This window comes from Paludibacterium paludis, from assembly GCF_018802605.1.
Taxonomy (GTDB): domain Bacteria; phylum Pseudomonadota; class Gammaproteobacteria; order Burkholderiales; family Chromobacteriaceae; genus Paludibacterium; species Paludibacterium paludis.
Map to the genome: position 1 here is coordinate 855,514 of NZ_CP069161.1, position 56,480 is coordinate 911,993.

At 61.7% G+C, this 56,480-nt stretch carries 52 protein-coding genes (2 of these 52 only partly in view); 32 read left to right on the top strand and 20 right to left on the bottom strand.

All coding sequences use genetic code 11. The features are described 5' to 3' along the window. The 9 genes from JNO50_RS03805 to JNO50_RS03845 form a co-directional block, all read left to right on the top strand. A protein-coding gene (locus JNO50_RS03805) for a bifunctional acetate--CoA ligase family protein/GNAT family N-acetyltransferase (protein WP_189536183.1) crosses the window boundary here: on the top strand, positions 1–1,378 show its 3' portion. Its footprint begins 1,331 nt before the window's first position; only the last 1,378 of its 2,709 coding nucleotides appear in the window; its start codon lies off the left edge, out of view; its stop codon occupies positions 1,376–1,378. Positions 1,379–1,457: 79 nt separating this feature from the next. Then, entirely contained in the window at positions 1,458–1,706 is a 249-nt protein-coding gene (gene rpsP, locus JNO50_RS03810; RefSeq protein WP_189536180.1) for a 30S ribosomal protein S16, read from the top strand. Between the two features lie 36 nt (positions 1,707–1,742). Beyond that, positions 1,743–2,249, top strand: coding sequence for a ribosome maturation factor RimM (gene rimM / locus JNO50_RS03815; protein WP_189536178.1), 507 nt, complete (start codon positions 1,743–1,745; stop codon positions 2,247–2,249). Then, complete coding sequence (gene trmD / locus JNO50_RS03820; protein ID WP_189536176.1) at positions 2,249–3,019, top strand: tRNA (guanosine(37)-N1)-methyltransferase TrmD; 771 nt, start codon at positions 2,249–2,251, stop codon at positions 3,017–3,019. The genes rimM and trmD overlap by 1 nt, the downstream gene beginning before the upstream one ends. Position 3,020: 1 nt before the next feature. Continuing rightward, on the top strand, positions 3,021–3,389 hold the full coding sequence (rplS, locus tag JNO50_RS03825) for a 50S ribosomal protein L19 (protein WP_189536174.1): 369 nt from the start codon (positions 3,021–3,023) through the stop codon (positions 3,387–3,389). A gap of 75 nt (positions 3,390–3,464) precedes the next feature. After that, the gene (locus JNO50_RS03830; RefSeq protein ID WP_189536172.1) at positions 3,465–3,929 is read left to right on the top strand and encodes a methylated-DNA--[protein]-cysteine S-methyltransferase; all 465 of its coding nucleotides are present in this window, start codon (positions 3,465–3,467) and stop codon (positions 3,927–3,929) included. Continuing rightward, a complete protein-coding gene (gene xerD, locus JNO50_RS03835) occupies positions 3,919–4,809 on the top strand; it encodes a site-specific tyrosine recombinase XerD (protein WP_189536170.1) in 891 nt (296 codons plus the stop codon). The genes JNO50_RS03830 and xerD overlap by 11 nt, the downstream gene beginning before the upstream one ends. Before the next feature lie 448 nt (positions 4,810–5,257). Further along, entirely contained in the window at positions 5,258–6,574 is a 1,317-nt protein-coding gene (gene cadB / locus JNO50_RS03840; protein ID WP_189536168.1) for a cadaverine/lysine antiporter, read from the top strand. Between the two features lie 101 nt (positions 6,575–6,675). Then, positions 6,676–8,814, top strand: coding sequence for a lysine decarboxylase LdcC (locus JNO50_RS03845; RefSeq protein WP_189536166.1), 2,139 nt, complete (start codon positions 6,676–6,678; stop codon positions 8,812–8,814). 80 nt (positions 8,815–8,894) lie between these two features. On the opposite strand, the gene JNO50_RS03850 is transcribed toward JNO50_RS03845, so the two are convergent. Continuing rightward, on the bottom strand, positions 8,895–10,565 hold the full coding sequence (locus JNO50_RS03850; RefSeq protein ID WP_189536164.1) for a hypothetical protein: 1,671 nt from the start codon (positions 10,563–10,565) through the stop codon (positions 8,895–8,897). A gap of 199 nt (positions 10,566–10,764) precedes the next feature. On the opposite strand from JNO50_RS03850, the gene JNO50_RS03855 reads away from it, so the two are divergent. Further along, complete coding sequence (locus JNO50_RS03855) at positions 10,765–11,673, top strand: LysR substrate-binding domain-containing protein (protein ID WP_189536162.1); 909 nt, start codon at positions 10,765–10,767, stop codon at positions 11,671–11,673. A gap of 64 nt (positions 11,674–11,737) precedes the next feature. Here JNO50_RS03855 and clpA read toward each other — a convergent pair whose 3' ends face one another. Together clpA and clpS are read right to left on the bottom strand one after the other, a co-directional pair. Beyond that, positions 11,738–14,017: an ATP-dependent Clp protease ATP-binding subunit ClpA gene (gene clpA, locus JNO50_RS03860; protein ID WP_189536160.1), complete on the bottom strand. Its 2,280-nt coding sequence runs from the start codon at positions 14,015–14,017 to the stop codon at positions 11,738–11,740. After that, positions 14,017–14,325 (bottom strand): ATP-dependent Clp protease adapter ClpS, encoded by a 309-nt coding sequence (gene clpS / locus JNO50_RS03865; protein ID WP_189536159.1) that lies wholly within the window; start codon positions 14,323–14,325, stop codon positions 14,017–14,019. The genes clpA and clpS overlap by 1 nt, the downstream gene beginning before the upstream one ends. Before the next feature lie 229 nt (positions 14,326–14,554). On the opposite strand from clpS, the gene JNO50_RS03870 reads away from it, so the two are divergent. Beyond that, positions 14,555–14,758 (top strand): cold-shock protein, encoded by a 204-nt coding sequence (locus tag JNO50_RS03870; protein ID WP_189536157.1) that lies wholly within the window; start codon positions 14,555–14,557, stop codon positions 14,756–14,758. A gap of 226 nt (positions 14,759–14,984) precedes the next feature. On the opposite strand, the gene icd is transcribed toward JNO50_RS03870, so the two are convergent. After that, positions 14,985–16,232, bottom strand: coding sequence for an NADP-dependent isocitrate dehydrogenase (gene icd, locus JNO50_RS03875; RefSeq protein ID WP_189536156.1), 1,248 nt, complete (start codon positions 16,230–16,232; stop codon positions 14,985–14,987). A 187-nt stretch (positions 16,233–16,419) separates the two neighbouring features. Here icd and JNO50_RS03880 point away from each other — a divergent pair, with 187 nt between their 5' ends. Both JNO50_RS03880 and aceK read left to right on the top strand, forming a co-directional pair. Continuing rightward, the gene (locus JNO50_RS03880) at positions 16,420–17,052 is read left to right on the top strand and encodes a pseudouridine synthase (RefSeq protein WP_189536154.1); all 633 of its coding nucleotides are present in this window, start codon (positions 16,420–16,422) and stop codon (positions 17,050–17,052) included. 48 nt (positions 17,053–17,100) lie between these two features. After that, positions 17,101–18,858: a bifunctional isocitrate dehydrogenase kinase/phosphatase gene (aceK, locus tag JNO50_RS03885; protein ID WP_189536152.1), complete on the top strand. Its 1,758-nt coding sequence runs from the start codon at positions 17,101–17,103 to the stop codon at positions 18,856–18,858. A 54-nt stretch (positions 18,859–18,912) separates the two neighbouring features. On the opposite strand, the gene JNO50_RS03890 is transcribed toward aceK, so the two are convergent. The 4 genes from JNO50_RS03890 to JNO50_RS03905 form a co-directional block, all read right to left on the bottom strand. Then, positions 18,913–19,347, bottom strand: coding sequence for a hypothetical protein (locus JNO50_RS03890; RefSeq protein ID WP_189536150.1), 435 nt, complete (start codon positions 19,345–19,347; stop codon positions 18,913–18,915). Between the two features lie 60 nt (positions 19,348–19,407). Beyond that, positions 19,408–21,945, bottom strand: coding sequence for a DNA mismatch repair protein MutS (mutS, locus tag JNO50_RS03895; RefSeq protein ID WP_189536148.1), 2,538 nt, complete (start codon positions 21,943–21,945; stop codon positions 19,408–19,410). Positions 21,946–22,090: 145 nt separating this feature from the next. Then, positions 22,091–23,254, bottom strand: a complete 1,164-nt coding sequence (locus tag JNO50_RS03900; protein WP_189536146.1) for a Bcr/CflA family efflux MFS transporter — start codon at positions 23,252–23,254, stop codon at positions 22,091–22,093. Positions 23,255–23,274: 20 nt separating this feature from the next. Beyond that, positions 23,275–24,186: a LysR family transcriptional regulator gene (locus JNO50_RS03905; RefSeq protein WP_189536144.1), complete on the bottom strand. Its 912-nt coding sequence runs from the start codon at positions 24,184–24,186 to the stop codon at positions 23,275–23,277. Positions 24,187–24,296: 110 nt separating this feature from the next. Here JNO50_RS03905 and JNO50_RS03910 point away from each other — a divergent pair, with 110 nt between their 5' ends. Both JNO50_RS03910 and JNO50_RS03915 read left to right on the top strand, forming a co-directional pair. Then, positions 24,297–25,496 (top strand): MFS transporter, encoded by a 1,200-nt coding sequence (locus tag JNO50_RS03910; protein WP_189536142.1) that lies wholly within the window; start codon positions 24,297–24,299, stop codon positions 25,494–25,496. Between the two features lie 41 nt (positions 25,497–25,537). Then, positions 25,538–26,779 carry a phospholipase D-like domain-containing protein gene (locus JNO50_RS03915; protein ID WP_189536140.1) on the top strand — a complete coding sequence of 414 codons (1,242 nt, stop codon included), beginning with the start codon at positions 25,538–25,540 and terminating at the stop codon, positions 26,777–26,779. A gap of 31 nt (positions 26,780–26,810) precedes the next feature. On the opposite strand, the gene JNO50_RS03920 is transcribed toward JNO50_RS03915, so the two are convergent. Next, a complete protein-coding gene (locus JNO50_RS03920) occupies positions 26,811–28,883 on the bottom strand; it encodes a prolyl oligopeptidase family serine peptidase (RefSeq protein ID WP_215796485.1) in 2,073 nt (690 codons plus the stop codon). 572 nt (positions 28,884–29,455) lie between these two features. Then, positions 29,456–31,528, bottom strand: a complete 2,073-nt coding sequence (locus tag JNO50_RS03925) for a prolyl oligopeptidase family serine peptidase (protein ID WP_215796486.1) — start codon at positions 31,526–31,528, stop codon at positions 29,456–29,458. A gap of 216 nt (positions 31,529–31,744) precedes the next feature. Here JNO50_RS03925 and JNO50_RS03930 point away from each other — a divergent pair, with 216 nt between their 5' ends. Next, positions 31,745–32,188: a MarR family winged helix-turn-helix transcriptional regulator gene (locus JNO50_RS03930; protein WP_189536504.1), complete on the top strand. Its 444-nt coding sequence runs from the start codon at positions 31,745–31,747 to the stop codon at positions 32,186–32,188. Here JNO50_RS03930 and JNO50_RS03935 read toward each other — a convergent pair. Together JNO50_RS03935 and JNO50_RS03940 are read right to left on the bottom strand one after the other, a co-directional pair. Continuing rightward, on the bottom strand, positions 32,110–33,558 hold the full coding sequence (locus tag JNO50_RS03935; RefSeq protein ID WP_189536502.1) for an Nramp family divalent metal transporter: 1,449 nt from the start codon (positions 33,556–33,558) through the stop codon (positions 32,110–32,112). The two genes, JNO50_RS03930 and JNO50_RS03935, sit on opposite strands and share 79 nt — an antisense overlap. 149 nt (positions 33,559–33,707) lie before the next feature. Next, on the bottom strand, positions 33,708–34,496 hold the full coding sequence (locus JNO50_RS03940) for an inositol monophosphatase family protein (RefSeq protein ID WP_189536500.1): 789 nt from the start codon (positions 34,494–34,496) through the stop codon (positions 33,708–33,710). Positions 34,497–34,647: 151 nt separating this feature from the next. Between JNO50_RS03940 and JNO50_RS03945 the strand changes: the two genes are divergently transcribed. Further along, positions 34,648–35,418: an RNA methyltransferase gene (locus JNO50_RS03945; protein ID WP_189536498.1), complete on the top strand. Its 771-nt coding sequence runs from the start codon at positions 34,648–34,650 to the stop codon at positions 35,416–35,418. Continuing rightward, positions 35,375–36,307 carry a DUF1853 family protein gene (locus tag JNO50_RS03950; protein WP_189536496.1) on the top strand — a complete coding sequence of 311 codons (933 nt, stop codon included), beginning with the start codon at positions 35,375–35,377 and terminating at the stop codon, positions 36,305–36,307. Before JNO50_RS03945 ends, JNO50_RS03950 begins: the two co-directional genes overlap by 44 nt. 3 nt (positions 36,308–36,310) lie before the next feature. On the opposite strand, the gene fnr is transcribed toward JNO50_RS03950, so the two are convergent. Next, the gene (gene fnr / locus JNO50_RS03955) at positions 36,311–37,057 is read right to left on the bottom strand and encodes a fumarate/nitrate reduction transcriptional regulator Fnr (RefSeq protein WP_189536494.1); all 747 of its coding nucleotides are present in this window, start codon (positions 37,055–37,057) and stop codon (positions 36,311–36,313) included. A 109-nt stretch (positions 37,058–37,166) separates the two neighbouring features. On the opposite strand from fnr, the gene hemN reads away from it, so the two are divergent. Then, positions 37,167–38,573 carry an oxygen-independent coproporphyrinogen III oxidase gene (gene hemN, locus JNO50_RS03960; RefSeq protein ID WP_189536491.1) on the top strand — a complete coding sequence of 469 codons (1,407 nt, stop codon included), beginning with the start codon at positions 37,167–37,169 and terminating at the stop codon, positions 38,571–38,573. 74 nt (positions 38,574–38,647) lie between these two features. Further along, positions 38,648–38,788 (top strand): hypothetical protein, encoded by a 141-nt coding sequence (locus tag JNO50_RS03965; RefSeq protein ID WP_189536489.1) that lies wholly within the window; start codon positions 38,648–38,650, stop codon positions 38,786–38,788. 104 nt (positions 38,789–38,892) lie between these two features. Here the strand turns inward: JNO50_RS03965 and JNO50_RS03970 are convergent, their stop codons facing one another. Next, positions 38,893–39,153: a hypothetical protein gene (locus JNO50_RS03970; RefSeq protein WP_189536487.1), complete on the bottom strand. Its 261-nt coding sequence runs from the start codon at positions 39,151–39,153 to the stop codon at positions 38,893–38,895. On the opposite strand from JNO50_RS03970, the gene JNO50_RS03975 reads away from it, so the two are divergent. Beyond that, positions 39,152–39,412 carry a hypothetical protein gene (locus tag JNO50_RS03975; RefSeq protein ID WP_189536485.1) on the top strand — a complete coding sequence of 87 codons (261 nt, stop codon included), beginning with the start codon at positions 39,152–39,154 and terminating at the stop codon, positions 39,410–39,412. The two genes, JNO50_RS03970 and JNO50_RS03975, sit on opposite strands and share 2 nt — an antisense overlap. A gap of 24 nt (positions 39,413–39,436) precedes the next feature. Further along, positions 39,437–39,673 (top strand): hypothetical protein, encoded by a 237-nt coding sequence (locus tag JNO50_RS03980; RefSeq protein WP_189536483.1) that lies wholly within the window; start codon positions 39,437–39,439, stop codon positions 39,671–39,673. 57 nt (positions 39,674–39,730) lie between these two features. Here JNO50_RS03980 and udk read toward each other — a convergent pair whose 3' ends face one another. From udk to JNO50_RS03995, 3 genes are all read right to left on the bottom strand, one after another. After that, a complete protein-coding gene (gene udk, locus JNO50_RS03985) occupies positions 39,731–40,345 on the bottom strand; it encodes a uridine kinase (protein ID WP_189536482.1) in 615 nt (204 codons plus the stop codon). An 81-nt stretch (positions 40,346–40,426) separates the two neighbouring features. Beyond that, entirely contained in the window at positions 40,427–41,650 is a 1,224-nt protein-coding gene (locus tag JNO50_RS03990; protein ID WP_229804911.1) for an MFS transporter, read from the bottom strand. Positions 41,651–41,720: 70 nt separating this feature from the next. After that, complete coding sequence (locus tag JNO50_RS03995; protein ID WP_189536480.1) at positions 41,721–42,305, bottom strand: arylesterase; 585 nt, start codon at positions 42,303–42,305, stop codon at positions 41,721–41,723. Between JNO50_RS03995 and JNO50_RS04000 the strand changes: the two genes are divergently transcribed. Genes JNO50_RS04000 through JNO50_RS04010 form a run of 3 tightly spaced genes read left to right on the top strand, consistent with a single transcriptional unit; the run spans position 42,304 to position 46,082 of the window. Further along, positions 42,304–43,011, top strand: a complete 708-nt coding sequence (locus tag JNO50_RS04000) for an ABC transporter ATP-binding protein (protein ID WP_189536478.1) — start codon at positions 42,304–42,306, stop codon at positions 43,009–43,011. The two genes, JNO50_RS03995 and JNO50_RS04000, sit on opposite strands and share 2 nt — an antisense overlap. Continuing rightward, entirely contained in the window at positions 43,008–45,497 is a 2,490-nt protein-coding gene (locus tag JNO50_RS04005) for an ABC transporter permease (protein WP_189536476.1), read from the top strand. Before JNO50_RS04000 ends, JNO50_RS04005 begins: the two co-directional genes overlap by 4 nt. A 42-nt stretch (positions 45,498–45,539) precedes the next feature. Then, complete coding sequence (locus JNO50_RS04010; RefSeq protein ID WP_189536474.1) at positions 45,540–46,082, top strand: DUF2946 family protein; 543 nt, start codon at positions 45,540–45,542, stop codon at positions 46,080–46,082. Here the strand turns inward: JNO50_RS04010 and JNO50_RS04015 are convergent. Further along, entirely contained in the window at positions 46,079–47,266 is a 1,188-nt protein-coding gene (locus JNO50_RS04015) for an MFS transporter (RefSeq protein ID WP_189536473.1), read from the bottom strand. The two genes, JNO50_RS04010 and JNO50_RS04015, sit on opposite strands and share 4 nt — an antisense overlap. A 156-nt stretch (positions 47,267–47,422) precedes the next feature. On the opposite strand from JNO50_RS04015, the gene mltG reads away from it, so the two are divergent. The 6 genes from mltG to JNO50_RS04045 are packed head-to-tail and all read left to right on the top strand — an operon-like array spanning position 47,423 to position 51,962. Further along, entirely contained in the window at positions 47,423–48,412 is a 990-nt protein-coding gene (gene mltG, locus JNO50_RS04020; RefSeq protein WP_189536471.1) for an endolytic transglycosylase MltG, read from the top strand. 1 nt (position 48,413) lies between these two features. Beyond that, on the top strand, positions 48,414–49,034 hold the full coding sequence (gene tmk / locus JNO50_RS04025; protein WP_189536468.1) for a dTMP kinase: 621 nt from the start codon (positions 48,414–48,416) through the stop codon (positions 49,032–49,034). Then, positions 49,034–50,041 carry a DNA polymerase III subunit delta' gene (gene holB, locus JNO50_RS04030; protein ID WP_189536466.1) on the top strand — a complete coding sequence of 336 codons (1,008 nt, stop codon included), beginning with the start codon at positions 49,034–49,036 and terminating at the stop codon, positions 50,039–50,041. Before tmk ends, holB begins: the two co-directional genes overlap by 1 nt. A 16-nt stretch (positions 50,042–50,057) precedes the next feature. Then, positions 50,058–50,414, top strand: a complete 357-nt coding sequence (locus JNO50_RS04035; protein WP_189536464.1) for a PilZ domain-containing protein — start codon at positions 50,058–50,060, stop codon at positions 50,412–50,414. Between the two features lie 4 nt (positions 50,415–50,418). Further along, on the top strand, positions 50,419–51,189 hold the full coding sequence (locus JNO50_RS04040) for a TatD family hydrolase (RefSeq protein WP_189536462.1): 771 nt from the start codon (positions 50,419–50,421) through the stop codon (positions 51,187–51,189). 2 nt (positions 51,190–51,191) lie between these two features. Further along, complete coding sequence (locus tag JNO50_RS04045) at positions 51,192–51,962, top strand: MBL fold metallo-hydrolase (protein ID WP_189536460.1); 771 nt, start codon at positions 51,192–51,194, stop codon at positions 51,960–51,962. Positions 51,963–51,971: 9 nt separating this feature from the next. Here the strand turns inward: JNO50_RS04045 and trpS are convergent, their stop codons facing one another. Further along, the gene (trpS, locus tag JNO50_RS04050; RefSeq protein ID WP_189536458.1) at positions 51,972–52,994 is read right to left on the bottom strand and encodes a tryptophan--tRNA ligase; all 1,023 of its coding nucleotides are present in this window, start codon (positions 52,992–52,994) and stop codon (positions 51,972–51,974) included. A 224-nt stretch (positions 52,995–53,218) separates the two neighbouring features. Beyond that, entirely contained in the window at positions 53,219–54,040 is an 822-nt protein-coding gene (gene ppsR, locus JNO50_RS04055; protein ID WP_189536456.1) for a posphoenolpyruvate synthetase regulatory kinase/phosphorylase PpsR, read from the bottom strand. A gap of 307 nt (positions 54,041–54,347) precedes the next feature. Here ppsR and ppsA point away from each other — a divergent pair, with 307 nt between their 5' ends. Then, positions 54,348–56,480, top strand: the 5' portion of a protein-coding gene (ppsA, locus tag JNO50_RS04060; protein ID WP_189536455.1) for a phosphoenolpyruvate synthase. 255 nt of this gene lie beyond the right edge of the window; only the first 2,133 of its 2,388 coding nucleotides appear in the window; it begins with the start codon at positions 54,348–54,350; the stop codon falls past the right edge of the window.

The following is a 56,480-nucleotide window of genomic DNA, read 5'->3' on the forward strand; positions in this document are numbered from 1 at the left end:
CCTGGCCAATTATCACCACAACCAGCAGCTGTTGTTGCAAACGCCGGGCCCCTTGGGCGGTCGCCAGGAGCCCGCCGACGCGGAGCGGGCGCGCCGGGTCGTGAACCGGGCGCTGAAAGAAGGGCGCAACGTCCTGTCGGAGCGGGAGTCCAAGGAAGTGTTGGCGGCCTTCAAGATTCCGGTCAATCCGACCCATCTTGCCCGCAATGAAGACGAGGCGGTGCAACTGGCCCAGAAGAACGGTTACCCGGTTGTACTCAAGATCGATTCGCCCGACATCATTTATAAGTCCGATGTGGGGGGAGTGGAGCTGAACATCGCCAACGAAGCCTCGTTGCGCCAGGCGTTCGCCGATATCGTGGGGCGCGCCCGTACCCTGCGGCCGGATGCCCACATCGAAGGGGTGTCCGTTCAGCCGATGCGCAAGCGGCGCTTTGCCAGGGAGTTGATGGTCGGGGTGACGCACGATACATCGTTCGGTCCGGTGATCACTTTCGGCGCGGGCGGCATTGCCGTTGAAATCATGCAGGACCGGGCGCTCGGCTTGCCGCCGTTGAACAGCTATCTGGTCAACAGCATGATCGACAAGACGCGCATCGGGAAAATCCTCGGCGCATTCAAGAACCTTCCTCCCATCGATCGGCAGGAACTCGAGGCGGTGCTGTTGCATGTGTCGGAGATGGTGTGCGAGATGCCGGAAATCCGCGAAATGGACATCAACCCCCTGGTGGCCGACGAGCGCGGGGTGATCGCCCTGGATGCGCGGATCATCGTCGAGAAGGCCAGGCCGGATCGCCGCAATTACCGGCACATGGCCATCATGCCCTATCCGACCCGGATGGTGAAAAACGCCAAGTTGACGGACGGCACCGATGTGATCATTCGTCCTGTCCGCCCGGAAGACGCCGACATGCAGCAGCAATTCGTGCGCAATCTGTCCGAGGAGAGCCGCTACAACCGCTATATGTCGAGCATCAAGCAGCTATCCCAGACCATGCTGGTCCGGTTCACCCAGCTTGATTACGATCGCGAAATGGCGCTGGCGATGACCCGCGTCGATGAAGCGGGCAAGGAGGAGCAACTGGCCGTGGCCCGTTTCATCACCGATCCGGATAACGAGAGTTGCGAGTTCGCCCTGGAAGTGGCCGACCGCTGGCAGGGCAGGGGCATCGGTTTCATCCTGATGTCGGCGCTGTTCGATGCGGCGCGGGATCAGGGGCTGGCCGTCATGCGCGGAGAGGTTCTCGCGGGCAACAAGGGCATGCTCAAGCTCATGCACAAACTGGGCTTCAAGGTCGAGCCCCACCCTGAAGACCGGGCGCTGACGATTGTCGCCAAAGCCCTGGCCGATGAAGCGCCGCAGGCCGCGGGTAATTAAGCGCTTGCAAGATAAGGGAAAAATGCCCTAGAATCGAGGGCTTTTCTACGATACCGTTTTTATACAAGGACAATCGACAATGGTAGTGATTCGTCTGGCACGCGGCGGCTCCAAGAACCGTCCGTTCTACAATATCGTTGTGACCGACTCCCGTAGCCGTCGCGACGGTCGTTTCATCGAGCGCGTGGGCTTCTACAACCCGGTTGCCAACGAGAAGGAAGAGCGCGTCCGCGTCACCATGGACCGTCTGAACTACTGGATCGGCGTGGGTGCCCAGGTGTCCGACTCCGTCGCTCGCGTGGTCAAGGAACTGAAAGTCGCTGCCTAAGCGCCTTTTTTCATGACGTTGAAGGGTACCCCAGCAATGCGCGACGACGAACTCGTGGTTATGGGCTATGTCAGTGGCGCCTTCGGGGTTCGCGGCTGGGTGAAAGTCCATGCCGATACCGAATTCGAAGACAGTCTGTTCGACTATCCCGAATGGCTGATCGGCAAGAATGGCGTCTGGAAAACCTACCGTTTCGAAGACGGTGCGGTCCAGCCCAAGGCGCTCGTGGCCAAACTCGAAGGAGTGGCCGACCGCGACGCTGCGGACAGTCTCAAGGGATCGCAAGTCGCAATCCTGCGGGACCAGTTGCCGGAACCCGACGACGATGAGTATTACTGGGCCGATCTGATCGGTCTTGATGTGGTCAACCGGTCGGGCCAGGCGCTCGGCAAGGTGACAAAACTGTTGGGTACGGGAGCGCACGATATCCTGGTCGTTCACGATGGCAAGACGGAGAGGATGATTCCTTTCGTCGAGCAGTTCGTCGGCAAAGTGGATATCGAGGCGGGTACCATCGAGGTGGATTGGGGTCTCGATTTCTGATGCGTGTGGACGCCATCACCCTTTTCCCGGAGATGTTCGAGGCGGTGACCCGTTTCGGCATCAGTCGCCGGGCCCATGAAATGGGGCTGTGGGAGTTTGCCGCATGGAATCCGCGTGACTTTACCGAGGACAATTATCGCAGGGTGGACGATCGTCCCTTCGGCGGAGGTCCCGGAATGGTCATGCAGCCCGAGCCGCTGGAGAAAGCCGTCGATGCTGCCAGGAACGCGCAGCGGGAAGCGGGAGTCGCCCGGTCCCGGGTGGTGTATCTCTCCCCGCAGGGGCCGGCCCTGACGCATGGCAAGGCGCAAGCGCTCGCCGGCGAAGCGGGTCTCGTGCTGTTGTGCGGACGTTACGAAGGCATCGATCAGCGGCTGCTCGACCGTGTTGTCGACGAGGAAATCTCGATCGGCGACTACGTGTTGTCCGGCGGAGAGCTGCCTGCGATGGTGCTGATCGATACGATCGTGCGGCTGTTGCCGGGCGCATTGAACGATTCGCTTTCGGCGGTGGAGGACTCGTTTGTTTCGGGCCTGCTCGATTGCCCGCACTACACCCGTCCCGAAGAATACCGCGGCATGCGGGTGCCGGATGTGTTGATGTCCGGTAATCATGCCCTGATCGCCAAATGGCGACTCAAACAGTCGCTCGGAAAGACGTGGCTTAATCGCCCCGATCTTCTGAAAGACCGAACATTATCCAAACAGGAGGCAGGGCTGCTGGCAGAGTTTCAGCAGGAACATGCCCCCGCAAAAAAACAGGAGTCCTGACATGGATCTGATTCAGCAACTCGAGCAAGAAGAAATCGCTCGCCTTGGCAAAACCGTTCCTTCCTTCGCTCCCGGTGACACCGTCATCGTGCAAGTCAAGGTAAAGGAAGGTAACCGCGAACGTCTGCAGGCCTACGAAGGCGTGGTTATCGCCAAGCGCAACCGCGGTCTGAACAGCGCCTTCATCGTGCGCAAGATCTCCGCCGGTGAAGGCGTGGAACGTACCTTCCAGACCTACTCTCCGCTGGTTGCCTCGATCGAAGTGAAGCGCCGTGGTGACGTGCGTCGCGCCAAGCTGTACTACCTGCGTGGCCGCACCGGCAAGGCCGCTCGTATCAAGGAAAAGCTGCCGACCCGCAAAGAAGCGTAAGCTTCCCGGATTCCGGTATGATGAAAAGCGCAAGGCATGGCCTTGCGCTTTTTCTATTTGGGAAGGAGGCGTTGTATGCCATGGAGCGCCGTGATCGAAGCGCCGTTCGGACGCTTGGGAGTGCGTACCGACAGTGAACATGTTCGCGAGATCCGTTTTCTGGACCGCAGCGAAGCCCTGCGGGCGCCGACCTCTCCTGTGGCCGTGGAAACCGTGCGCCAGTTGGAGCAGTATTTTCTTGATGCCGATTTCCGGTTCTCCGTGCCGATAGAGTTGACAGGCACGCCGTTTCAAGTGCGTGTGTGGGAGCGCATCGCGCGGATCCCGAAGGGACAAACCATCACGTACACGACGCTGGCCGAGGATATCGGGTCCGTCGCGCGCGCGGTTGGCGGCGCCTGTGGGCGCAATCCGGTTCCTGTCATCGTTCCATGCCACCGGGTGGTGGCCGTTTCGGGGATCGGTGGTTTCAACGGAGCCGCTGACGACAGCCTTCTGAGCCTCCCCATCAAGCGCTGGTTGCTGGCCCATGAGCTCTGATGCGGCGCTGATTGAGCGTTTTCTGGAAGCGTTATGGCTGGAAGACGGTTTGTCCGACAACACGCGCGCCGCCTACCGCCGGGACTTGGCCAAACTGAGCGAACGCCTGTCGACCGACGGTGATTGCGATCTGATGCGAGCGGACCGCGCCGCCATTGAGCGGGCGCTTCTGATCCGCGCCGACACCGACAAACCGGCGACCCGTGCCAGGCTGATGAGCACAACCCGGCGTTTTTTCCGATTCCTTAATGCGGAAGGATTGCGCGAAGACGATCCGGTTGATCGTCTGAGTGCGCCGCGCACCGGTCAGCGCTTGCCAAAATCCCTGTCGGAACGGCATGTCGAGGCCTTGCTCGATGCGCCGGATGTGGCCTCGCCGTTCGGTTTGCGAGACAGGGCGATGCTCGAGTTGCTTTACGCCTGTGGTTTGCGGGTTTCCGAACTGGTCGGATTAACACTCTCCCAGCTGGATTTACAGGCCGGCGTCCTGAAGACGATGGGCAAGGGCAGCAAGGAGAGGCTGGTGCCGATGGGGGAGGTGGCCCGCGAATGGCTGGAGCGCTATCTTGTCGACGCACGCCCAGTGTTGCTGGCCGGCAAGGAAAATGATGCGGTATTCATTTCTCAGCGCAAAGGTCCGCTGACCCGGCAGATGGCCTGGTTTCTCATTGTCCGCTACGCCCGTTCCGCCGGTCTTCCTCCGGTGAGTCCTCATACGTTGCGCCACGCATTCGCGACCCATCTTGTCAATCACGGCGCCGACCTGCGCGTCGTCCAGCTGTTGCTGGGGCATGCCGATATTTCCACCACCCAGATTTATACCCATGTCGCGCGCGAGCGTTTGAAAGCGCTGCATCGCCAACACCATCCCCGAGGTTGATTCTCGTCAAAAAAATTGCATGTACTTGCCAGAAAACGATGCTATACAGTTATGGCAGTTGTGCGTTTATATATTAGTTTCATTATTAATAATGACATATTTAAAATCGCCCCGCCTGTCTCAGGAAGACGATTCTTGCTTCAATTTCTTGAGAAAAGACAATGTCGTAGACCATTGCCGTTGGCGGATTTCGACTTCTTCTCGCTCTAGCAAGTAAGAAAGCCTTAATTAGTGATTCATTATTAATGAATGTAGTAATGAACCGAATTGCACTAGAATCTGGAATGTAAGAAAAGTCTGATACTCGTGAAAAGCAGTGGTAGCAGGTTTTCAGAGCGTTTGGACACAAGGCGGAAAGATTGCCGCGTGTCGGGTTTTTCATCGGGAACAGACGGATACCATCGCCTGTTAGGGCGAGGCCAAAGTCAAAACATGAGGTACTCGAAAAATGTCTTCTACACCCAAGAAAATCGGTTTGTTAGCGTGTATCGGTGTGGTGGCCGGTAACATGATGGGTAGTGGTATCGCCCTTCTGCCGGCGAACCTTGCACACATCGGTTCCATCTCTGTTTTCAGCTGGTTTGTCAGCATGTTCGGCGCCATGTGCCTGGCGTATGTTTACGCCCGACTGGGTACGGTCAACCCGCAATCGGGTGGTCCGATCGCTTACGCCGGTGAAGTGTCCCCGGCCTTCGGTTTCCAGACCGGCGTATTGTACTACCACGCCAACTGGATCGGTAACCTGGCCATCGCCGTGACCGGTGTGGCTTATCTGTCCGCTTTCTTCCCCGCCTTGAACGATCCGTTCATCGCGACCATGGCCAGTATCGTGGTTGTCTGGATCTTTACCCTGGTCAACCTGATGGGTGGTACCTGGGTGAGCCGTCTGACCTCGTTCGGCCTGATTCTGATCCTGATCCCGGTTGTGCTGACCGCCACCGTGGGCTGGGCCTGGTTCGACTCCACGACCTATGTCGCCAACTGGAACACTTCCGGCAAAACCGCCCCGATGGCCGTTGTGACCGCCGTGATCTCGTGCCTGTGGGCCTTCGTCGGTGTTGAGTCCGCCTCCGTTTCCACCGGTCAGGTCGAAAATCCGAAGCGCAACGTTCCGCTGGCCACCATGCTGGGTACTGGCCTTGCCGGTCTGGTGTACATCTCGTCCACCCAGGTGATCGGTGGTATGTTCCCGGCCAAGGAAATGGCGGCTTCCGGTGCTCCGTTCGCTCTGGCTACCAGCCACATGTTCGGCCCCTGGACTGAAAAATTTGTTTCCGCCTTCACCGCTTTCGCCTGCTTCACCTCGCTCGGTTCGTGGATGATGCTGGTTGGCGAAGCCGGTAAGCGCGCTGCCGATGACGGCAACTTCCCGGCCATTTATGGCAAAACCGACAGCCGCGGCGTTGCCCGCTCCGGTCTGGTGCTCGCTTCGATCAAAATGACGCTGCTGCTCCTGGCCCTGAACTTCTTCGCCGGCTCTGGCAATGCCTCCGGTCTGTTCAGCCAGCTGACCTCGATCGCCGTGCTGCTGACCCTGCTGCCGTACTTCTACTCGTGCATCAACCTGATTCGCTTCGAAGGCATGACCACCAAGAGCGTCATTGCCGTGATCGCCTCGATCGTGGGTTGCGGCTTCTGCTTCGTGGCTCTGGCCGGTGCCGATGCCACCCCGCTGATGGCTACCTTCCTGGTATCGCTGACCATCCTGATGTTCTACGCGAACAAGATGGGTCGTCGCCAGGCTGCCGGTACCCACGCCGAGTAAGCGCTGTAAGCGGTATTGAACGATTTACCTGATCGCATGCGGAGCGAATTCCAGCTCCGCCGGAATCTCCGCATGCTGTTTCACCCAAGAGAGGGACTTTTATGAAGACCATTCTGATTCTTACCAGCAAAGATGTACCGCAGTTCAAGGCTGAACCTCTGCAGGAACTTCATGCAGAAATGGCCAACAACGGTTACGAGGTTATCTACCCCGACAGCCGTGAAGACCTGATCAAGCTGATCGAACAAAATCCGCGTGTGGCTTCCGTGGTGTTCGACTGGGATGATTTCGGTCTGGAACTGTGTGCCCAGATCAGCGAATTGAACGAAAAGCTTCCGCTGTTCGGCTTTGCGAATCAGAACATCGTCCTGGACGTGAACCTTGCCGACCTGCGTTTGAACCTGAGCTTCTTCGAATACCACATGGGTCAGGCCGAGGATGTTTTCGCCAAGATCCGCCAAGGTGTCGAGGCTTATGTTGACGAAATCATGCCTCCGTTCACCAAGGCTCTGTTCAAGTACGTTGACGAAAACAAGTACACCTTCTGCACCCCGGGTCACCTGGGCGGCTCCGCGTTCCTGAAGAGCCCGGTCGGCAGCATTTTCTACGACTTCTACGGTCCGAACACCTTCAAGGCCGACGTTTCCGTCTCCATGCCGGAACTGGGCTCGCTGCTTGACCACTCCGGTCCGCACAAGGAAGCCGAAGAATATATCGCCAAGGTCTTCAACGCGACCTCGAGCTACATCGTGACCAACGGTACCTCGACCGCCAACAAGATCGTCGGTATGTTCGCCGCTCCGTCCGGCAGCACCATCATGGTTGACCGTAACTGCCACAAGTCGCTCACCCATCTGATGATGATGAGCAACGTGACCCCGATCTACTTCCGTCCGTCGCGTAACGCCTACGGTATCCTCGGTGGTATCCCGAAGAGCGAGTTCACCCGCGAAGTCATCGAGCAGAAGATCGCCGCGACTCCGAACGCCAGCTGGCCGACCTATGCCGTCGTGACCAACAGTACCTACGACGGTCTGTTGTACAACACCGAGTGGATCAAGAAGACCCTCGACGTTAAGCACATGCACTTCGACAGCGCCTGGGTTCCGTACACCAACTTCCACAAGATGTACCAGGGCAAGTACGGCATGAGCGGCGCGACCGTTCCGGGCAAAGTGGTATACGAAACCCAATCGACCCACAAGCTGCTGGCCGCGTTCTCGCAAGCTTCGATGATTCACATCAAGGGCGAAGTTGATCATGAAACGTTCAACGAATCGTTCATGATGCACACCTCGACCTCGCCGCAATACGGCATCGTGGCTTCGACCGAAATCGCCGCTGCGATGATGAAGGGTAACTCCGGTCGTCGCCTGATCCAGAACTCCGTTGAACGCGCTCTGAACTTCCGTAAGGAAATCAAGAAGCTGCGCGCTGAATCGACTGGCTGGTTCTTCGATGTATGGCAGCCGGAAGGTATCGAGGAAGCCGATTGCTGGCCGCTGAAGCCGGAAGATGCATGGCACGGCTTCAAGAACCTCGACGCCGACCACATGTACCTCGATCCGATCAAGGTCACCATCCTGACCCCGGGTATGAGCAAGAACGGCACCCTGGAAGACTCCGGTATCCCGGCTTCCATCGTGTCCAAGTACCTGGACGAGAACGGTATCGTTGTTGAGAAGACCGGTCCGTACAACCTGCTGTTCCTGTTCTCGATCGGTATCGACAAGTCCAAGTCGCTCAAGCTGCTGCGTACGCTGACCGCGTTCAAGCGCGCTTACGATCAGAACATGAAGGTCAAGAACATCCTGCCGGGCCTGTACGCTGAAAACCCGTCGTTCTACGGCGAAATGCGTATCCAGGAACTGGCTCAGGGTATCCATGACCTGATGCGCAAGTTCAAGCTGCCGGACATGATGTACCACGCGTTCGAAGTGCTGCCGCAGCAGGAAATGACCCCGCATCAAGCCTTCACCAAGGTCCTGAACGACGAGACCGAAGAAGTGTATGTGGAAGAGCTGGTTGGCCGCACCAACGCCAACATGATCCTGCCGTACCCCCCGGGCGTACCGCTGGTTCTGCCGGGCGAAATGATCACCGAGGAAAGCGTTGCGGTTCTGGACTTCCTGCTCATGCTGATCGAGATCGGCAAGCACTATCCGGGCTTCGACACCGACATCCACGGTGCTTACAAGCAGGACGATGGCCGTTACAAGGTCAAAGTACTGAAGAAGTAATGTGAAACGACCGGGGGTTCCCCGGCCGGTAAGCTAAAGGAGAGGCTCAGGCCTCTCCTTTTTTTTGCATCGGAAGCGGATTAGCCGTTGGCGGGGAAACCTTCGTGCACCACAGAGTCGGTGGACGTTTCGTAGCGATTCACCAGATTGGTGCGGGCCACCGTGCCGGAGGAGGTCAACGGCTGATCCTTGCCGAGTGTCCCGGCTGATTTGATCAGGAAGTCGACCAGGGCCTGATCGCGGTTTCCCACGGGTTTTCGTGCTTCCAGCTGTAGCAGCCGGCTCAGAACCTTGCCTTTGCCGAGCGCAGGGTAGAGTGTAGCGATTTTGTTCTGGAGCGGTTCGGTGAAGCCTTGCGATTGCATTTCGCGGTCGACCCACAGAGGCAGATCATTGATCAGGGCATTGCGCAATGCGGCTTTGTGGTCATCGGAGCCCTTGAACCGGTTGAGCAGGCGCTTGCCAGCCCCGGGAAGGGAGGCATGAGTGTTCAGAACATACCGCTGAATGGCCGGTGACGCTTTGTCCAGCAGGGCCAGGCTGAGGTCGGCGTACTGGGCACTTGTGACGTTTGCGGCCTTTTCGAATGCGGCCAGCCAGTCGGGGGCTCGAGGGGACTCCGAGCGGATGAGAAGTGCCAGCACGGACTGGGTCCCCTTGACGTCAAGCTGGCCTAGCGTCCCGTTTCGCAGCAGCTGTTGGAATACCGCTTCGTTATTTTGCGTGATCGCCATGTTCAGTGATTTGGCCAAGGATGAGTCGTCCACCGGTTTCTTGCTCAAATACTCGATCCAGTGAGGGCCGTTGGGGGTGGTTGACTGGGTCAACGGCACTTCATTGCTCAGCAATTCCCCGTATTGTCGGGCTGTCAGATGGTTCATGGCGGCAAACTTGGTCAACGCGCCCAGAAGGCGGGGGTCTTGCGGTGCGACGTCATGCACGGCGGTGGCGACCTGATTCAGGAGCGGCGCGTTGTCCAGATGACGGCGCGGATCGACGCGTTTGCCCGATGCGCTGACCAGGCGGATTTTTCCGGTATTCAGCAAGGCGCCGATTGTGGTCGCGCTGGCTCTCTGCGTCTCTGAAGTGGCTTGCCGCAACGCTTCGGTATAGTCGCTGACATTCAAATGGCGCGTGAAATGCTTCATGCTCAGCAGTGCTTCAACCACTTTCGCGTTGCCTCCCGGGCGTGTCGATGCGCTGACGGCAAGGCTGAGCAACTCGCCGTAAAACTCGTTTTTCTTCGTCAGGGTCGTGTCGTTCATGCCGCTGCCCAGCCGGTTTCTTGCCTGCGAGTTTCCGATGATGTTCCGGACGAATCCTTCATCATGGGTATTGATCGCTTGCCGCAACCCGTTTTGCAGCAAGGACGTTACTTGGTCTGGCTTGCTTTTGCTCCATGTCTTGATGGTTTCGGCAGGATGATTCTTCAACTGGTTATAGTCGGCTGTGCTCAAAAGACTCTGCTGTGTCGCAGAGCGGGGCTCCGTCGGTGTTTCCTGGCGGTTCGGGATGAAAGTTTGGCGGTTTTCCGTATTGGTGGCCGTGGCGATGCCATGGCCGAGCATCATTGTCAGCAATTGCTGCGTGGGGTTTGCTTTGGCGGGTTGTGTCGGCGCAATCGGAAGGGTGCTTACCCGTTCTGCTGAGGCCGCAAGGGGGGTGGGTTGATTTTTCCGGGTACAGATCTGAGTCAAGTTCGTATGCGATACTGTATCGACGGCGTTAAAGGTTGTGAGTCCGGATGGCATGATGATGTCCCTATGGTTTGTATTTTGTACGGCATCATCCTAGGCCTATCCTGCTCGGGGAAATTTCAGATTTCGCCTGTCTTTATGTTATTAACATTTACTTGCAGGCATTAAGCGATGTTTTTGTCGTTGACTGCTATCAAAGCCATGGGTTGACGGAGGGTGTATAACGTAAGAACACCCACCTAAGAAAGCCCCGATGAATATTACGATACGCCAGCTGCGTGCGTTCCTGGCCGTGGCCCAGGAAGGCTCGATCGCCAATGCCTCCGAAAAGTTGTTTCTGACCCGTCCGGCTGTTTCCCAAACGTTGCAGGAACTGGAACGCCAGTTTGACAAAAAACTGTTCCACCGCGTCAGCAACCGTCTGATTCTCAACGCGGAAGGCAAGCGGCTGCTGCCGTATATCGATGAGCTGATCCAGCGGATCAATCAGATCGAAAATTTCTTCACGGACGACAGCGATAACTACCGCAAGCTGAAGATCGGCGCGACCAAGAGCATCGGCAATTACCTGCTGCCCAAGCTGCTGCAGCAGAACCATGCCAAGAACGGGGTGGGTTTTCCCACCGTGTTCGTCGGCTCGACGGCGGATATTTGCGCCAAGCTGCAGACCACCGAGCTTGACATGGCCCTGATCGAGTGCGCGGCCTATGACAATTTCCTCAACAAGCTTCCCTGGATTTCGGATGAGATGATCGTGATCGCACCGGTGGCCAGCCGTATCGCGATGGACGAGCCGCTGACGGTCAGTGATCTGGAACGCGAGCCCTGGGTCGTACGGGAAATGGGATCCGGCAGCCGCGAGCTTTTCGAGTCGGCCATCGGCAGTCGTCTGAAACACAAGCGGGTCGCCTTGGAAGTCAATGCCACTGAAGCGATCATCAGCGCCGTGACGCATGGCGCCGGTCTTGCTTTCGTGTCGCGCATCGCCGCCGAGGACGCGATCGCTCATGGTCTTGTGCGTCGTCTACCCATGAAAGACGAGTACTCGCGGCGCTTCTGCATCGTCACGCATTGCGAAAAGTTCATTGGACCGGATTTGCAGGCGTTGATCGATTTTCTGGTGGATTACGCCGCGGCTACCGAACTGCCGAAGACATCCTGAACCGGAACAACAAAAAAATACCCCCGCCAGAAAAGGTCGGGGGTATTTTTTTGCCCAGCAGGTATCAGACCGCGGCGGCTTCGTCCGCGATTGCCTCTTCTTCGAAGATCAGGCGCACCTTGCTGTCCTCCACCGTCACCGTGACCTCCCCGCCATCGGTGAGGCGACCGAATAGCAGTTCGTCGGCCAGCGCCTTGCGGATCGTGTCCTGAATGAGGCGAGCCATCGGCCGCGCGCCCATTTGCGGGTCGAAACCGTTCTTCGCCAGATGACGACGCAACTCGTCGGTGAAATGGATGTCCACCTTGCGCTCGGCGAGCTGCTGTTCGAGCTGCATGAGGAACTTGTCCACCACCTGCAGGATGATCGTTTCATCGAGCATCGCGAACGGAATGATCGCGTCGAGCCGATTGCGGAATTCGGGGCTGAACATCCGCTTGATATCGGCCATTTCGTCGCCGCTGGCGCGCGACGGCGTGAAGCCCAGGGTCGGTTTGGCCAGCGATTCGGCTCCCGCGTTGGTCGTCATGATGATGACCACATTGCGGAAATCCGCCTTGCGCCCATTGTTGTCCGTCAGCGTGCCGTGATCCATCACCTGCAGCAGCACGTTGAAGATGTCCGGATGCGCTTTTTCGATCTCGTCAAGCAGCAGCACGGCGTACGGGTGCTTGGTGATCGCTTCGGTCAGTTGTCCGCCCTGCTCGAAACCGACATAGCCCGGAGGCGCGCCTATCAGTCGCGATACGGCATGCCGTTCCATGTACTCGGACATGTCAAAGCGCAACAGCTCGACGCCCAGCGTGTAGGCAAGCTGTCGTGCCACCTCCGTCTTGCCAACTCCCGTGGGCCCGGAGAACAGGAAGGAACCGATCGGTTTTTGCGGATTGCCAAGACCGGAGCGGGCCATCTTGATGGCCGCGGACAGCGCCTCGATCGCCTTGTCCTGACCGAAAACCACGTTGCGCAAATCGCGGTCAAGATTCTTCAGTACATTCTTGTCATTGTTCGACACGGTCTTGGCCGGAATGCGGGCGATCTTGGCGACGATCTCCTCGATCTCCGACTTGTTGATGACTTTCTTCTGTCGCGACTTGGGCAGGATCTTCTGGGCGGCACCCGCTTCGTCGATCACATCGATGGCCTTGTCGGGCAGATGGCGGTCATTGATATAGCGTGCCGACAACTCTGCCGCGGACGCGAGCGCCCCTACCGTGTAGCGAACCCCGTGATGGGTTTCGAAGCGCGATTTGAGGCCCTTGAGAATCTCGACGGTCTGCTCAACGGTCGGTTCGGCGATGTCGATTTTCTGGAACCGGCGCGAGAGGGCGTTATCCTTCTCGAAAATCCCGCGGTACTCGTTGTAGGTGGTCGCGCCGATACAGCGCAGGCTGCCGTTGGACAGCGCCGGTTTGAGCAGGTTCGAGGCATCGAGCGTTCCCCCCGACGCCGCGCCGGCGCCGATCAGGGTATGGATTTCGTCGATGAACAGGATCGCGTGCGGGTCGTCGGTCAATTGTTTGACCACGGCCTTCAGGCGCTGCTCGAAATCGCCGCGATACTTGGTGCCGGCCAGCAGCGCGCCCATATCCAGCGCGTAGACGGTCGCACGGGCCAGCACTTCGGGCACTTCGCCGTTGACGATGCGCCGCGCGAGCCCTTCGGCGATCGCCGTTTTGCCGACCCCGGCCTCACCGACCAGCAGAGGATTGTTCTTGCGGCGCCGACACAGGATCTGCACGGTGCGCTCGAGCTCAGGGTCGCGCCCGATCAGCGGATCGATCTTGCCGTCGCGCGCCTGGGCATTGAGGTTGAGCGTATAGTTTTCCAGCGCGCCGCCCGGCCCCGGGGCATGTTCCTCGCCCTCGCCGTCCGAGCCTTCGCGGGGTTCGGAGGGCTGCTGCGGCGAACGCTGCTTGGTGATGCCGTGGGAAATGAAATTGACCACGTCAAGACGCGAGATGCCTTGCTGGTGGAGGTAATAGACGGCGTGCGAATCCTTTTCCCCGAAGATCGCCACGAGAATGTTGGCGCCGGTCACTTCCTTCTTGCCGGAGGACTGGACGTGCAGGATCGCGCGCTGGATCACCCGCTGGAACCCCAGCGTCGGCTGGGTTTCGACCTCGGTTTCTCCCGGAACGGTCGGCGTATGTTCATCGACGAAGTCGGTCAACTGCTTTTTCAGCTGGTCGATATTCGCTCCGCACGCGCGCAGCACATCCGCCGCCGAGGGGTTGTCCAGCATGGCGAGCAACAGGTGTTCGACACTGATGAATTCGTGCCGTTTGCGCCGTGCATCCATAAAAGCCATGTGCAGGCTGACTTCAAGCTCCTGGGCAATCATCAGTTTTCCTCCATCACGCACTGCAGCGGATGCTGGTGCGCTTTCGCAAAATGCAACACCTGCTCTACCTTGGTTGCAGCCACATCTTTGGTATAAACGCCACACACGCCGTGACCTTGCGTATGCACCTGAAGCATGATTTTCGTGGCTTGTTCCCGATCCTTGTGGAAGAACGTCTGCAGGATCTGTACCACGAACTCCATGGGGGTGAAATCATCGTTCAATAACAAGACTTTATACAAGGGCGGCGGGGTCGTGCGCGCCCTCGATGCCTCCTTGAGGGCATCTTCCCTGAACTGCGTAGACATGTCGGCTTTCTGCAAATTCCCGGTTTACTACAATTTTGGTTCCAGCCGGTTTTTTTTCAAGTGGTGAAAAATCTTTTCTGCGATCCCTTGACGGTAGCGCAAGGGTTGCGTAGAAATGCAGTCAGGTGCTTGGCTTAGTCGTATCGCATGGCTTTCGGAACCTTTTTCGAGCCAGCTGCATTAAGCCGGTTTGTTCGGCCTCACCCGCCTGTTTATGCAAGGATGTGAAATGGCAACTGGTATTGTCAAATGGTTCAACGATGCTAAGGGCTTCGGTTTCATCACCCCGGATGAAGGCGGTGAAGATCTGTTCGCCCACTTTTCGGCCATCAACATGCAAGGCTTCAAGTCCCTCAAGGAAGGGCAACGTGTAAGCTTTGACGTTGTGAACGGTCCGAAAGGCAAACAGGCATCCAACATCCAGACCGCTTAAGGTACTGAACACGCTGATTGTCCGACTCCGTGTCGAGCAATCCGGATGACTAGAAAACCCGCCGACAGGCGGGTTTTTTATTGCCCCGCGACCCGCCCTTGGCTGCCCACCCTACGAACCCAGTATAACACCCGGTTTTCGGCTTCGCTGGCATACCCAGATCAATTAATGTTTGGCAACAAAAAACCCGCCTTGTGGCGGGTTTCTGTTTCAAGTGCCGTAAGCGTCACATGCGCGCGATCATCGCATCGCCAAAGGCCGAGCAGCTCACTTCGTGAGCGCCGTCCATCAGGCGGGCGAAGTCGTACGTGACCTGCTTGTCGGCGATCGCAGCTTCCATCGAGCGGATCACAAGATCGGCCGCTTCCTTCCAGCCCATGTGACGCAGCATCATTTCGGCGGACAGGATCAGCGAACCCGGATTGACCTTGTCCTGACCCGCGTACTTCGGCGCGGTGCCGTGGGTGGCCTCGAACACGGCGTACTGGTCGGAGATATTGGCTCCCGGGGCGATACCGATGCCGCCGACCTGGGCTGCGAGCGCATCGGAAACATAATCGCCGTTCAGGTTCAGGGTGGCGACCACATCATACTCGGCCGGACGCAGCAGGATCTGCTGCAGGAAAGCATCGGCGATGGCGTCCTTGACGATGATCTCGCGACCGGTCTTCGGGTTGGTGAAGGAGCACCACGGACCGCCGTCGATCGGCTTGGCGCCGAATTCGGTCTGCGCGAGCGAATAGGCCCAGTCGCGGAAGCCGCCTTCGGTGAACTTCATGATGTTGCCCTTGTGGACAATGGTTACGCTCTTGCGATCATTGTCGATGGCGTAGCGGATGGCGGCGCGAACCAGACGCTCGGTGCCCTGACGGGATACCGGCTTGATGCCGATGCCGGAGGTTTCCGGGAAGCGGATTTTCTTGACACCCATTTCGTTCTGCAGGAAAGCGATCACCTTCTTGGCGCTGTCGCTTTCGGCTTGCCACTCGATACCGGCGTAAATATCTTCGGTGTTCTCGCGGAAGATGACCATGTCGGTCAGTTCCGGTTGCTTCAGGGGGCTGGGCACGCCCTTGAAGTAGCGGACCGGGCGGACACACTGGTACAGGTCGAGTTCCTGGCGCAGGGCGACGTTCAGGGAGCGGATGCCGCCGCCGACCGGCGTGGTCATCGGACCCTTGATCGATACGGAGTATTCTTTCAGGGCGGCGAACGTTTCAGCCGGCAGCCATTCGTCCGGACCATACAGGCGCGTGGATTTCTCTCCGGCGTACACTTCCATCCAGTGGATTTTTTTCTGGCCGCCATAGGCCTTCTCGACAGCGGCGTCGATGACCTTGATCATCACCGGCGTGATGTCGACGCCAATGCCATCGCCTTCGATGAACGGAATGATCGGATTGTTCGGGACAGCCTGGCCCGGGACGATTTTCTGGCCTTCAGCGGGTACCTTGATCAGGGATTTAGCGCTCATGCCTACTCCATCATGTTTGTGTTGATTAGCAGATTGGGCGTTGCAACGCCGGCCCAGAGCCAAATGAGTCTCGTTGCAGTGCCGAGGCGGGAGAAGCCGGGGCTTGGCCGCGTGCGCGCTCCTGTTGTTGTGCCGCTTCTTCCCATCCTTGCTATTATCCTGTAATTCACCCCTTCTCGCTAGACCGATGCCCGATCTGATTCTCCTGAACAAACCTTACGGGGTAATTTGCCAGTTTTCCGAACACGAAACCCACCCGACCCTGAAGACCTGTGTCGATGTGCCGGGGGTCTATCCCGCCGGGCGTCTCGACACGGACAGCGAGGGTCTCGTGCTGCTGACCCCGGATGGCGCCGTGCAGCACGGTATTAGCGATCCGCGCTGGAAATTGCCGAAAACCTACTGGGTCCAGGTGGAGGGGATTCCCGACGACAGCCAGCTTGACGCTTTGCGCCATGGCGTGGATCTGGGGGATTTCGTCACCCGCGAGGCGCGGGTGGAACGCCTCGCGCCTCCGGATCTGTGGCCGCGTCATCCGCCGGTGCGCTTTCGCAAAAGCGTGCCGGACAGCTGGCTTGCGTTGACCATTCACGAAGGCAAGAACCGCCAGGTGCGGCGAATGACCGCCAGGGTCGGCTTGCCGACCTTGCGTCTTGTGCGTGTGGCGATCGGCCCCTGGCGGCTGGATGGCCTGGAACCCGGTCAATGGCGCCGCGTCGAGGTCGGTCTTGAAGAATTGCCGGCGCTCAAGCATGCTAATGGCAAACCCGGGGGCCGGGTTCACCGGGGGGCGGCCAGAACGCGCGGGCGGGGCCGTTAGCGCGAAATGCACGCCGGGCACCGGTGCCCATGAACACGAGGCGAGGCGATGCAGATACCCGAATACTACAATCCGGTGGCCAGGGATATCGCCCTGGCGCTGATCGGCGGTTTCGACAAGCACTACCGGCTGTTTCGCGAGTGCAACCGCCAGGCCAAACGGATGTTCGAGGAGGGAAACTGGCAAGGGGTGCAGCAGGCGATCCGGGACCGCATCCAGTTCTACGACAATCGCGTGGCGGAGACGGTGGCCCGCCTGCACGAGGAATTTCACGCCGAATTGCTCGACGATGAAATCTGGCAGCAGGCCAAGCTGTACTATATCGGCCTGCTGACCAACCACAAGCAGCCGGAGCTTGCCGAAACCTTCTTCAATTCGGTCTTCACCCGCATTCTGCATCGCGACTATTTCAACAACGACTTCATCTTTTTGCGACCGGCGATTTCCACAGATTACATCGAGTCATCGCCGCCTTCCTACCAGAGTTATTATCCGGCCTCCCAGGGTGTCCGGCATGTGATGCGGCAGATCATCGCCCAGTTCGGCTGGCGTCGTCCTTTTACCCGCCTGTCCCGGGATCTGGGAATGGTGCTGCGCATGATCGGCGAGCATCTGGGGGGGAACTGGCCGAAACCCGAAGCCAATTTCCAGATCCAGGTGCTCTCCTCGGCGTTCTACCGCAACAAAACCGCCTATATCCTCGGCAAGATCATCAACGGGCACGCCATCTATCCGTTCGCCGTGCCGGTGCTGCACGACGAATCGGGGGGATTGTTTCTGGACACCATACTGCTCGAGCCCTGGCGTATCGGTGTATTGTTCTCATTCAGCCGGGCTTATTTTCTGGTGGACATGGAAGTGCCGTCAGGTTACGTGCAGTTTCTGCGCTCGATGCTGCCGACCAAGAGCAAGGCCGAACTCTATACCATGCTCGGGTTGCAAAAGCAGGGCAAGAACATCTTTTACCGGGATTTCATCCATCACCTGCAGCATTCCAACGACCAGTTCATCGTCGCGCCGGGTATCCGCGGCCTGGTGATGCTGGTGTTCACGCTGCCGTCGTACCCTTATGTCTTCAAGCTGATCAAGGACGTGTTCGGCGGGCCCAAGGAAATCGACCGCGCTACGGTCAAGAAAAAATACCTGCTGGTAAAACGTCATGACCGGGTCGGCCGGATGGCCGATACGCTGGAATATTCCAATGTGGCTTTCCCGGTCGACCGCTTTACGCCGGAACTGCTGGAGGAGCTGCGCCGGGAGGTGCCGTCCTCGCTGGAAGAGGATGGAGACAGGATCATCTTGCGCCATCTTTATATCGAACGGCGCATGAAACCGCTCAATCTTTATCTGCAGACCGCCAGTCCCGCCGAAAAAGAGGCCGCCGTGCTGGACTACGGTCTGGCGATCAAGGAGTTGGCCTGTGCGAATATTTTCCCGGGGGACATGCTTTTCAAGAATTTCGGGGTAACGAGATACGGTAGAGTTATCTTTTACGACTACGATGAGATCGAGTATATGACGGATTGCCATTTCCGGCGGATTCCAGAGGCGCCGAATCCGGAAATGGAGATGTCAGGGGAAGTGTGGTATCCGATCGCGCGCAATGACGTCTTCCCCGAAGAGTTCGGCGCGTTTTTGCTGGGCGACCCCGATGTTCGCCGGGTTTTTCTCGAGCATCACCGGGACTTGCTCGATGTGCCGTTCTGGCAGGCGCGCCAGGAACGCATCCGGGATGGGGTCATCGAGGATTTCTATCCTTATCCGGAGCCGTTGCGTTTCGTCAACCGCTATCCGGAGCGGTATTGACCATCGGGAGGCGGACGGCGCACCGGGAGATCCTGCCATGCGCCATCAGGCTTGTCATGCGGGGGTCTCGCACAGATGAACCGCGAAATAGGCTACCGGCCCAGCGCTCGTCACGCCGATGTGGAAGCAGATTTCGTCGGGAAGGCCGGCATCGGGCTGCTCCGCGGCGCGGATCAATTCGTACAGCACTTCCACTTCCTTGAAGCGCTTGGCCAGCTTCACGTTCCCGCTCATCCAGGCGAGGATCGTGTCGGACTGCGGATGTTCGCTTCCCAGCGCCAGTTCGCAGTTCGGGCAACTGACCAGATCGACGGCGGGGGGCAGGGCGACGCCTTGCGATTCCAGCTCGAGACGGACGTACCGATCGAATCGATCGAGCGCTTTGCCGGCGCGTTTGCGCACCCCGCTCAAGGTCAGGTTGTGATTGGCGACAGCCGGGCCGAACAACCGGACAAGGCCGCGGTCTCCGGGCTTTTCCCTGTATTGCATGATGGCTCCCTATCCATGGGTATCAGCCTTAAGTGTAGACCAATCCCCCGGAAATACTGATTATCGCAATTGCGATTTTAAATCATAAAGCATATTTAACGCTTCGCGGGGAGAAATCGTATCAGGATCAATATCCTGCAGCATTTCGATGGCCGGGTGTGGCTCCGGTTCCACAGTCATGGGCTGGCTGAACAGGTCCGGTTGCTGACGCGATGCGGCGTGGTTTTCCAGTTCCGCCAAGTGGCGTCGCGCCTCGCGTATGACGCGGCCGGGCACGCCGGCCAGCTGCGCGACGGCAAGTCCGTAGCTTTGGCTGGCGGGGCCGTCTTCCACATGGTGCAGGAACACGATCTTGTCATTGTGTTCGACCGCGGAAAGATGCACGTTGGCGACCGACGGATAGTCCGAGGACAGACGGGTCAATTCGAAATAGTGGGTGGCGAACAGGGTATAGGCGCGGTTTTTCTCGATCAGCGCCCGCGCGATGGCCCAGGCGAGCGCCAGGCCATCGAAGGTCGAGGTGCCGCGCCCGACCTCATCCATCAGCACGAGACTGTGTTCGCCGGCATTGTTGAGGATGTTCGCCGTTTCGGTCATTTCCACCATGAAGGTGGAACGTCCGCCGGCCAGGTCGTCCGACGCGCCGATCCGCGTGAAGATCCGGTCCACCGGCCCCATCACCGCGCGGCCGGCAGGCACGAAGCTGCCGACGTGCGCGAGCAGAGTGATCAGCGCGGTCTGCCGCATATAGGTCGATTTACCACCCATGTTCGGGCCGGTGATCAATAACAGTTTGCGGCTGTCGGACAGGCGGGTGTGGTTGGCGATGAAGCGGTCCACCTGGCTTTCCACCACTGGATGGCGTCCGTCGACGATATCGAGGCAAGGCGTGTCGACGAACTCGGGTTCGATATAGTTGCCGGCCGTTGCCCTGAGGGCGAAGGCCGCGAGCACATCGAGGCTTGCGACCGCTTCGGAAAGGGCTTTCAGGCGCGGGATGGCGTCGGCCAGTTCGTCCAGCAGCGCTTCGTACAGTTGCTTTTCCAGAGCGAGCGCGCGGTCCTGCGCCGACAGGGCCTTGTCTTCGAACTCCTTGAGTTCCGGAGTGATATAGCGCTCGGCGTTTTTCAGGGTCTGGCGGCGGCGGTAGTCGTCGGGCACCTTGTCCGAGTTGACGCGCGAGACCTCGATGTAGAAGCCGTGCACGCGATTGAATTCGACCTTGAGCGTGGCGATGCCGGTGCGCTCGCGTTCGCGCGCTTCGAGCTGCAGCAGGAATTCGCCGCAATGGGTCTGAATGCCGCGCAGTTCGTCCAGATCCGGGTGAAACCCGTCGTTGATCACGCCCCCATCGCGCAGGAATGTCGACGGTTCCGGCAAAATGGCCCGGGCCAGACGTTCGGCGATCGGGGCGACTTCGGGCAGCACCTGACCGATCCGGGCAAGCAGGGGACTTTCCATGCCGGCAAGCCGCGGCTGCATCGCCAGCAGCGCGGTGATGGAGTCGCGTAGCGACGACAGGTCGCGCGGCCGGGCCGAGCGCAGCGCGACACGGGCCGTGATGCGTTCGATGTCGGCCACCTCGCGCAGGTCTCCGTGGATGCCGTCGCCATTCTCCATCAATTCGCGCACGGCGAACAAACGTTCGCAGATCGCCGTGTGGCTGCGCAGCGGATGATGCAGCCAGTTGGCCAGCAGCCGGCTGCCCATGCTGGTCGCGCACTGGTCGAGCAGCGAGAACAGTGTCGGAGAGCGTTCGCCGCGGATGGTTTCGGTGATTTCCAGATTGCGGCGCGTGGCCGCATCCATGCGGATCAGGTCACGATGGTCTTCCACGCCGAGACTGGCGATATGGGTCGGGTTCACACCCTGAGTGGCCTTGACATAGCCGAGCAGCGCGCCGGCCGCGCCGATCGCCACGGTCATGCCGTCGGTGCCGAAGCCATCCAGATCCCGCGTGCCGAAATGGCGGGTCAGGGTCAGGCGAGCCGAATCGGCATCGAATTGCCAGGCGGGCAGTTTCTTTTTCGCGCCGGGCCAGTTTTCCAGAATGCCGACGGTCAGATCATCGGGCATGAGCAGCTCAGCCGGGCGCAGGCGCTCCAGTTCGGCGGGCAGATCATCGACCGGGCACTCCAGAACGCGGAAGGTTCCGCTGGCCACCGACATCCAGGCGATGCCCAGGCGGCTGCGCTGGCTGGACAGCGCGAGGATGATGTTGTCGTGCTTGTCGTCAAGCAGGGCGGCGTCGGTGACGGTGCCGGGAGTGACGACCCGCATGACCTTGCGTTCGACCGGCCCCTTGCTGGTCGCCGGGTCGCCGATCTGTTCGCAGATGGCCACCGATTCACCGAGTTTGACGAGCCTTGCCAGATACTGTTCGGCCGCATGGTAGGGTACGCCGGCCATTTTGATCGGTGTGCCCGCCGAGCTGCCGCGCGTGGTCAGCGTGATGTCCAGCAGCCGGGAGGCTTTTTCCGCATCCTCGAAAAAGAGCTCGTAAAAATCGCCCATTCGATAGAACACAAGCTTGTCGGTGTGCTCGCTTTTGAGTGCGAGGTACTGCTGCATCATCGGAGTGTGCTGGGCTGTCGTCATGGTGTTCAGGAGAAATCCGGGCTACGGTTGTGATACGGAAAAGCATGCCCCGGCCGTTGCCGTGAGCGCGAGTGAACCCGCCATTCTACCCGAGCCCGCGATGCGGGAACATCCCTGGACGACGGGAGGCGGTTCTCCCTGCCGGTCAGCCCGGCCGCCGGTTTCCGGCTCGCGTCGCGAACAGGCAGGCGAGCGCCAGAACGACGATGGCCGTCCCCAGCCGGATTTCCGCCGGGCCGGGCAGCGAGGCGAGCAGAGCGCTGAACAGCGCGGCGGAAATCATCTGCAGGCAGCCGAGCGCGGCCGCGGCCCGGCCCGCTCCCCGGCTGAACGCCGTCATCGCCAGGCCGTTGGCCGGCCCCATGGTCATGGCGAAGCCGGTGCTGACCACCGCCACCGGCAGCATGTAATGCCAGGCGCCGGACTGGTCCGAAACGGAGAGCATCAGCACGCCCCCGGCGAGCATCAGCCACAAGCCTTCGGCGAGTACGCGCCGCCGTCCGCGCGCCGGGATGCGCCGCGCCGCCACGAGGCTGGCGAGAATCAGGATCACGGCGTTGGCCGCGAAATAGAGGCTGAACGCCATCGGCGAAAGTCCGGCTCCGTCGATCATGACTTCCGGCGCCAGGGTCACATAGCTGATGATGATCATCAGCGACGCCGCGCAGCATGCGCCATAGCGCAGAAAGTCGGCGTCGCGCAGGATGGCCGCGAAGCCAGGCTGCCCGGTCTCGCTGTGTTCTGCGCGGTGCCGCGCCGTTTCGGGCATGAGGCAGGCCAGCGCCAGTCCGATCAGCGCGGCCGTCAGGGCGAGCGCGGAAAAGGTCGAAGGCCATCCCCAGACCTGCACCATGGCCGCTCCGGCCAGGGGGGCGGCCGACGGCACGATATTGAGCGCGCCATTGAGCAGGCTGTAGCGGCGCGCGGCCTCGTCACCGTCGAAGAGGTCCCGGATCGCCGAAAAGGCCGTGACCGAGGTCGCGCTGGCTCCCAGTCCCTGGATCAGTCGCAGCAGAATGATCAGCGTCAGCGAATCGGTGGAGCGGATCAGCCAGGCGGCGAGTCCGTAAAGCACGATGCCGAACAGGGCGACGGGCCGTCGTCCGATCCGGTCGGAGAGGGGCCCGAACAGCAATTGCCCCGGGCCGATACTGAGCACGAAGGCGCTGAGGGTCAACTGGATATCGGCGCCGAAGTGGCGCGCCATGTCGGGCATGGCGGGGAGATACAGATCGATGCCGAGAGGATTGAGCAGGATCAGCAGCATGGCGCTGAGCGTCGTCAGCATGGCAAGGCGTGGCGAAGGCATGAACAGATGTTTTTCGGACGTCAGGACTGCCGATTATCCGGGCTTCGCGCCGGGTTGTCATGATCCGGCGGCGCGAACAGCATGGCAAGAAACGCGTCGGCGGCCGGAGTGGGCGCCTCGGCATGAACGCAGTAGACGCGTCGCGCCGGCGCATCCTCGATGGGACGGGTAACCAGGTCGCGGATCGAGGCGGCAAGGCTCTCCGGTACCAAGCCGATGGCCAGACCCGCCCGCACGATCTGTTCGAGCAGGCTGTTGTGCGAAATTTCAAAACTGACATGGCGCGGAATGCCCTTGGCGGAGAAGGCCTGATCGGTCTGCCGCCGGGCGCCGCTGCCCGCGTAAAAATCCACCAGGGTTTGTCCGGCGATATCGGAAAGACGCAGTGTGTCCGCTCCGGCCAGCGAATGCCCCGGGGGCAGCAGGGCGACAAGATGCTCTTCCTGGACGAGGCGGTGCGGCAGCCTCGGCGCGGGTTCTTCCGGCCGGACCCCGATCAGCGCCACATCGGCGCGCCCTTCGCCGACATCGTCGACCAGCGCTTCGCTCATGCCGACATAGAGCCGGATGTTCACCTGAGGGTAGCGGGCGTGGAAGCGCGCCAGGGCGTCAACCACAGGTAATTGCCCCGGTGCGGAAATGATGCCGATGGCCAGCGTGCCGCGCACCAGCCCTCGCGACGCGTCCATTTCTTCGCGCAATCGGCGCTCGTCTGCGAGCAATTGCCGGGCGAGCGGCAGGAAGGTCTTGCCGTCGGCCGTCAGGCGCACGCGGCGCGAAGTCCGCTCGAAGAGCCGTACGCCAAGGGATTCCTCCAGCTTGGCTATCTGGTGACTTAACGCCGACTGGACGATATGGCAACGGTCGGCGGCCCGGGTGAAGTTTTCTTCTTCGGCGACGGCCACGGCGAACTGAATTTGGCGCAGGTTCATCAAATCAATCGTATAACAAGATCAATGCCATGATAACAAAGCATTGGATGGGATCGCCGGGATTGGTGATACTCGCCACCCCATCCCACTGTAATGCAAGGATCGATCCGATGACCGCCAAACCGCCGCACGCGTTGCCAAACAGCCTGGTATTCCTGATGGCCATGGCGACCGGCCTTGCCGTTGCCTGCAACTACTATGCCCAGCCCTTGTTGCACACGCTGGCCGGCGAGTTTCACCTTTCGGTGGAAGCCGCGGGGGCGCTGGTGACCGCCGCCCAACTGGGGTACGCCGCCGGGTTGCTGTTGCTGGTGCCGCTGGGTGATCTGTTTGAAAAGCGCCGACTGATCGTGACGCTTTGCCTGCTCACCGCTGCCAGTCTGGCGATGACGGCGCTTGCGCCGAATTTCGCCATCATGCTGGCCGGGACGGCGCTGACCGGTTTTTTTGCCGTATTGGCCCAGGTGCTGATTCCGATGGCGGCGACACTCGCGTCCGCCGAAGAGCGGGGCCGGGTGGTCGGCCGGGTGATGAGCGGTCTGTTGATGGGGATTTTGCTGGCCCGCACCGTGGCCGGCGCGGTGTCGTCGCTGGCGTCCTGGCGCGCGGTTTACGTGATCGCCGCGCTGTCGATGCTGCTCATGGCGCTGGCCTTGCGGCGCGCGTTGCCATGCCAGCCTCCGACCGGCAAGCTGGCCTACCCCCGTTTGATCTTCTCCGTTTTCGCCCTGCTCATCGCGGAGCCGGTGTTGCGCATGCGCGCCGTGCTCGGCGCGCTGGCCTTCGCGATTTTCAGTGTGCTGTGGACATCGATGGCTTTTCTGCTGGCCGCGGCGCCTTACCATTACAACGATGCCACGATCGGCATGTTCGGCCTGGTCGGCGCGGTGGGGGCGCTGGCCGCCGCCAAGGTCGGCCGCATGGCCGATCAGGGCCGCTCCAGCCAGTCGACCAGCCTCGGCTTCGGGCTGCTGTTGCTGTCCTGGTTGCCGCTGGCGTTCGGCGAGGTATCGCTGACTGCGCTGATCTTGGGCATCATCCTGCTGGATCTGGCCATCCAGGGCGTGCACATCAGCAATCAGAGCCAAATTTATCGCAGCCGCCCCGAAGCCCGCAGCCGTATCACCGCCGCATATATGACCAGTAATTTCATCGGCGCGGCGGCGGGGTCGCTCATGTCGGCGGCCGCCTACGGACAGATGGGCTGGCAAGGCGTGGCGCTCTCCGGCGCCGCCTTGAGCCTGGCCGGTTGTGTGTACTGGGGCTGGCAACTGCGGCAGTCATCAAAACATCATGGAGTAGTGACATAATCGGCGGATTTTGACGGGGGCGATGCCCCGGAAAGTCCCCCATGCGCCAGATGCTGCGTTCGGCCCTGTGCCTTGCCTTGTTCGGCTTGTCCCCGCTGACGGCCCGGGCCGAGTTCACCGTTCCCGGTTTCGAGCTGGTGTACACGGCGCCCGCTGGCGCCGGTCTGGAAGCGCCGGATCTGCGTTCCCCGTCGGAGGTGTGGTCAGGGATGGTCGATGCGGCGCGCTCGGATATCGCGATCGGGGCATTTTATGTGAACAGCCGATCCGGGACTGCGCTGGATCGCGTGATCGGCCGGCTCGAGGCGGCCGGTCGCCGCGGCGTGAAAATCCGTTTTCTGATGGAGGAGAAGGGGCGTTTCGCCGCCGATGAAGCCACTATCGCCCGCCTGCGCGCCATTCCCAATCTCGAATTCCGTTTCCTGGATTTCGGCAAGCTGGGCGGCGGCATTGTTCACGCCAAATACCTGATCGTGGATAAACAGGTCGCCTATGTCGGCAGCCAGAATTTCGATTGGCGCTCGCTCGAGCATATCCATGAAACCGGCCTGAAAATCACCGAGCCGTTCATCGTGTCGCGCCTGTCGGCGATTTTCGGGCTGGACTGGCAGGCCCAGGCGGCGATCGCGTCGGGTCGGACCGTGGCTCCGCTCAATACCACGGTGAAGCACGCCAACCTTTCCGGCGAGGCTTTTCTGGTGGCCAGTCCCAACGCCTTCAATCCGCCCGGAGTGGGCGACTCGGAAACCGCGCTGCCGGCATTGATCGGGCAGGCCCGCAGCGAAGTGCGGATTCAGTTGCTCGATTATGTGCCGCTCGCGTTCGGCGATGGCAAGAGGCGGGCGTACTACGCCGTGATCGACAACGCGATACGAGCGGCTCTCGCCCGTGGTGTCAAGGTGAAGCTGATGGTGTCCGACTGGAATGCGGTCAAGCCCGACATCGATTACCTGAAGAGTCTTGCGGTGTTGCCCGGCATGGAGGTGCGCATCGTGACCGTGCCCCCGGTCAGGGAAGGCTGCATTCCCTTCGCGCGCGTGATTCACTCGAAGACCATGACCATCGATGGCAAGCTCGCCTGGATCGGCACCAGCAACTGGAGCGGCGGCTACATGGACACCTCGCGCAATCTCGAGGTGGTAGTGCGCAATGCCTCGCTGGCTGGACGGGTGGCCGCCCTGCACGAGGCGGCGTGGTCGTCGTTGATGGCCCGTCCGGTCAGGGCCGGCGAGGAGTACGCGGTGCCGGACAAGGCCTGTCTGAAGACCCCGCCGGCACGGTGAAGCGGATCCTCGGCGGATCCGCCCGATACGCTCAGCGCAATGCCTTGAAGAGGAAGCTGTACTCCAAGGCGGTGCGGTAAGCCTGCTGCTCGTTGTTGGCCGCCGCGCCATGTCCTCCTTCGGTGTTCTCGAAGTAGAGCACATCGTTGCCGTTGGCCTTCATGGCCGCGTACATTTTGCGCGCATGGCCCGGATGCACCCGGTCGTCGCGCGTGGAGGTCACGAACAGGGTGCGCGGGTAGGTTCTGCCGGACTGGATATTCTGATAGGGCGAATAGCGGCGGATCGCCTCCCAGTCGGCCGGCACATCGGGGTTGCCGTATTCGTCCATCCAGCTCGCGCCGGCCAGCAGCTTGTGGAAGCGCTTCATGTCAAGCAGCGGAACCTGGCAGACCACCGCGTTGAACAGGTCGGGCCGCTGGGTGAGCATCACGCCCATCAAGAGGCCGCCGTTGCTGCCGCCCATGATGCCAAGATGGCGTGGCGCGGTGATCTTGCGGCGGATCAGGTCTTCGGCGACGGCGGCGAAGTCGTCGTAGGCTTTTTGACGGTTGTGGCGCAACGCCGCCTGGTGCCATTTCGGACCGTACTCGCCACCGCCGCGGATGTTGGCCAGCACATAGGTGCCACCTCGGGACAGCCAGCCCGCGCCGATGCCTCCTGAATAGAAAGGCGTCATCGAAACATCAAATCCGCCGTAACCGTAAAGCAGGGTGGGGTTCTTGCCATCCGTCCTGAGATTTTTTGCGCCGATGATGAAGTAAGGCACGCGGGTTCCATCTTTCGAGACAGCGAAAAATTGCTGGATCCGGAACGGCGCACTGTCGAAAAATGCCGGCAAGGTTTTAAGTGATTCACGCGTATCGCTTCCAGTTCGGGCCAAGTGCAACGATGTCGGTGTCAGAAAATCGGTGAAGGTCAGGAAGTACTCGTCGGAGTGCTCTCTGTCCACCTCGGTGATTTTCAGGGTACCGTACGTCGGCGTAGCGACCTTGCGGGATTGCCACTGCCCGTTCATCAAGGTACGTTCCTCCAATGACGCTTTGACATCGTTTGTGATGGTCAGCAGAAGACCGTCGCGTGTGCTTGTGACGTCGTCGAGCGCGGTCGACGCCGTGGGCACGAAAAGCGCGGTGAAGTTGCGTTTGCCTTGAAGGAAGTCCTCTACCGGCGCGGCGATCAGCGAGCCGCTGCTCCAGGTCTTGCCTCCCGTTGTCCAGTCCGATTTGAGCTGCAGCAGGATCCAGCTATCAAAAAAGGCGACAGTGGCATCGGCTGGCTTGCCCAGACGCACCCACTCGCTCCCTCGACGCAGCAGGGCTTCGGTGTCGGAGAACGTCACCGCGCGTTCGATCATGTCGTACCGATAGGTCTTGTGGCGGTAAACGGAAGCGTGCACGGTGACATCGGAACGCTGGCCCGCGAACAGGGTGCGAGCCGAGGCCAGCGGCGTGCCGCGTTTCCATTCCTTGACGAAGCGGGGGTAGCCGGAGTCGGTCAGGCTGTTCTGGCCGAAGTCGGTCATCACGTACAGCGTGTCGCGGTCTTTCCATTCGGCCGCTCCTTTGGCTTCTGGAAGCGAAAACCCGTTGGCCGCGAAGGTTTTTGTGGTCAGGTCGAATTCGCGGATCACCGCAGCGTCGGCGCCTCCGCGACTGAGGCTTAGCAAGCAGCGAGATCCGGATGCGCGCTCGCAGGTGGCGCCTTGCCAAACCCAGTTTTCTCTTTCGTCGCGAGCCAGGCGGTCCAGGTCGAGAACGGTTTCCCAGGCAGGGGAGGCCTTGCGGTATTCCGCCAGTGTGGTGCGGCGCCAAATGCCGCGGACGTGGTTGTTGTCGCGCCAGAAGTTGTAGTAGAAGTTCCCGACTTTCTCGATGTAAGGAATGCGGTCATTGGAGTTGAAGATTTTCTTCAGCGCGTCGCGAGTCGGAGTGAAATCCGGTAATGCTTCCAGTTCGGTGCGCGAAATGGCGTTTTGTTGGTTGACCCACGCGGTTGTTCTGGCGCTGGCCATGTCTTCCAGCCAAAGATAGGGGTCTACGCCGCTCGCGAGACTTGCGCTGACGGCTCCAGCCAGTAATAAGCCGAACATGTGTTTCTGCATCGTGTTTCCTTATCGTGCTAATGAGTTTCATTACGGTGCGACGGTTCGGCAATATGGCAGCAGTCAGTGTTATAATCCAGTTTCAACTAAATGGTTTGTATTCGTTGTTATATCTATTAAAAATATTAGGTCAGTGTGAGGATGGCTCGCCCAGGCCCCGTCTGGCCTGCATCCCTCTTTTCTTGCTGTGAATATCCTGAAGGGCCTTGGCAACCGCGGACCTAATCCACGCCCCGTGCAACTGGCCGTTTTGCCCGGGCTTTTTGTCCCCGCGCAACGTGAACGGCCATTGCGGGGATCCTGCCAAAAATGGAATGTACCAACGCTGCACCGTTAACGGTTCCGGAGGACTCTGAACGAATACGGATTCATCGGTTTCATATGCGGTCAACTGGCGGATGGGTAGCCGGCTTTGTCACGAACACAAGACAAGCCGGGTGAAGAGGCGGCGGGACGGCCCCGCGCGAGCCGGCGTGCGGCCCGTCCGGAGGAGCACGCGGTGCCGGACAAGGCCTGTCTGAAGACCCCGCCGGCACGGTGAAGCGGATCCTCGGCGGATCCGCCCGATACGCTCAGCGCAATGCCTTGAAGAGGAAGCTGTACTCCAAGGCGGTGCGGTAAGCCTGCTGCTCGTTGTTGGCCGCCGCGCCATGTCCTCCTTCGGTGTTCTCGAAGTAGAGCACATCGTTGCCGTTGGCCTTCATGGCCGCGTACATTTTGCGCGCATGGCCCGGATGCACCCGGTCGTCGCGCGTGGAGGTCACGAACAGGGTGCGCGGGTAGGTTCTGCCGGACTGGATATTCTGATAGGGCGAATAGCGGCGGATCGCCTCCCAGTCGGCCGGCACATCGGGGTTGCCGTATTCGTCCATCCAGCTCGCGCCGGCCAGCAGCTTGTGGAAGCGCTTCATGTCAAGCAGCGGAACCTGGCAGACCACCGCGTTGAACAGGTCGGGCCGCTGGGTGAGCATCACGCCCATCAAGAGGCCGCCGTTGCTGCCGCCCATGATGCCAAGATGGCGTGGCGCGGTGATCTTGCGGCGGATCAGGTCTTCGGCGACGGCGGCGAAGTCGTCGTAGGCTTTTTGACGGTTGTGGCGCAACGCCGCCTGGTGCCATTTCGGACCGTACTCGCCACCGCCGCGGATGTTGGCCAGCACATAGGTGCCACCTCGGGACAGCCAGCCCGCGCCGATGCCTCCTGAATAGAAAGGCGTCATCGAAACATCAAATCCGCCGTAACCGTAAAGCAGGGTGGGGTTCTTGCCATCCGTCCTGAGATTTTTTGCGCCGATGATGAAGTAAGGCACGCGGGTTCCATCTTTCGAGACAGCGAAAAATTGCTGGATCCGGAACGGCGCGCTGTCGAAAAATGCCGGCAGGGCCTTGAGAGGCTCGCGGATATCGCTGCCGACTCGCGCCAACTGCAGCGATGTCGGTGTCAGAAAATCGGTGAAGGTCAGGAAGTACTCGTCGGAGCGTTCATCGTCCACTGCCGTGACACTCAGGGAGCCGTAAGTCGGCGTGTCCACCTTGCGGGCGCTCCACTGCCCGTTCTTCAGGGTGCGCTCTTCCAGCCGACCCTTGACGTCGTCCATGATGGTCAGGACAAGGCTGTCGCGCGTGCTTTCGAATCCTTCCAGGGCGGTCGACGCCGTGGGCACGAAAAGCGCGGTGAAGTTGCGTTTGCCTTGAAGGAAGTCCTCTACCGGCGTGGCGATCAGCGAGCCGCTGCTCCAGGTCTTGCCTCCCGTTGTCCAGTCCGATTTGAGCTGCAGCAGGAGCCAGTCATCAAAAAAGCCGACCGAGGCATCCGCCGGTTTATCTAGGCGGACCCATTCGCCGGCGCGGCGCAACCGCGTTTCCGTGGTGAAAAACGTTACGCCGCGTTCGATCGTGTCATAACGGTAGCGCTTGTGCCGGTAAACCGCGGCGTGCACGCTGACATCGCTGCGCTGGCCTTCGAGCAGGGTGCTTGCCGAAGCCAGCGGCGTGTCGCGCTTCCATTCCTTGACGATGCGCGGGTAGCCGGAGTCGGTCAGGCTGTCTTTGCCGAAATCGGTCATCACGTACAGCGTGTCGCGGTCTTTCCATTCCACCTGGCTTTTGGCCTCCGGAAGCGCGAAGCCGCCGGCGACGAAGGTTTTTGTGGTCAGGTCGAATTCGCGGATCACCGAGGCATCGGCTCCGCCTCGGCTTAGTGTCAGCAGGCAGCGGGCGCCTGACGGCCGTTCGCAGGTGGCGCCTTTCCAGACCCAGTTTTCTTTTTCGTCGAGCGCCAGACGGTCAAGATCGAGGACGGTTTCCCAGTGGGGCGAGGCTTTGCGGTACTCGGTCAGCGAGGTGCGCCGCCAAAGACCCCGGACATGGTCTTTGTCGCGCCAGAAATTGTAATAAGCATCGCCGATTTTCTGGACGTAGGGGATGCGGGCACCGGAATTGAGGATGGTCATCAGGGTGTCGCGGGTCGTGGCGAAATCGGGCAATGCCTCCAGCTCTTTGCGTGTGGCCGCGTTCTGCTGCTCCACCCAGGCCAGTGCCTTGGGACCGGTGACTTCCTCAAGCCACAGGTGAGGATCGCTCTCGGTAGCCTGACTCGCGCTGGTCGCGCTGGCCAGAAACAGGCCGAACATCAGTTTTCTCATCGTTTTCCCTTTTGTAATGAATTGCTTTTTGGTGAAACCCTCGACAATATGCCATTGGGCAATTCTATAATCCAGTTGAAATAAAGACCTCGCGGATCAGCATCCTGTTCAAAGTGACGGGAAGATCGCAACCTCCTGGCCGGACACTTGGAGTTGCGCATGGTATAGTCGGCGACGACGGATCAACCAATAACAAAAGACACGGGATTTCTGCTTATGAGCGCACTGCCGGACCAGTTCAGTGATCTGATCATCACCTTGCCAAAGATGTGGAAAACGTTGCTGGATGAGCGCTTTAAACCGTTCAACATGTCTTCCGCGCGCTGGCAGGTTCTGTTCAAGCTCGGCCGCGCGGACGAAGCCCTGACGCAGAACGAGCTTGCCTTGCGCATCGGCATCGAACCGGCATCGCTTGTTCGTCTCATCGATGCGCTCGAAGGCGAGGGTCTTGTCGTGCGCCAGCCCGATCCGGACGACCGTCGCATCAAGCGTGTCAGACTGACGCCCGAGGCGATCGAGTTGAGCCGCGAGCTTTTTGACATCGCCGACGGTTTGCGCGCGGACATCCTGTCGTCCGTGGATCAGGGCGAACTCGAAGTGTGCCTTAACGTGCTCAAGTCGATTCGTGGCGAAGTCGAGAAACGGCTCGGATCGCGCTGACCGTTTTCATCCTGCGGCCATTTGAGCCGGACGATGGCCAGATAGGCCAGCAAAACTCCCGCCGCGATGGCCGCCGGGTAGCCGCCGAACCGGGCGGCCACGCCGGCCCATCCCGGCAGCGCCGACAATTCCCCCACCGTTTGCAGCACCAGCTTCCCGTTTAGCAGCAAGATGAACAAGGCGACCGCCCAGGCCAGCGCGCGCGCGCCGACAGGCGGGCGCAACCGGCCCATCACCGAGCGGTTTCCTGTCAGTCTCAGCAAGGGAATCACCGCGAAGCCCAATTGCAGGCTGAGAATCACCTGACTGGCGACCAGGAGGGTATCGAGGCTTCGGTCACCGGCCAGGACGATTGTCAGGAAGGCCGGGACGAGGGCGATGGCGCGTGTGACAAGGCGCCGCTGCCAGCCCTTCCAGTGCAACTTCCCATGACCTTCAAGAATGACCTGACCTGCCAGGGCGCCGGTCAGGGTGGACGACTGCCCGCACAGGATCAGCGCGACGGCGAACAGGATCTGCGCCGGATGGCCGAAACGTTCGCCGAACAGGCGGTGGGCGTCGGACAGTCCGCCTACCGCTGCGCCATCATGGTGGAACGCGGTGGCCGCGACGATGAGGATGGCCGCGTTGACGGCGAAGGCGATGCCCAGCGCGAGTCCCGTGTCCCGGGCATTGCGCTTCAGGGTAGCCCGAACCCGGGCAAGATCCGGGCTGGCGGTTGTCTTGACCAGCGCGGAATGCAGATAGAGGTTGTGGGGCATGATGGTCGCGCCCATGATGCCGATGGCCAGGTAGAGCGCGTGACCGTCGAGCGGACGGACGATCATCCCGTGAACGATGTCGGTGCCGGAAGGGGCGACGATGGCCAGTTGCGCGGCGAACGCCAAGGCGACGACGGCGATCATGGCGATGACCGCGCTTTCGAGAGTGCGCAGACCGCGCGCGCTGAGCAGCAGAAAAAGCAGGGTGTCGCAGAGTGTCAGGGCGACGCACCACGCCATGTCCAGGGCGAACAGTAAATGCAATCCGATGGCCATGCCGAGGATTTCGGCCAGATCCGTGGCGATCACGGCTATCGTTGCCAGCGCCAGCAGGATGCGGTTCAGCCGTGGGCCGTACGCCTCGCGCGACGCGGTGGCCAGATCCTGTCCGGTCACGATGCCGAGCCTCGCGCTGAGTGTCTGCAGCAGCCATGCCATCAGACTGGATGCGACCAGCACCCATAGCAGCGCATGACCTTCTTCACTGCCCGCCGCGATGGCGGTGGACCAGTTGCCGGGATCCATGTAGCCGACGCTGACGAGAAAGGCCGGGCCCAGGTAGCGCATGCCGGGAGAACGGCAGAAACGGGCGAAGGTGGCTCGTGACATGATTTTCTCCAATGAGAATTATTCTCATTATAGCCATGTTCGAGCGGTTGTCTTTTGGATTGTTTTAATCTATGCGATAGTTGTTTTTGATAGTTTGAATTTCGCTGAGGCAAAAAAACCCGCATGACGCGGGTTGGCAGGGTGTCGCCTTACTTGACGTGCGGCGCGAGCAGATGCAGCAACTGTGCCAGCACCTTGGGGTTGGCCGCCACGATATCGCCGCTGTCCAGCCAGGTCTGCTCGCCTCGCAGATCGGTGACGATGCCGCCCGCTTCTTGAACGATCAGGCTGCCGGCCGCGATGTCCCACGGTTTGAGGTTGAGTTCCCAGAATCCGTCAACGCGGCCGCAGGCCACATTGCACAGATCGAGCGACGCCGCGCCTTCGCGGCGGACGCCGGCGGTCTTGCCCAGAACATCCTTGAGCATGGCGAGGTAGGTGTCGACATACGACTGATCGCTGACCGGGAAGCCCGTGGAAATCACGCATTCGTTCATGAACGAGCGGCGCGAGACGCGGATGCGGCGATCGTTGAGGAAGGCGCCGACACCGCGCGATGCCGTGAAAAGGTCGTTGCGGCCCGGATCGTAGACGACGGCTTGCTGGATCTGGCCCTTGTGCGCCAGCGCGATCGAGATCGCGAACTGAGGATGGCCGTGAATGAAATTGGTGGTGCCGTCGATGGGGTCGATGATCCATTCGTACTCGGATTCGCCAAGCCGTTGGGCGCCGGACTCTTCTGCTAAAATGGCGTGCTTGGGGTAGGCCTCGAGGATCACGTCGAGGATCGCCGCCTCGGCGGCATGATCCACCTCGGAAACGAAGTCGTTGTGTTTCTTTTTCTCTACGCGGACAGCGTCGAGGTTGTTCGACGCGCGCAGGATGACGTTACCTGCGCGGCGAGCGGCTTTAACCGCGACATTGAGCATCGGATGCATTGACGGCCTTTACACTGGAACGAAGACAGGCGAACGCCTTTTGGCAAAGGCGGCTCATCTGTGTATAACAATCTGGGTTAAGGAACAGAAAAAACCTCGCCACAATGGCGGGTTTTTGCAATATAGACGCTATTTTAATGCGAAACAGCCAATGAATAAACCCGAAGTCCCTGATTTTTTAAAGAACATCCGTATTGTGCTGGCCAGACCCAACCATCCGGGCAATATCGGATCGGCTGCCCGCGCGATGAAAACCATGGGACTGTCCCGGCTCGTGCTGGTGGCGCCCAGGGCGTTTCCCGACCCGGAAGCCGTGACGCTCGCGTCAGGCGCGGCGGATCTGCTGGAAACGGCCCGCGTCGTGAAAACCCTTGCCGAGGCGCTCGAGGGCGTGACCGTGGCCTGCGCGCTGACCAGCCGCCGGCGCGAGTTGACAATGGAGCCGGTTACGCCGCGCGAGGCGGTGCCGGATCTCCTCGCCCGGGCCCGCACTGGGGAGGAAATCGCCATCGTGTTCGGCAACGAGACTTTCGGGCTGTCGATCGAGGAAGTCGAATGCTGTAACCGCTTGCTGACCATCGCCGGCAATCCCGACTATTTTTCGCTCAATCTGGCGATGGCTGTGCAAGTCGTGACCTATGAGCTGTTCAGCCAGGCTGGCGTCGGCGTGGAGCATCTGCGCCAGGAAGCTGAGCCGGCAACCCTCGACGAAGTCGAGGGATTCTGCGGTCACCTTGACCAGACCATGGAGCATATCGGTTACTACCGCCGCCGCAACGGCGAGCGGCTGATGCGGCGCATGCGTTCGCTGTTCCATCGCGCCGCGCTGCAGCGCGAGGAGATCGACATCCTGCGCGGTTTTCTCAAACAGGTGCAGCGTGCCCACGACGGACAGCTTCGCGACACCGATCGCGGCGAGTGAACCCGAGTGGCTGGCCGGATTGAGGCATCCGGCCGTGCGCGACCTGGCCTGTCTGCTGTTCTCCGAGCCGCCGTGGCATATGGCGGACGCCATCGATCCCGTCCGCTTGCAGGGGCCCGACGCGGTGAGCCGGCTACGAAGCCTCGACCGCGCTCCAGGCTGTCTTGAGCGCTGGTTGTCGGCCTCGCCTTCCAACCGGCTTGGTCGTTATGCCGAGCATCTTCTGGCGTTCTGGTTCGATACCTCGTCGCATTCCCGTCTTGCCGCCCGCAACGTACAGGTGCGGCGCGGTAACGGAATGACGATCGGCGAGTTCGATTTTCTGCTCTGGCTCGATGGCGAGCCATGGCATCTGGAGCTTGCCTGCAAATTCTATCTGAAGCTTGGTGAGTCACCACTGGAATGCGTCGGCGCGAGTCTTGGCGATGGCATGCAGCTCAAGACCCTGGCGATGAAGCGTCAATTGGCGTTGCCGACTCTGCCGGAGGGCGCGCGCGCCTTGCCTGACGGGTTTGCCGGATGCCGCAGCGCGGCGCGCCTGGTGGGGGGGCTGTTCGCCGGGGCCGGCGGTGGGGATCCTGAGGGAACGCTGGGCGGCTGGTGGCGGCAAGGCGCCGAGTCCTTGCCTTGCCGGGGCGCCGCGGCGCGCTGGGTGATTCTTGACCGGAGCCGCTGGCTGTCGCCCTGGCGGGGCGGGCAAGCCGCAAGTCTTGATGCGGGAGAGCTGGCCGCGCGGCTGCAGGGGGCCGATCGTGTGGCGATGGTCGCCGAAATCATGGAAGACAATGGAACGTGGAGAGAGGTCTCCAGGGGATTCGTGGTGCCGGAAGGCTGGCCGGATGCGAAACGGCTGGCCGAGCTGTACGGGCGGAGCGGACCCCGCCCGTGACGCTTACTGACCGTTGGCGTGTACGCAGCCCGAGATCAGCTCCTTGAGCTGCTCCGGCAGCACCAGCTGGATGTGCTTGTGGTCGACGGTGATCCAGCCTTGCTGCTGGAATTTCGACAGGGTGCGGCTGACCGTTTCGAGCTTGAGGCCAAGGAAGCTGCCGATTTCCTCGCGGCTCATGCGCAGCACGAAGTCGTTGGCGGCGAAGCCGCGGCTGGACAGGCGCTGGGAAAGGTTGAGCAGGAAGGCGGCCAGCCGTTCTTCCGCCTTCATGTTGCCAAGAAGCAGCATGACGTTCTGGTCGCGAACGATCTCGCGGCTCATCAACCGGAAGAAATGGTGCTGCAGGCTGGGGATGTCGCGGCCGAGACTCTCCATGCGGGAGAAGGGCAGCTCGCAGACTTCGCTGTCCTCCAGGGCGATCGCGTCGCAGCCGTGAACGCTGGAGGATATGCCGTCAAGACCCATCAGTTCGCCGGACATCAGGAAGCCGGTCACCTGTTCGCGACCATCCTGGCTCGATACACAGGTCTTGAAGAAACCGGTGCGGATGGCGTACAGGGACTTGAAGTTCTCGCCGCTGCGGAACAGGAACTCCCCGCGCTTGAGGCGGCGACTCTGGCGGATGACGGCGTCGAGCTGGGCGAGCTCTTCGCGGTTAAGTCCGACGGGCAGACACAATTCTCGCAGACTGCAGTTGGAGCAGCTTACCTTGAGAGTATGGAGCGGGATCAACGTTTGGTCGTTCATGCTGTATTTCAGCAACCTTGTAAATAAGCTTGACGCTTGTCAAAGCGGATTTTATCCGTTTTCTACAAATTTACCAGTCCACCACAGGTTTTTCCAGTTCAGGACCGCCATGACACCCACCCACCCGTTTTTTCCGGACAGCTGCGAATTCGATCGCGAGCTTATTGAGCGTCTGGATTGCTCCGGACCGCGCTACACCTCGTATCCCACGGCTGACCGCTTCACCGCCGCGTTTGGCCCCGACGATTATCTGCGCTGGTTGGGCCAGCATCAACTGGGTCAAAGCAATCGGGCAATATCATTATATGCTCATTTACCTTTTTGCAACACTGTCTGCTACTACTGCGGTTGCAACAAGATCATCACCAAAGACAAGTCAAAGGCGGATACCTACCTCGATTATCTGGAAAAAGAGGTGGATGCGGTTGTCGCCGCGCTGGGCAAACGGGAGAAAGTCATTCAGTTGCATTTCGGTGGTGGAACGCCGACGTTCCTGTCGGATGCACAACTGGAACGGTTGATGACCTTGCTCAAGACACGTTTCGAATTCCTGCCCGAAGGCGAGTATTCGATCGAAATCGATCCGCGCAAGGTCGGCCGCGATACCGTGTTCGAGCTGGCGCGTCTGGGCTTTAACCGCATGAGTGTCGGTATCCAGGACTTCGATCCGGCCGTGCAGCAGGCGGTGAACCGGGTACAGAGCGAAGCCGAAACGCTGGAAGTGATCGAGGCCGCGCGCGAAGCAGGATTCCGCTCGGTGAGCGTCGATCTGATCTATGGCCTGCCGCTGCAGACGCTCGATTCCGTGATGGCCACGCTGGACAAGGTGATCCGCATCGCGCCGGACCGCATCGCCCTGTACAACTACGCGCACTTGCCGACCGTGTTCATGCCGCAGCGCCGCATCAACGAAGCGGATCTGCCCAGCGCCGAAACCAAGCTGGACATTCTGCAGGAGTCGGTGAAGAGATTGACGGATGCCGGATATGTCTTCATCGGCATGGACCACTTCGCCAAGCCCGACGACGATCTCGCGGTCGCGCTGCGCCAGGGACGGCTGCAGCGGAATTTCCAGGGTTATTCGACGCATGCCGATTGCGACATGATCGGACTCGGGGTGTCGTCGATCGGCAAGATCGGACCCTGTTACACGCAAAACCACAAGGACATCGATGCCTATTACGCGGCGCTGGATGAAGGCCGCCTTCCCGTCATGCGGGGAATGGTGCTCGATGGCGACGATATTCTGCGGCGCTCCATCATCCAGTCGCTGATGTGCCGTTTTGCCTTGTCCGTCGAAGCCACCGAAGATGTGTTCGGCATCAATTTCGCGCACTACTTTGCCGAGGAGTTGCCGAAGATCCGCGAACTGCAGGCCATGGGGCTGCTGAGCTTCGATGGCGATTTCCTGATGGTCGAGCCCAAGGGCCGTTTCCTGATCCGCAATATTGCGATGATTTTCGACAAGCACCTGCGCGACCGCCAAAGCGGCGCCCGCTATTCGAAAGTGATCTGACGCGAAAAGGGGGGAGGGGAACCTCCCCCGTCCCCTTATTCCGTGCTACGCTTTCCGTCCTGTTTTTCTCCAGAGTGTCGTTCCGCTCCATGATGAAGTCCCTGCTCAACGGCATCCTGCTGGCGCTGGTGGCCGCCGCCTACGGCCTGTGGTTCGGCGTCCGCGTGGCCGCGTACCCGTTCAGCCTGCTTCGCCGACGGCTGGGGCGTGCCTGATACCGGATCATTCCCCCGGTTCCTCCCCGCGTTCCTCTCTCCTCGTTTGCCGGTCGCGGCGGGATGATCGATCGGCTTGCGGCGTATTGCCATCCCGATGCTCCTTAGAAGTAATGTGGCGCTTTCCTTTTTATGCAAAAAGCATGATGCACATCGGCCATGTGAAGAAGTGCTTCGCGGTAACGAAAAAGAGCCGTGAGCACGTCGCCGATCCCCGTGGACAGGGGAGGATGTTCGAGGCGGTTCGCGATGTCTTCTTTGCCTGCGGGGCGGGTGAAGTGCTGGGCCTGCTCGATCCCAACGGGCGCGGGTAAAACCACCACGTTGCGCATGTTGCCGACCGCGCTGGCGCCAACCGGCGGCATGATCGAGATCCTCGAGGGGCGCTCCCTGCTGGGTTTTCTGTCCGGCGCCACGGCGCTCTACGGCCGGCTGACGGTGCGAGAAACCATCCGTTTCTTCGGCGAGGCGCATGGCGTTGGCCGGGCACATCGCCGGCCTGGCCGTCCTGTCGCGAATCGGGGGCGGGAGTGTCGGCTGATCGGCGCGCTGGTGCTGCCGTCCAACGCCATTGTCGCGGCGGTGCGGTTGACCCTGTCGCTGTTCGCCAGGACGTACAAGTAGGCCAGCAGTTATTGCGGGCAGGTGATGTGCCTGCCTGTTGTTTCCGTCGCGATGTCGATGCTGCCGGGGATGAAGCTGGAATCATTCTGGGCCTGGATGCCGATCACCAATGTGTCCCTGGCGATACGCGAAGTACTGAAGGGCACCCTGGGTGCCGGCTCCTTGGCGGTCGTGATGCTCTCCACTTTGCTGGCCGCAGGCATGCTGATCCAGGTGTGCGTGCGCCTGTGCCGGGCGGAGAGAGTGCTGTTCCGCCGCTGAGGGCGGGGTGGGAAGCAAAACGCCGGCCCCGGGATGGCGCCGGCGTTTTGCCACGAATCAGACGATCAGGCTTTCGATGCGGGCGGTGATCATGTCCACCGCCGGGTCGTTGCAGCCGTGGGGCAGAATCACGTCGGCAAAGCGCTTGGTCGGCTCGATGAACTGGTTGTGCATCGGTCGCACCGTGGCCATGTACTGGTCGATGACGTTCTGCATCGAGCGGCCGCGCTCGGCGATGTCGCGTTGCAGGCGGCGGATGAAGCGGACATCCGAATCGGTGTCCACGAAAATCTTCAGCGACATCATGTCGCGAAGCGCCGCGTCGTACAGAGAATAGAAGCCCTCGATCAGGATGACGGGCGCCGGCACGACGGTCTGGGTGGCGTCCGACCGTGTGTGGCGGGCGAAATCGTAGATCGGCATGTCGACGGGCACCCCGTTCCTCAGATCATCGATATGCTGCATCAGGAGCGGCCAGTCGAAGGCGTGCGGGTGGTCGTAATTGGTCAAGAGCCGCTGTTCGAAGGTCAGATTGCTCTGGTCGCGGTAGTAGAAGTCCTGAATGACGACGGCGGCCTTGTCGGCGCCGATGGTCTCGACCAGTTTGCGGGTCACGGTCGTTTTGCCGCTGCCGCTGCCACCGGCGATACCGATGATGAAGGGAGTTGTCATAGAGGATCTCGGATTTTGCAAAAAACGCGACATTTTAATGACTTGTAGTGATCGGTGCCATCTGTAAAGCGGCATGCTCGTTCAGGTTTGCACCGTGCCGGAATGCCCGGCGAGGATGGCGCGCACCGGCCGGGTCTGCAGGGCGACGGCGGTCAACGTGGCGATGGCGCAGGCGCTCCACAGCACCGAGCCGCCCCAGCTGCCGTAAATGAACGTTCCCAGGGCCGGGGCATAGATGGTGCGACCCGACCAGACCGCGGTGTACAGACCCAGATAGCGTCCGCGCAGCCGGTTTTCCGAACGCATCATCACCAGTTGCGAAAACACCGGCGAGATCAGCAGCTCCCCGACCGTCACGGTGATCGCCATCAACACCGCGAACAGCGGCCCCTGGCCCGCCAGCAGCCACAGATAGCCCAGACCGTTGAAGAGCACGCCGGCCGCGGCGCCGGCGCCAAGCCCCCAGCGCATCACCCGCCGCGCGACGGGAAGCTGGAACAGCACCACCATCGCGCCATTGATCGTGAAAAGATACCCCAGCCATTGGGGCGGCAAGTGGTAGCGGTCCTTGAGGAACAGCCCCACGCTGGAATACATCTGGTCGAAAATGGCGATGGTGATCATCAGGCTTGCCATCAGCCACAGAAAAGCCGGGTCGCGCCAAGGACTGCCGGTGCCGTGTGCCGGACTATCCTGCCGGCGGCGCGGTTCGGGCAGGGCCGAGTTTCCCCGGTAGGCCAGTGCCAGCCACAGTGCGCCAAGCAGGCTTGCCGCGCCGTTGCTGGCATACACCCACTGGTAGCCGTGCGCGGCGATCAGGCCACCGGTGACGCCGCTGAGCGCGACCCCCAGGTTGGTGGCGATGCGCAGCATGCCCTGAGCGACAGGCCGGCGGGCATCGGGACAGGGCTCCAGGGCGAGCCGCTGGTTGACCGGCCGGAACGCGCCGTCGCTGAAGCCCGAGATGACCAACAAGGGAAGAAACAGCCACAAGGGCAAAGGCAGGAACATCGCCAGCATGGACAGCGCCGAGACGGCCATGAAGGCCTTGGCCAGCGCCGTGGCGGAAACGCGGTCGGACAGCGCGCCCCCCAGGTAGGCGCCGCTCAATGCGCCGACGCCGTAGGCCGAGACCAGAAAACCGATCCAGCGGTAGTCGATACCGTAGCGTTCGTGCAGATAGAGCGGAAGAAACAGTTTGGCCATGCCTCCGGCATTGTTGAGCAGGCAGGCGACCAACTGGATGTAAACAGTGCGCGGCAACGAACGGTAGGGAGCCAGAAGCCGGGCGGTGGCAGGTTTCACAAGGACTTTCGCGGTCTGATAATTGTAATATATGTCACGATAACATGAACGTTGTTGTCATCTCCCGGTATTACCGCAGCGGAAGCCGCGCCCGGACGTTGCGCATCATGCGCGGCTGGGCGGCGGCGGTTGGGTGGATTCCGTCGGACTGGAACTGGGACAGGTCGGCCGCGAAGCCTTCCACGAGCAGGGGAACCCAGGCGGTAGAGTACTGTCTGGCCAGTTGGCGATAGACATCGGTGAAACGGCGGGTATAGTCTGGGCCGTAATTGGGCGGCAGGGCCATGCCCACCAGCACGACTTTCGCGCCCGATGCCCGGCTGGCCCGGATCATCGCGGCCAGATTGGTTTTCATGTCGGTAAGCGGCAGGCCACGCAGCCCGTCGTTGCCGCCCAGTTCGAGCACCACGATATCGGGGCGGTGGGCCGACAGCGCTTCGGGCAGCCGGGCAAGACCGCCCGCCGTGGTTTCGCCGGACAGGCTGGCGTTGATCACCCGGTGCGCGGGCCCCAGTTCTTTCTGCAGCAGCGCGACCCAGCCTTCCGCCGGACGCAGCCCGTACCCGGCGGACAGGCTGTCGCCGAACACCAGTACGGTCGAGCCGTGCGCGGCAAGGCCGATCAGGGACAGCAAAAGGAAAGCGAGTTTCTTCATGACGGCATCCTCGGTGAGCGAACCGGACAAGACGATCGTGTTGGCCGCGCGCGGCCTGGCCAAGAGCATCGATTTTCACGGCGAGCACCTGACCATCCTGCGCTCAGCGGATCTGACCCTTGCCCGCGGTGAAAGCCTGGCGATCGTCGGCGCTTCCGGATCGGGAAAGTCTACTCTTTTGTCCTTGCTCGCGGGACTGGATTATCCCTCGAACGGCGAGGTGATGCTGCTGGGCCAGCCGCTTTTCGAGCTTTCCGAGGATCAGCGCGCCAGACTGCGGCGCGACAGGGTCGGTTTCGTTTTTCAGAACTTTCAGTTGCTTCCCCAGTTGTCCGCCCTGGAAAACGTCATGCTCCCTCTCGAGCTCGCGGGCCGGAAAGACGCGCGCCAGAGCGCGCTCGCGATGATGGAGCGCGTGGGGCTGTCCCACCGGCTGCGGCATTTTCCGCGCCACCTCTCCGGCGGGGAGCAGCAACGGGTGGCTCTGGCGCGGGCCTTCGTGATCGAGCCGCGCGTCCTGTTCGCCGATGAGCCGACCGGCAATCTCGATCTGGGCAGCGGCCGGCAGATCATCGATCTTCTGTTTCGTCTCAATGCCGAAGAGGGCACGTCGCTGGTGCTGGTGACCCACGACACGGAGCTTGCCGGCCGCTGCGACGCGATTTGCCGTCTCGTCGACGGACAACTGAACGGAGCGGGGCGATGACGCGCGGAGTCAATCTGCGGCTGGCGGCGCGCCTGATGCGCCGCGAACTGCGCCTGGGCGAGCTGACATTGCTGGCGCTGGCGCTGGTCATGGCCGCCACGGCGATCTGCAGCGTGGCGTTCTTTTCCGATCGCGTGCGGGCCGGGCTGAACCAGCGTGCCACCTGGCTGCTGGCCGCCGACCTGGTGGTCAACGCCGATCAGCCGACGCCTCCTGCCTGGGAGGCCGAGGCGCGCCGCCGGGGCCTGGAAACCGCGCGCTCGGTCACCTTTCCGTCGATGATCCTGGTGGGCGAGCGCACGGCGCTGACCACCTACAAGGCGGTCGGTCAGGGCTATCCGCTGCGCGGGGAAGTGACACTGGCCGACCGCGGCGGCCAGATGCGGACCGGACGTTTCAGGCCGAATCCCGGCACGGCCTTTGCCGATACCAGACTGCTTGACCGCCTGGGGGTTCGGCCCGGCGACGTGCTGACCGTGGGCGGCGCGCGGGTGACCGTGGCGGCCAGGCTGGTGTCCGAGCCGGATGGCGCGATGGATCTGTACAACTTCATCCCGCGCCTGATGCTGGCGGAGGAGGACCTGCCATCCACCGGTCTCATCCAGACAGGCAGCCGAGCGCGCTATCGCCTGATGGTCTCCGGCGACGGCGAGGCGATCGCCCGTTTCGGCGAGTGGGTCAAACCGCGCCTGCCGCGCGGCGCCCGGCTGGAGAATGTCGAGGAAGCGCGCCCGGAGGTCCGTTCCGCGATGGGGCAGGCAAGGCGGTTCCTCGGACTGACCGCGATGCTGACGGTGGCCTTGAGCGCCGCCGCCGTCGCCATGGCCGTGCGGCGCTATCTGGCGCGCCGCTGGCAGCAGATCGCCGTGCTGCGCTGCATGGGACTGACGGCGGGCGAGATCATTCTGGTGTTCCTGCTGATTTTCCTCACGGTCGCGCTGGTCTCCGGCGCGCTGGGCACGGGGATGGGCTATGCGGTGCAGGAGATCATGGCGCGGATGGTCCGGGAATGGACCGGGGATGGCCTGCCGCCGCCGGCGCCTGGCCTGGCCGGAGCGGGTATCATCGCATCCCTGGTGCTCCTGGCCGGATTCGCTCTGCCGCCGCTGTCGGCGGTGCGCCATGTTTCGCCCATGTCGGTGCTGCGCGACGAGATCCCCGCGACCCCGCCGAGCGTGCTCGCGCCGTTGCTGGCCGTGACGGCGCTGCTCGGGCTGGCCTCCTGGCTGATCGGCGAAGCCGTCCCCGCCGCATGGCTGATGGGCGGGCTGGCCGGATTCCTGGCGGCGGCGGCCGCGCTGTCCTGGGCTCTCGTGCGGCTCGCGCGGCGCCAGAGTGGCGCCTCGACCGTCGGCTGGCGCGCCGGACTCGCCAACTTGGCGCGGCGCCCCTGGTTGAGCGTGCTGCAGATGGTCTCGCTGTCCGTCTCGCTGATGGCGTTGCTGACGCTGCTTGTGGTGCGCAACGATCTGATCGGCGCCTGGCAGCGGAGTCTGCCCGCCGATGCCCCGAATACTTACGTGATCAATCTGCAGGATGGGCAGCGAGCGGCGTTCGTGTCGTTTTTCCGGGAAGAGGGGCGCCCCGCGCCGGAGATTTCGCCGGCGATCCGGGCGCGTCTGCTGGCCGTCAACGACCGGCCGGTTCGTGCCGGCGATTATGCCGACGAGCGCGCCCGGCGCCTGATCGAGCGCGAGTTCAACCTGTCGTGGCGCGATACCCTTCCTCCGGGAAACCGGGTCACGGCCGGGCGCTGGTGGGCGCCGGGCGGCCGGGAGTCGGCGTTTTCGGTGGAGGAGGGGCTGGCGGATACTCTCGGCCTGAAACTGGGCGACCGGCTGCTCTTCGACGTGACGGGCACGCCAGTGGAGGCGAGGGTGGGAAGTTTGCGCGAAGTTCCCTGGGACAGTTTCCGGGTCAATTTCTTTGTCCTGGCCAATCCGTCCCTGTTCGCCGGCCGATCGGCGAGCTACATGACGAGCTTCCGGCTCGACTCCCGCGACCAGGCCTTCGCCGGCCGTCTTCTGGCGAGGTTTCCCACCGTCACGGTGATCGATGTCGATCAGATCCTGATTCAGGTGCGCGCCATGGTCGACCGTCTGTCTCGGGCCGTCGAACTGATGTTCGGATTATCGTTGCTCGCCGGTGTGCTGGTGTTGTGGGCGGCGCTGGTGGCATTGCGAGAATCGCGCCTGACCGATGCGGGTTTGATGCGAACCCTTGGCGCTTCCCGTGGTCAGATACGTACGGTGCTGCTGTCGGAACTGTTGTGGCTGGGTGCGCTGACAGGGCTGATCGCGGCGCTGGGCGCCATGGTTCTTGGCGCGTTCTCGGCGCGGCAACTGTTCGATTTGCCGCTCTATCTTGACTGGCGGCTTGTGCCGCTGGGGGTCGCGAGCGGCATGGGCGTCGTGGCATTCGCCGGATGGCCGATCGTCCGCCGGGTGACGCGGACGCCGCCGGCGGTGGTGTTGCGGTCGTTGTGAATGGCGATCCGCGCTGGCGCGCGGAGAGCCTGAAAGGGAGAAATGGACGAAATCGTGCTCAAGGCCATGGCGAAATGGCCGAACACCCCGGCGGTGTACGGATGGTTACGGCTCGACGCGCGCGGTCAGTGGTGGATTCGCGAAGAACGGCTCGGCAATCCGGCCATGACGGATTTCTTTCACCGCAATTACGGCCGTGACAGCGCCGGACGGTTTTATGTCCAGAACGGTCCGCAGCGGGTTTACGTGTCGCTCGATGTCGCCCCGTATGTGGCCAGCCCGGGCGAATCGGGCTGGCTGACCCTGCCGTGGAGCGAGCAGGACCGGGCGCGCACCGCCTACATGACCCCTGACGGCATGCTGTTTCTCGAATTGGGGGGCGAGCTTGCCGTCGTCGACGACAGGTGCCTTGCCGGGGTGGTCGCTTCCGGACTTCCCGACTGGGACGGCGACATGCGGCATCTGCCCGCCTGGTTCATCCCCTCCGACCAGGAGGCGCGTATCCCGCTCTGTCCGGAAACCCTGCCGCGCCTGCTTTCCCAGTACGGGATCATCCGCGAGCCGAAGGCGCAAATCTCCCGTTAAGCGCCGGTCCGTACCTGGCGGTTGCGCCCGGCCAGCAGTCCGAAAGCGAGGTCGGCCAGCGACACGACGCCGATCAGGATGCCAAGGCTGTGCCAGCTTCCTGTCTGGCGGTGAAGCAGTCCCGCGGCCAGCGGGCCGGCCGCCGCCATCAGGTAGCCGATGCCCTGGGCCATGCCGGACAACCGTGCCGCCGCATGGGGAGTCGGCGAGCGCAGAACGATCAGAGAAAGGGCGAGGCCGAACGCGCCACCCTGTCCGAGCCCCAGGACAACTCCCCAGAGCCAGAGCGAACCGATATCCCCTTCCAGCACGCCCATGAATCCCGCCAGCGTCAGCAATACCATCAGCGCGATCGCCGCGCACTGATCACGACGCAAATGCGCCAGGGCCGGGGCCGCGAGCGCGGTCACCATTTGCGACATGACCGACAGGGACATGGCAAACCCGGCATCGACCGGTGCAAGTCCACGGTCGGTGAGAATCGAAGGCAGCCAGCCGAATACGATATAGGCGAGGGAGGATTGCAGGCCAAGATAGAGCGTGACCTGCCAGGCCAGCGGGTCGCGCAGCAGCGAACCGGTCGCGGTGACGGTATCGGCGGGCGGCGCGGCGCGGCGCGTGCTGGGCCACCACGCCAGTGCGGCCAGAAGCGCCGGCACGGCCCAGAACATCAGAGCGGGACGCCAGTCTCCCCCTGCGATATTGGCCAGGGGAACCGTGGCGCCGGCGGCGAGCGCCGCGCCAAGGCACAAGGCCAGGGTGTACACCCCCGTCATCAGACTGGCCCTGTTCGGGAAGGCGTGCTTGACAATGCCGGGCAGCAGCACGCCGATGACGCCGATGCTGGCGCCCGCGATCAGCGTGCCGGCGTAAAGTCCGGCGGGGCCCAATAGACTGCGCAGGACAATGCCGGCGGCCAGACTGAGCAGGGTGGCGAGAATGACGCGTTCGCCGCCGAAGCGCGCGGCGAGCCTGGGGGCGAGCGGTCCGGCCAGCCCGAGACAGAGAACCGGCAAGGTGGTCAGCAGACCCGCCGACAGACTGTCCAGACCCGTGTCGCGGCAGACGTCGGCGAGGACCGGAGCCAGGCTGGACAATGCGGGTCGCAGATTGATGCCGATGAGGATGATGCCCGCCAGCAGAACTCCCGTGGCCCGTCCCGGGTGGCGATGTGATGCGCTCATGAATGTGATGGTTTTATTTTATGTAAAGACATATTCTAGCGCAGAACCGTGACGCGAAGCCGGGTGTCGTACTGATACGACATGGGCGGTTGGTCTGTGTAATGGTATTATCCACCGCAGTGTATTTTGTCTCTCTGCTCCGGGTTGTCCCCTTCCATGAAAATGTTTGGCCGTCTGGTCCTTGCCACCGTTGTCGCCGCCTTTGCCTGGCTGGCTTTTGTCGTGCTGATGCCCGTTTCTCCGCCCGAGCCCTCCTGGGTGATCACCGTCGGTCCCAATCGCACGCTGTCGCAGGTCGCCACTTCGCTGGCTGACAAGGGGCTGGTGCGCAATCGCAACGTGATGGTGGCGCTGGCCCGTCTGGCCGGAACCGACCGCAAGCTCAAGGCTGGCATCTACCGTTTCCATGACGGCGCCTCGATGCTCGATATCCTGCGGCGCTTTGCCGAGGGCCGTCCGGACGAAGCCAGCGTGACAATGCTGGAAGGATGGAATTTCCGGCAAATCCGCGAGGCGCTGGCGCGCAATGCCGATCTGACTCATGCCACGAAAGGCTGGAGCGAGGCTCAGGTCATGACGGCTATCGGAGCCTCGAGCGCCGAAGCCGAGGGATGGCTGTTCCCCAGCACGTATTTCTTCACGCCGGGCAGTACCGATCTGGATATTTTCAAGCGGGCCTACCAGGCCATGGATGAGCGGCTGGCCGCCGTCTGGCGCGAGCGCGATCCGGGCCTGCCTTACGCTTCTCCGGTGGATCTTCTGAAAGTGGCGAGCCTGGTTGAAAAGGAGACGTCGCTGGATGCCGACCGGCCGATGGTTGCCGCCGTGTTCGTGAACCGCCTGCGCATCGGCATGCGGCTGCAGACCGATCCGTCGGTGATCTACGGCATGGGCAGCGCGTTCAATGGCAATCTCACCAAGCGAGACCTGCAGCGCGATACCCCCTACAATACCTATACCCGTAGCGGGCTGCCGCCGACCCCGATTTCCATGCCCGGCAAAGCCGCGCTGGCCGCGGCAGCGCATCCGGCCAAGAGCCGCGCGCTGTACTTTGTCGCGCGCGGGGACGGAAGCAGCTACTTCTCCGAGACCCTGGACGAGCACAATAGCGCCGTCCGCCGTTACATTTTCAAAAAAGGACAGTAATTTGCGCGCCCGTTTCCTCACCCTGGAAGGCATCGACGGTGCCGGTAAAAGCACTCACTTGTCTTTCATCGCCGACTGGCTGAAGCGGCAAGGCATCGACGCCGTGTTCACCCGGGAGCCGGGCGGCACGCCGGCGGGCGAGAAGCTGCGCCAGATGCTGCTCGACCGCGACAGTCGCCTGTCGCTGGATACCGAAACCCTGATGGTGTTCGCCAGCCGCCAGCAGTTGATCGCCGATGTCATACGCCCGGCGCTGGAGGCCGGCCGCTGGGTGGTGTCCGATCGTTTTACCGATGCGACCTTCGCGTACCAGGGCGGAGGCCGCGGCGTGCCCGAAGAGCGCATCCGCGTGCTGGAAGACTGGGTGCAGCAAGGGTTGCAGCCTGACCTGACCTTGCTCCTCGATGTTCCGCAAGCGGTCGCGGGCGAGAGGATGGCCGCCTCCCGCGAACTGGATCGCTTCGAAGTGGAGAAGTCCGATTTCCACCAGCGGGTCCGGGAAGCCTATCTTGCCCGGGCGGCGCGCTATCCGCGGTTTTGCGTGCTGGACGGCACACGCTCCATCGAACGGATCCAGGCCGATATCGCCGCCGCGCTGGACCGGCTGATCAAGGAGGATTGATGCGCTATCCCTGGCAGGTTTCCGACTGGCGCCGCATCGGCACCGAGCGCGAGCGGCTGCCCAACGCCTGGTTGCTGACAGGTCCGGCCGGGATCGGCAAGCGCGCCTTTGCCGAGTCGCTTGCCGTCTCGCTGCTGTGCGACGAGCCGGGCGAGGATTTCGTGGCGTGCGGGCGGTGCGAGTCGTGCCGCTGGTTTGCCGCCGGCAATCATCCCGATTACCGCTGCCTGACCCCGGATACCGACGAGGACGAGGCGCGCGAGGGCAAAGAAGGCAAAAGCGTGCGCAAGCTGCCGGTCATCAAGATCGAGGCGGTGCGAGAAGTGATCGAATTCGCCCATCTGACGTCCCATCGCAGCGGACGCCGGGTGATTCTGGTTGCTCCGGCCGAGTCCCTCAATCCCTCCGCGGCCAATGCCTTGCTCAAGATTCTCGAAGAACCGCCCGAAGGCGTGCTGTTTCTCCTTGTCGCGTACGCCCCCCAGCGGCTGTTGCCGACCATCCGCAGCCGTTGCCGTCCTTTCGCGCTGACCGCGCCGTCCCGCGACGAAGCGCTGGCCTGGCTTGCCGGCCAGGGCGTGGCCAATCCCGCCGCGGAACTCGCGCACCACGGCGGCGCGCCGCTGTTCGATCACGATCCCCATCTGGCGACCGTGCGCAAGGGATTTCTCGAGGCGCTCGCCAACCCGAGCATGACCAGCGTGCTGGGGCTGGCCGAGTTGGTGGAGAAAAACAAGCTGCCGCTCTCGGTGGCGCTTGAATGGCTGCAAAAGTGGCTGGTGGATCTCGCCTCGCTCTCTCTGGCCGGTTCCCTGCGCTACCACCCGGATCTCGAGGGCGTGCTCGTTCCTTTGGCGCGCCGTGCCGATACGGCCAGGCTGATGCGCTGTCAGGACGCCTTGACGGCGCTCGCGCCGTTCGGCCAGCATACCCTCAACATCCGTCTGCAGCTCGAAGCTTTGCTGATGGAGTACCTGCGGGTTTTCGCCCGGGCCAATCCGGGCTGAATCGGAGAATATCGCCATGAGCGACGCCACATACCCGACACCGGCCGTCCTGAGTCTGGCACTGCGCGACCGGGACGAGCTGTATGCCAGTTATATGCCTTTCGTGCCCAATGGCGGGCTGTTCGTGCCGACCGCGCAAACGATCGCGCTTGGCCGCGACGTACTGCTCGAGGTGACGCTGCCCGACGGGCAGGATCGGCTGGAGCTGCCCGGCACGGTCGTATGGATCACGCCCTCGGGAGCGCATAACGGCCGCGAGCCCGGTCTGGGCGTGGCGTTCCGGGATGTCGAGGCCACGCGTCTGGCCCGCCGTCATATCGAAACCCTGCTCGGCGGCGTGCTCAACTCCAGCCGTCCGACCCATACTGTGTGAAACCATGCTTGTCGATTCGCATTGCCATATCAATTTTCCCGATCTTGCCGGTCGTATGCCCGAACTGCTCGCCAACATGCGCGCCAACCGGGTGTCCCACGCGGTGGTGATCGGCGTGTCCGTGCCCGCCTGGCCCGAAGTCATCGCGCTGGCCGAGACGCACGACAATCTCTTCGCGACGGTCGGTGTTCATCCGGACAGCGAAGAGGCCGAAGAGTGGAGCGAGGACGAGCTCGTGGCGCGCGGCGCGCACCCCAAGGTGGTGGCGATCGGCGAGACCGGCCTGGATTACCACTGGTGCAAGGGGGATCTTGGCTGGCAGCACGAGCGTTTCCGTACCCATATCCGCGCCGCGCGGCGCGCGGGGCTGCCCCTGGTGGTGCACACCCGCGAGGCGGCGGAGGACACCATGAGACTCCTGCGGGAGGAAGGCGCGGGGGAAACGGGCGGCGTCATGCACTGTTTCACCGAAAGTTGGGAGATCGCGCGGCAGGCGCTCGATCTGGGCTTCTACATTTCCTTGTCGGGCATCGTGACCTTCAAAAGCGCCACGCAGGTGCAGGACGTCGCGCGCCGCGTGCCGCTTGACCGGCTTCTGGTCGAGACCGACTCGCCGTATCTGGCGCCGGTGCCGTTTCGCGGAAAGATGAACGAACCGGCCTATGTCCGGCACGTGGCCGAATGCGTGGCCACCTTGCGGCAGATCCCGCTGGCGGAGGTGGAGGACGCCACCACGGCGAATGTGTTCCGCCTGTTCGGCAAGATGGGAGGCTAGCGATGACGGGACGGTGGCGCATTCTTGGTTGCGGATCCAGCTCCGGCACGCCGGCGCTCGGCTGCGGCTGCCCGACCTGCGTGTCCTCCGATGCGCGCAACCGCCGTACCCGCTGCAGCGCCTACGTGGAAACCCCGTACGGCAACCTGCTTGTCGACACGGGACCGGATCTGCGCCAGCAGGCGTTGCGCGAAGGCATCACCCGTGTCGATGGGGTTCTCTATACCCACCCTCATGCCGATCACCTGAACGGTATCGATGATCTCAGAGCGTTCTGCTACCTGAAAAAAGGGCCGCTGACGCTGTACGGCAATGCCTTCACGCTCGACAATATCCGCAGCCGCTTCGGCTACGCGCTGCAGGCGCCGTCGGCCGTGTGGGACAAGCCGGTGCTGGTTCCCGAAGCCGTCGAGGGGCCGTTCCCGCTCGGCCGCGCGACCGTGGTGCCCGTGCCGGTGCGGCACGGCGCCTGGCCTTGCCTTGGCTGGCGCATTGGCGATGTCGCCTGGCTGACCGACCTGTCGGAGATTCCCGACAGCAGCCTTTCCTTGTTGGAGGGGCTGGATGTGTTGTTTCTCGACTGCCTGCGCCATGCGCCCTATCCGTCCCACCTGCATGTGGAGAAGAGCTTCGCGTGGGCCGAACGGATCGCGGCGCGGCGCACGGTGCTCATCCACATGACCCACGAATTGTCCTTCGAGGAATTGGGCCGTCTTTGCCCGCCCGGTATCGAGGTGGGCTACGACGGCCTCGTCGTGGACTTCGATTGCTGAGCGATCGGCTCAGAAATAGTTGAGACCCATCGCCGATTTGACGTCGGACAGCGTCGCGGCGGCCGCTTCGCGCGCCTTCGCCGTGCCCTTTTTCAGCATGTCCATCACCGCGCCGGGATCTTTGGCGTAGGTTTCGCGGCGCGCGCGGATCGGCGCGAGCAGTTCCTGAAGGATCTCTTCCAGATGTTTTTTGATAACGGTGTCGCCAAGCCCGCCGCGCTGGTAATGCGCCTTGAATTCGGCGACACGGTCGACATCGGTATCGAATACATCAAGGTAGGTGAAGACCACGTTGCCTTCCACCTGACCCGGATCGCTGACGCGCAGATGGTTGGGATCCGTGTACATCATGCGCACCGCCTGGCGGATGTCGTCGGGGCTGGATGACAGGGGAAGGGCATTGCCCAGCGACTTGGACATTTTGGCCTTGCCGTCGATGCCCGGCAAACGGCCACCCTGTTCGGGCACCACGGCGCGGGCTTCGACCAGGATCTCGCGCGAGACGCTGGCGTTGAAGCGGCGGACGATTTCGTTGGTCTGCTCGATCATCGGGATCTGATCGGCGCCCACCGGCACGACCGTGGCCTTGAAGGCGGTGATGTCGGCGGCCTGCGCGGCCGGATAGGTCAGGAAACCCGCCGGAATATCGCGCTCGAATCCGCGCAGTTTGATTTCATCCTTGATGGTCGGATTTCGCTCAAGCCGGGCGACGGTGACAAGGTTCAGATAGTAAGAAGCCAGCTCGGCCAGTTCCGGAACCAGACTCTGGATGAAAATGACGCTTTTGTCCGGATCGATGCCGGCCGCGAGGTAGTCCAGGGCAACCTGCAGCACATTGTCGCGCACCTTCACGTAATTGCCCATATTGTCGGTCAGCGCCTGGGCGTCGGCGAGCAGCAGGTACTGGCGGCAGACATGCTGCAGCTGCACGCGCTGCCTGAGCGAGCCGACGTAATGGCCAAGGTGCAGCTGACCGGTGGTACGGTCTCCGGTCAGAATGATGTCGCGGTCGGTGATAGCGGGTTGGGTCATGATCGTTCCTGTCGTTAGCGAGAGTCTTTGAATGCCGACAGGGAGGAGGGGATATGCCGTGGCCGCCTTGTCGGCAGCCATCCGGGTTTTGTCTGAACAGGGCCCGGCGCCGCCTCAGTCGAGGCGCCACCAGAAAAAGGAAAGGGGCGTGTTCAGGGAGTTCATGCGTTTCATCTAACCATGCCGGCCGGGTTGCCGTCAAGCGCCCGGCCGGGCGCTGCGCCTCAGAAACGGCGCTCCAGCGTCGCCTTGTGGATGATCGTGGTGGCGATCTCCTCGATGGACTTGTGCGTGGTGCTGATGAAGGGCACCGCATGGTGCCGGAACATCGACTCCGCCTCGTTGACTTCGAAACGGCAGTTTTCGATGCTGGCGTATCGGGAGTCGGGGCGGCGCTCCGAGCGGATGCTGTGCAGCCGTTGCGGATCGATGGTCAGGCCGAACAGTTTGTTGCGGTAAGGTAACAGCATCTTGGGCAGGGTCGGCGCATCCAGATCCTCCGGGGTGAGGGGGTAGTTGGCCGCCTTGATGCCGTATTGCAGGGCGAGGTACAGGCAGGTTGGCGTCTTGCCGGAACGGGACACGCCGACGAGGATCACGTCCGCTTCCGCGAGATCCTTCAGTTTGACGCCATCGTCATGATTCAGCGAGAAATTCACCGCTTCGATACGGGTGTCGTAGTTCTTTTCGTCCACCATGCCGTGCGCGCGGCCCACGCTGAGCGAGGCCGAGCGGCCCAATTCGTTTTCCAGCTCGCCGATGAAGGACTCGAAAAAGTCGATGGTCAGCGCCGTCTCGATCTTGAAGATCTGGCGGATGGCCGGGTCGATGATACTGGTGAAGACGAGCGGCCGGAAATGCTCCTGCTCGGCGCATTGGCGGATGCGTTCGGCAAGCTGAGTGGCTTTTTCCACCGTATCGATGAACGGTACGGTTTCGCGGCGGAATTCGACCGTGTCGAACTGGGTCAGCAGCGTGTGGCCGAGCGATTCGGCGGTAATGCCGGTGCGGTCGGAGATGAAAAAGGCGGAACGGCGGTCTGGCATGCAAGAACCTTTCACGGCGGGACGATGTGCGACGTGAAGCGATTATACGCGCCGCCGGAGGCAAGTGAGATGACACTTGTCATAAAGTGGCGAATTTCTTTGCGGCCCTATTGTGTAGTGCCGGCACTACATTTTTTCGGGGGAAGACCTTGCCGCGCTTTGCTTTATGAAATGGACATTGCCGTTTTCTTGCAGTGTCAAGAACTTTGTCTGGCTTGTGCGATGCAAAATTGGCTACGCAAACAGTGTGTTAATCGGATAGAATGCGGGCTTCTATCGTCCCCAATCCAACACAGGAAGTGAAGTGATGGCAGAGAACTACGTCATCTGGTTCGAGAAGTTGCGAATGACCGATGTCGAGGAGGTTGGCGGCAAAAACGCCTCCCTTGGCGAAATGATCAGCCAATTGGCCAATTCCGGCGTGCGGGTGCCGGGCGGGTTCGCCACGACGGCCGAAGCCTACCGGGAATTCCTCCGTCACGACGGCCTCTCCGACCGGATCAATGCCGCCCTGGCGAAGCTCGACGTCGATGACGTGACCGAGCTTGCGCGGGTGGGCAAAGAGATCCGCCAGTGGATCATCGACATCCCGTTCCCTGCCCGCCTCGAAGAGGAAATCAGGGCCGCATGGGAAAAAATGGTGGCCGATGCCGGCGGTGCCGACATCTCCGTCGCGGTCCGCTCCTCCGCGACCGCCGAAGACCTCCCCGATGCCTCGTTCGCAGGCCAGCAAGAAACCTTCCTGAATATCCGCGGCCTTGAAAACGTCAAAGACGCCATCAAACACGTTTTCGCTTCCCTCTACAACGACCGCGCGATTTCCTACCGTGTGCACAAGGGCTTCGCCCACGATGTGGTGGCGCTCTCCGCCGGCATCCAGCGCATGGTTCGCTCCGACTGTGGCGCCGCCGGTGTGATGTTCACCATCGACACCGAGTCGGGATTCGAGGACGTCGTGTTCATCACCGCTTCCTACGGCCTCGGGGAAACCGTGGTGCAAGGCGCGGTCAACCCGGATGAGTTCTATGTCCACAAGCCGACGCTGAAGGCGGACCGTCCCGCCATCCTGCGCAAGAACATGGGCTCCAAGCTGATCAAGATGGAGTTCACCGACGCCTCGCAAGCCGGCCGTTCGGTGCGCACCGTCGATGTGGCGCCGGCCGAGCGCAAGGCCTTCTCCATCTCCGATGCCGAAGTGACCGAGCTGGCCCGCTACGCGCTGATCATCGAACAGCACTACGGCCGTCCGATGGACATCGAATGGGGCCGTGACGGCCTCGATGGCAAGCTCTACATTCTGCAGGCCCGCCCGGAGACCGTGAAGTCCCAGGAAAACCGCGTGGAGACCCTGCGCCGTTACCGTCTGAAGAACAAGTCCGCGATCCTCGCCGAAGGCCGCGCCATCGGCCAGAAGGTCGGCCAGGGCGTGGTGCGCATGATCAAGAACGCCTCCGAAATGGACCGCGTCAAGGCGGGCGACGTGCTGGTGACCGACATGACCGACCCGGATTGGGAGCCGGTGATGAAGCGCGCCGCCGCGATCGTGACCAACCGTGGCGGCCGTACCTGCCATGCGGCGATCATCGCCCGCGAGCTCGGCATTCCCGCCGTGGTCGGCTGCGGTGACGCGACCGATGTGCTGCGCGACGGCATGAGCGTGACCGTTTCGTGCGCCGAAGGCGACACCGGCAACATCTATGACGGCCTGCTGGATATCGAGGTGATCGACCTCGCGCTGGACAAGATGCCCAAGTCGCCGGTCAAGATCATGATGAACGTCGGCAATCCCGAACTGGCCTTCGACTTCGCGCAACTGCCGAACGAAGGCGTGGGTCTGGCCCGCATGGAATTCGTGATCAACCGCCAGATCGGCATCCATCCGAAGGCGCTGATCGAGTTCGACAAGCAGCCCGCCGAACTGAAGGCCGCGATCACCGACCGCATCGCCGGTTACGCGTCGCCGGTCGACTTTTACGTCGAAAAGCTGGCCGAGGGCATCGCCACGCTGGCCGCCGCCTTCTACCCGAAAAAGGTCATCGTGCGCATGTCGGACTTCAAGTCCAACGAGTACGCGAACCTGATCGGCGGCCAGGCCTACGAGCCGCATGAAGAAAACCCGATGATCGGTTTCCGCGGCGCCGCCCGTTATGTGGCCGACAATTTCCGCGACTGTTTCGAGCTCGAATGCCGCGCCGTCAAGAAGGTGCGCGACGTGATGGGCCTGACCAACGTGGAAGTGATGATCCCGTTCGTGCGCACGCTCGCCGAAGCCGAAAAAGTGGTGGAAATCCTCGCCCAGAACGGTCTGAAGCGCGGCGAGAACGGTCTGCGCCTGATCATGATGTGCGAACTGCCGACCAATGCGGTGCTGGCCGAGAAATTCCTCGCGCATTTCGATGGCTTCTCGATCGGTTCGAACGACATGACCCAGCTCACCCTG

Bases quoted from the DNA above. Each gene is read 5' to 3' on its own strand.
- rpsP (WP_189536180.1), top strand. From the start codon at position 1,458: ATGGTAGTGATTCGTCTGGCACGCGGCGGCTCCAAGAACCGTCCGTTC.
- rimM (WP_189536178.1), top strand. From the start codon at position 1,743: ATGCGCGACGACGAACTCGTGGTTATGGGCTATGTCAGTGGCGCCTTC.
- trmD (WP_189536176.1), top strand. From the start codon at position 2,249: ATGCGTGTGGACGCCATCACCCTTTTCCCGGAGATGTTCGAGGCGGTG.
- rplS (WP_189536174.1), top strand. From the start codon at position 3,021: ATGGATCTGATTCAGCAACTCGAGCAAGAAGAAATCGCTCGCCTTGGC.
- JNO50_RS03830 (WP_189536172.1), top strand. From the start codon at position 3,465: ATGCCATGGAGCGCCGTGATCGAAGCGCCGTTCGGACGCTTGGGAGTG.
- xerD (WP_189536170.1), top strand. From the start codon at position 3,919: ATGAGCTCTGATGCGGCGCTGATTGAGCGTTTTCTGGAAGCGTTATGG.
- cadB (WP_189536168.1), top strand. From the start codon at position 5,258: ATGTCTTCTACACCCAAGAAAATCGGTTTGTTAGCGTGTATCGGTGTG.
- JNO50_RS03845 (WP_189536166.1), top strand. From the start codon at position 6,676: ATGAAGACCATTCTGATTCTTACCAGCAAAGATGTACCGCAGTTCAAG.
- JNO50_RS03850 (WP_189536164.1), bottom strand. From the start codon at position 10,565: ATGCCATCCGGACTCACAACCTTTAACGCCGTCGATACAGTATCGCAT.
- JNO50_RS03855 (WP_189536162.1), top strand. From the start codon at position 10,765: ATGAATATTACGATACGCCAGCTGCGTGCGTTCCTGGCCGTGGCCCAG.
- clpA (WP_189536160.1), bottom strand. From the start codon at position 14,017: ATGATTGCCCAGGAGCTTGAAGTCAGCCTGCACATGGCTTTTATGGAT.
- clpS (WP_189536159.1), bottom strand. From the start codon at position 14,325: ATGTCTACGCAGTTCAGGGAAGATGCCCTCAAGGAGGCATCGAGGGCG.
- JNO50_RS03870 (WP_189536157.1), top strand. From the start codon at position 14,555: ATGGCAACTGGTATTGTCAAATGGTTCAACGATGCTAAGGGCTTCGGT.
- icd (WP_189536156.1), bottom strand. From the start codon at position 16,232: ATGAGCGCTAAATCCCTGATCAAGGTACCCGCTGAAGGCCAGAAAATC.
- JNO50_RS03880 (WP_189536154.1), top strand. From the start codon at position 16,420: ATGCCCGATCTGATTCTCCTGAACAAACCTTACGGGGTAATTTGCCAG.
- aceK (WP_189536152.1), top strand. From the start codon at position 17,101: ATGCAGATACCCGAATACTACAATCCGGTGGCCAGGGATATCGCCCTG.
- JNO50_RS03890 (WP_189536150.1), bottom strand. From the start codon at position 19,347: ATGCAATACAGGGAAAAGCCCGGAGACCGCGGCCTTGTCCGGTTGTTC.
- mutS (WP_189536148.1), bottom strand. From the start codon at position 21,945: ATGACGACAGCCCAGCACACTCCGATGATGCAGCAGTACCTCGCACTC.
- JNO50_RS03900 (WP_189536146.1), bottom strand. From the start codon at position 23,254: ATGCCTTCGCCACGCCTTGCCATGCTGACGACGCTCAGCGCCATGCTG.
- JNO50_RS03905 (WP_189536144.1), bottom strand. From the start codon at position 24,186: ATGAACCTGCGCCAAATTCAGTTCGCCGTGGCCGTCGCCGAAGAAGAA.
- JNO50_RS03910 (WP_189536142.1), top strand. From the start codon at position 24,297: ATGACCGCCAAACCGCCGCACGCGTTGCCAAACAGCCTGGTATTCCTG.
- JNO50_RS03915 (WP_189536140.1), top strand. From the start codon at position 25,538: ATGCGCCAGATGCTGCGTTCGGCCCTGTGCCTTGCCTTGTTCGGCTTG.
- JNO50_RS03920 (WP_215796485.1), bottom strand. From the start codon at position 28,883: ATGCAGAAACACATGTTCGGCTTATTACTGGCTGGAGCCGTCAGCGCA.
- JNO50_RS03925 (WP_215796486.1), bottom strand. From the start codon at position 31,528: ATGAGAAAACTGATGTTCGGCCTGTTTCTGGCCAGCGCGACCAGCGCG.
- JNO50_RS03930 (WP_189536504.1), top strand. From the start codon at position 31,745: ATGAGCGCACTGCCGGACCAGTTCAGTGATCTGATCATCACCTTGCCA.
- JNO50_RS03935 (WP_189536502.1), bottom strand. From the start codon at position 33,558: ATGTCACGAGCCACCTTCGCCCGTTTCTGCCGTTCTCCCGGCATGCGC.
- JNO50_RS03940 (WP_189536500.1), bottom strand. From the start codon at position 34,496: ATGCATCCGATGCTCAATGTCGCGGTTAAAGCCGCTCGCCGCGCAGGT.
- JNO50_RS03945 (WP_189536498.1), top strand. From the start codon at position 34,648: ATGAATAAACCCGAAGTCCCTGATTTTTTAAAGAACATCCGTATTGTG.
- fnr (WP_189536494.1), bottom strand. From the start codon at position 37,057: ATGAACGACCAAACGTTGATCCCGCTCCATACTCTCAAGGTAAGCTGC.
- hemN (WP_189536491.1), top strand. From the start codon at position 37,167: ATGACACCCACCCACCCGTTTTTTCCGGACAGCTGCGAATTCGATCGC.
- JNO50_RS03975 (WP_189536485.1), top strand. From the start codon at position 39,152: ATGATCGAGATCCTCGAGGGGCGCTCCCTGCTGGGTTTTCTGTCCGGC.
- JNO50_RS03970 (WP_189536487.1), bottom strand. From the start codon at position 39,153: ATGCCGCCGGTTGGCGCCAGCGCGGTCGGCAACATGCGCAACGTGGTG.
- JNO50_RS03980 (WP_189536483.1), top strand. From the start codon at position 39,437: ATGTGCCTGCCTGTTGTTTCCGTCGCGATGTCGATGCTGCCGGGGATG.
- udk (WP_189536482.1), bottom strand. From the start codon at position 40,345: ATGACAACTCCCTTCATCATCGGTATCGCCGGTGGCAGCGGCAGCGGC.
- JNO50_RS04000 (WP_189536478.1), top strand. From the start codon at position 42,304: ATGACGGCATCCTCGGTGAGCGAACCGGACAAGACGATCGTGTTGGCC.
- JNO50_RS03995 (WP_189536480.1), bottom strand. From the start codon at position 42,305: ATGAAGAAACTCGCTTTCCTTTTGCTGTCCCTGATCGGCCTTGCCGCG.
- JNO50_RS04005 (WP_189536476.1), top strand. From the start codon at position 43,008: ATGACGCGCGGAGTCAATCTGCGGCTGGCGGCGCGCCTGATGCGCCGC.
- JNO50_RS04010 (WP_189536474.1), top strand. From the start codon at position 45,540: ATGGACGAAATCGTGCTCAAGGCCATGGCGAAATGGCCGAACACCCCG.
- JNO50_RS04015 (WP_189536473.1), bottom strand. From the start codon at position 47,266: ATGAGCGCATCACATCGCCACCCGGGACGGGCCACGGGAGTTCTGCTG.
- mltG (WP_189536471.1), top strand. From the start codon at position 47,423: ATGAAAATGTTTGGCCGTCTGGTCCTTGCCACCGTTGTCGCCGCCTTT.
- holB (WP_189536466.1), top strand. From the start codon at position 49,034: ATGCGCTATCCCTGGCAGGTTTCCGACTGGCGCCGCATCGGCACCGAG.
- JNO50_RS04035 (WP_189536464.1), top strand. From the start codon at position 50,058: ATGAGCGACGCCACATACCCGACACCGGCCGTCCTGAGTCTGGCACTG.
- JNO50_RS04040 (WP_189536462.1), top strand. From the start codon at position 50,419: ATGCTTGTCGATTCGCATTGCCATATCAATTTTCCCGATCTTGCCGGT.
- JNO50_RS04045 (WP_189536460.1), top strand. From the start codon at position 51,192: ATGACGGGACGGTGGCGCATTCTTGGTTGCGGATCCAGCTCCGGCACG.
- trpS (WP_189536458.1), bottom strand. From the start codon at position 52,994: ATGACCCAACCCGCTATCACCGACCGCGACATCATTCTGACCGGAGAC.
- ppsR (WP_189536456.1), bottom strand. From the start codon at position 54,040: ATGCCAGACCGCCGTTCCGCCTTTTTCATCTCCGACCGCACCGGCATT.